This is a genomic window from Sphingomonas panacis (assembly GCF_001717955.1).
In the GTDB taxonomy this organism is placed as follows: domain Bacteria; phylum Pseudomonadota; class Alphaproteobacteria; order Sphingomonadales; family Sphingomonadaceae; genus Sphingomonas; species Sphingomonas panacis.
In genome coordinates this window covers 2,361,274-2,416,460 of the sequence record NZ_CP014168.1, presented here as the reverse complement: position 1 = coordinate 2,416,460, position 55,187 = coordinate 2,361,274, and the positions used below count along the sequence as shown (strand labels likewise).

Here is a 55,187-nt window from a genome sequence, read left to right as displayed (position 1 = left end):
GCGACCCCGCCGCGCCGCCGCGCAGATGCGTGCCGGTGACGATGATGTCGTCGCGGGCCGGTTCATCGTCCTGTGCGCTCTGCGGAGTGGTCCTTGGGCCTTGTTCGGGCTGCGCGGCCGCCATCCCGCCGCCGCTCGGCGACATGACCATCGCACCCGCATTGGCGGCGGTCTCGGCCGGACCGCGCTCGGCCGCGCTCGGCGGGCGCAGCACGATCATGCGCGGTCCGACCCGCTGCGCCACCAGACCGGTTCCATCTAGGAGGCGGTGGAGGGCTTGGTCCGCGCTCAAGCGCGCCTCCAGCTCGGGGGCCCGGCGGCCGGCGACCAACGCCGTCGAATACAGCAGTTGCTCGCCCGTCACCGACGCGAACGTGACCAGCGCGTGTTGCAACGATCCCGCCGCGATCCTGAAGTTGAACACCGCCGGTGCCGGCTTCGCCTGCACAGCCGATGGCAGTGCCGCCAGCACCAGCCCGATCGCATATCCGCCGCGCAGCGCGTTCCACCGCCGCGCTTGAAGTCCTGTCATCCCCACTGCCCCCATCGTTCCGCCACGCCCCGAACCAGGTCGGGGCTTCGGGACAAGAGACGCGCCGGCATGGCGGTGACCCTAAGTCGATTGCGAGGATTTTTCTCGGGTGGCCCGATCGACCAGGCGGATCGACCCGTTCGCGCCGCGCACGGCGGTCAACGGCAGCAGCGCCGTCGTCGCCGCGACGAAGCTGTCGATGTCACCGACATCGAACGTGCCACTGAACCGTGCCTCGGCAAACCGGTCCGCCTCGAGCCGCACCGGCCGCCTCGTATAGCGGTTCACCTCGGCCACCGCGCGCGCCAGCGTCCAGCCGTCGAGCACGATCCGTCCCTGCCGCCACGCCGTCGCTGCCTTGGTATCCACCCCCTGCACCACCGCCGCGGTGTCGCCGCGCAGCACCAGCCGCTGTCCGGGGCGCAACGTCGTCGGCGATGTGGCCCGCGGCGTGACCCGCACGCTGCCCTCGACCAGCGTCACGTCGACGCCAACGCCGTCCCGCCGCACCGCGAATTGCGTGCCCGTGGCGAGCACCTCCGTCCCGTCCGCCTCGACTCGGAACGGACGCGCCGTGTCATGAGCGACCGTGAAATACGCCTGGCCGTGCGTGAGCACGACGCGGCGTTCGTCCGTGTCGAAGCGCGTGACGATCCGCGTGTCGGTGTCGAGCGTTACCTGCGACCCATCCGCGAGCGCGACGACGCTGCGTTGGCCGATCGCGGTCGCATAGTCGTTCGCGCCGGGGCGCATCGCCCAATAGGTCGCACCGATGCCGAGCAGGACGAGCACGACCACCGCCAGCGCCGCGAGCGCCGGATGCGGGGGCCAGGCCAGCCCAAGCCAGCGCCGCCGCGCCTTGCGTGCCAGTGCGGCGTGCGTGACGGCGGCGATCGCCGGGCGATCGCCAAGGTCACCGGCGCGTGACCACAGCCGCTCGACCGCCGCGAAGGCTTCGGCATGGGTTTCGTCGCGCTGCCATTCGAAGAACGCCTGCAGGGTCTCGCGTGACACCGGCAACGACTTGAGGCGTGCGAACCACTGCGCCGCTTGTGCCTCGACGGCGTTTTCGTCGTGCTGATCGGGTCCAGTCATGAACGGCGCCACCTAGTCTCGTAGCCTGCTCGCGCAAAATGCCAGAGCCTTGCCCATTCGCCACTCGACCGTCTTCACCGAGATATCGAGGTGCGCGGCAATCTCCGCGTTCGTCATATGCCGAAACCGACTCAAAGCGAAGACGTCTCGATACGCATCGGGCATCGCCACGATGAGACGCTCGAGCTCGAGCGCGGCCTCCTGCTCCAGCAGCCCGGGCGGCGCCGACCCCGCCCCTGCCCCGGCGTGCGCGACCGACTCGCGATGTCGTGCCCGCACCGACTCGCGGCGTTTTCCGTCGCGGAACAGGTTGGTCGCGGTCTGCGACAGGAACGCCTTTGGATGGACGATCACCGTCCCCGGCTGGCGTGCCGCGCGCAGATAGGTGTCCTGCACGATGTCCTCCACATCCGCCGGCTGCGCGCGCAGCCGCCGCAGCAGGAACGTGCGAAGCCAGCCGGCATGAAGACGAAACAGGTCTTCAATACCTCGTTCGGTCCAACTTTCATTTCCCAGTTGCTGGTCAAGTTTCGGTTTGTAGCCGGCCAAAGCAAATCTCCATCCGAGCCGGATGCGAACCTTGCGAGGTTCTTTAGCGTGCGCTGCTTATACCGCATTTCTGACGAATAGGAACTATCGTTCCTGGCACGATCGTGCCGACGGCGGTGATGGTTCTTCAATGGACCTCAAGGACACGATGGCGGTGAATTTACGTCGTGTCCGGCACCAGAAGAAACTCACCCAGGAAGAATTGGCAGACCGTGCAGGCTTGAGCACACGGTATGTTGGCGCCATCGAACGCGCTGATGTTTCGGCAAGCGTCACGGTGTTGGGCAAGATCGCGGACGCGCTGGAGGTAAAGCCGAGCGTCCTGATCAGTTAGGCGAAGGCAGCTCCCGCAATCCTGACGCTACACAGCCAGATACCCGTATACTTGGGCGCCTCGCGCTGACGCGCGACCGCGCTCTATGGTTCGGGCAGGCCCTCGCCACCGAGCCTCGCGACGCGAGTCTCGGCCCGAGGTAACGATCGCTTGCGCATACGGCCGGACGATCGTCCGACCTGACGCGGACGCCGCGCCCCGGCGCGGCGGCTTTGTCTGTGCCTCTCCCGTTGCGGCGGGTGCGGGCGGCGCTCCCGGCTAGGCCCGGCGCGGCCGGCGGCAACCCCTGCGCTCGCGCTTCGGGGTGCTCCACTGCGTTTCGCCCTCTGATCCACCCCGTCGCCCAAGCGCGACGGGGCCCCGGGAGGTGCCGCCAGCCGCTGGAGCCGGGCCTCTTGGTCGCTTTTTGCCGCCCACCCCCGCCTTCGCGGGGAGGCTTTGTGCCTTTTGGGGTGGCGAGGAGGAAGCCATGCCGAAATCACCCCGCCAGAGCGTCCGCCGCAAGGGTGCGGCCGAAGACCATCAGGCCGGGAACCGGGTCAACCTCTATGACGCGGTGACCGCGCGGATCATCACCGAGTTGGAAGCTGGACGCCTCCCGTGGGTGCAGCCCTGGGGCGCGAGCGGTGGGACCGGCCCCAGCTTGCCGCGCAACGCGCTCACCGCGCGCAACTATTCCGGCGTCAATGTCCTGATCCTGTGGGGCGCCGTCATTGAACATGGCTGGCCCTCGCAATCGTGGCTGACCTTCCGACAGGCACAGGAAGCGGGCGGATGTGTCCGCAAGGGCGAGCGCGGGCAGTGCGTCGTCTACGCCGACCGCTTTACGCCCGAGGCCGAGCGGGAACGCGCCCGCCGGACCGGCGATGACGCCAAGGCTATTGCGTTTCTCAAGCGCTTCACCGTTTTCAACGTGGCGCAATGCGACGGGCTTCGCGAGGGATTGGCGTCCGATCCGGCACCCCTACCCGAGCGCGAGGTCATCCCCGTCGCCGAGGCGGTGATTGCGGCATCGGGTGTCGATTTCCGAATCGGCGGGACGCGCGCTTTCTATGCGCCCGCGCAGGATTTCGTGCAGGTGCCTCCGCAGCCCGCCTTCTTCGAGCAGGTCAATTATTACCGGACCTGCCTGCACGAGCTGACTCACGCCACGGGCCACGCCAAGAGGCTGGGCCGCGACCTGACCAACGGTTTCGGCAGCAAGGAGTATGCCCGCGAGGAACTCATCGCCGAAATGGGTTCCGCCTTCCTGTGCGCCGCGCTCGGCATCGTGCCGACTGTCCGCCATGCCGACTATATTGGTTCGTGGCTTGAGGTGCTGCGCGAGGACAATCGTGCCATTTTCCGCGCCGCGAGCGCCGCCACCAAAGCCGCCGACTGGCTGCTCGCGCGGCGAGCCTGTCCCGAGCAAGGTAAAGGGGCCGAGGCGCAGGCCGCGCGGGCTGACGGAAGGATCGCGGCATGATCCTCTTGACCCCCGAGCTTCGTTTGGCGCTCCGTGCCAACGACCTTTCCCGCCGCGCGTGGGATAAGACGAGCCAGCGCTTCGATCCGCCGCCCGTGGTCAAATTGTTCTCGCCCATAGGCGCGGCGACATGGCTGGCGACCGAACTGGCGGAAGACGACGACACCCTGTTCGGACTCGCCGACCTTGGCTTCGGCTGCCCCGAACTCGGCTATTTCAGCCTGTCCGAGATCGCCGCCGTGCGGCTGCCCTTCGGGTTGGGGGTAGAGCGCGACCTGACCTTCGAAACCACCTTTGCCCTGTCCGTCTGGACCGACTGCGCGCGTCGCGCCGGTTCGATCCTGTCGGCGCAAACTCATCTCCGCCGTGCCGCCCAAGGCGGATCGACGCCCGGCACGGACCCCGATCTTCCGCAGCATTCCGGCGAGCCGGACGGCGGATGAGGGTTCCCATCAAAGTACGACTTTGATGGGGTCCCTGACGCGCGGGCGGCGCGCTTCGCCGCCATCCCGAAAACCGGCCGCGCCAGACTTTGCACGAACGACGCGACCGGCCCTCACAAGGAGTCTGATCATGACACTCGTTTTCCTCTCGCCTGACAAGCTGTCCGTCAGCAAGACCAATATGCGCTACAGCAAAAAGGCGCCCGACGTGTCCGACCTGCTGCCAACCGTGCGCAAGCGCGGCGTCATCCAGACACTGCTGGTGCGCCCCAATGGTGAGGATGGCCATTTCGAGATTGTCGCGGGCGCGCGGCGCTTCCATGCCGCGCGGATCGTCGCCGAAGAGCGTCGGCTGGCTGAAGGCGACGCCGCCGAGGCCGAGCCGCTACCCTGCCGCATCCTCGCCGAAACCGATGACGCCGCCGCGATCGAGGCGTCGATGATCGAGAACCTCGCCCGGCTCGACGCCGACGAGGTCACCCAGTGGGAAACCTTCACCCGGCTGGTCAAGGAAGGCCGCAATGTCGCCGACATCGCCGCAACCTTCGGGCTTCCCGACCTCACCATCGCGCGCGTGCTCGCGCTCGGCAATCTGCTGCCGCGCATCCGCAGCCTCTATGCGGCGGAGAAGATCGACCGCGGGACCGTCCGCCACTTGACCCTTGCCAGCAAGAGCCAGCAGCGGAACTGGCTGGCGCTGTTCGACGATCCCGATAGCTATGTCCCGACCGGTCACCAGTTAAAGGCGTGGCTGTTCGGCGGGCAATCGATCCCGTCCCGCTTCGCTGTGTTCGATCTCGACACCTTCAAGGGTGTGACCATCGCCGATCTGTTCGGCGACGACCGGTATTTCGCCGATGCCGATGCGTTCTGGACCGCGCAGAACGCAGCCATCGAGGCCCGGCGCGACGCCTATCTGGCGCAAGGCTGGAGCGATGTCGTGATCGTTTCCCCGTCGGAGCATTTTCATAGTTGGGAGTATGAGAAAGCCGCCAAGCGTAAGGGCGGGCGCGTCTATATCGACGTCCGTTCGACCGGCGAGGTCATCTTCCACGAGGGCTATATCTCCACCAAGGAAGCCCGCCGCGCCGCGCGCGGCGACAGCCCCGAACCCGCGAAACCTGCGCGTCCCGAGGTCACATCGACCCTGCAGACCTATCTCGACCTGCACCGGCATGCCGCCGTCCGCGCAGCGCTGCTTGGGGCGCCCGGCGTCGCTTTGCGGCTGATGGTCGCTCACGCCATCGGCGGCTCGCACCTGTGGCGGGTGTCGCCCGAACCGCAGGCGACGCGCAACGATGCGGTCCGCGAAAGCGTGGAGACCTGTCGCGGCGAGACGGTGTTCGACGAGCGCCGCCGCGCGGTGCTCGGCCTTCTCGGCTTCTCGCCCGAGGCGCCGACCGTCACCGGCGGCAATGGCGACGACTATGGCGTGGTGGGCATCTTTCTGCGCCTGATCGACCTTCCCGACGCGATCGTCATGGAGATCATCACCGTCGTCATCGGCGAGACGCTGGCGAGCGGCAGCGCCGCCGTCGCCGCGGTGGGAACGCAGATCGATGTCGACATGGCCGATTGGTGGCAGGCCGACACGGCGTTCATCGAACTGATCCGCGACAAGGCGGTGCTGTCGAAAATCGTCGCCGAAGTGGCGGGCGAGACCGTCGCCGCCGCCAATGCCGGCGAGAAGACCAAGACCTTGAAACGCATCGTCCGCGACCATCTCGATGGCGCGGACGGGCGGACCAAGGTCACGCGCTGGGTACCGAAATGGTTGGCCTTCCCAGCCTCGGCCTACACCACGCGCGGTGGTGTCGGCACCGTCGCCGCCCATGCGAAGGTCGAAGCGGCACGGACCTCAGAGTCGGAACCCGACGCCGGACCGGAGCCGTTCGCGCAGGCTGCATGACGATAGGCAGGCGGGAGCAATCCCGCCCGTCGCTCGGTCCCCGTAATTCGGCCGCGTGGCCGAGCCCTCTCGGCTCGGCCACGCGGATTTTTGCATTGCACCGTCTACCCCGTCTATCCTCCCGCACGCCTTTCGCGAGGGGACAGCGCCGATGCAATCCGAGGCCATCGTTTGCGAGGTTCGCTATCGACTCGATCCGCAAAAGCGCGCCGAGTTCGAGGAGTATGGCCGCGCATGGGTTCGGTTGATCGAACGGTTTGGCGGAACCCACTACGGCTTCTTCGTGCCACGTGCCGCCCCAAGCAACACGACGATCAGCTTTCCGGGCAAGGGTCGGCACGGTGAAGCGGACGTCGCCGTCGCCCTGTTCGGTTTCCCGAATGACGCCGCCTATCGCCGATATCGGATCGAGCTTCCGCTCGACCCCGAGGCCGCCGCCGTCATCGAACGCTTCGCCGAGCCGCCCTTCGAGAGCTACGAGCGGATCTTCCTGCAGCCGCTCTCGGGCCAGCTGTGAAGACCGATTGCGGAGGCAGTCACAGCGTGCGCGCCAACGGCAGGACGACGTAGCGCGTAAGCGGCGCGAGCGGCAGTCCGGCAGCGTCGGCAACGCCGACCCACAGTGCTTCCGCAATCTCCGCCTGCGCCATCGGCGCGACCCGCACGCGCATATGAAAGAGCTCCGCCTCGACAATCGTATTGCGTTCGTTCGCCGCCGACGCAGAAAAGCACCCGAGGTACCGGACATCTTGTGTGCACACCTCTAGTCCGATCTCCTCGGCCAATTCGCGCCGGAGCGCGGCCAAGGCGCTCTCGCCCGCCTCGATCTTTCCACCCGCCTGCATGAACCACCGCGTGCCCGTCTTTCTCACGAGCAGCAGACGACCGGCCTCGTCGTCGATCAAGGCCGCAGCGATGCGGATCGTTCTGGAAGCGGCTTCCCCCATTGCGCTCAATCGATTGCCGGCTCGGGGAGGCGACAGATATCGATCCACTTGCCCCCGACGACGTCCGCCAGCCGGTCAGGCGATACCGCGACCGAACTGTTGAGCGAGCCCGCCGCAGGATAGACCACGGCGAAGTCCTGGAGGCTTTGATCGCAATAGATCGGGAGCGCCGTCGGGAGCCCGAACGGACAGACACCACCGACCGGATGACCAGTCACCTCGAGCGTTTCGCCGGGATCGAGCATCCGTGGCCGCCCGCCAAGCGCTGCCTTGGTCTTTCGATTTGTCGAGACGCGTGTCGCCGCGCGTCACGAGCAGGACGACCTGCTCGTTAACCCGAAACGCGAGCGTCTTGGCGACCTGGCCGGGCGCGACGCCCAGCGCAATGGCAGCTTCGGCCACGGTCGCCGTGCTCTGTTCGACGACGATGATCGGAAGATCGGGCGCACGTTCGGCGAGGTCGGCGCGGAGGATTCATGGCTCATCAGAGCTGTGGATAGCCCAGAAACGCGTGATGCCCAATGCGCCAAGTCGCTATGCTGATCTGGCGATTGTCGGTGATCTCCGATGCTGATCGTGTCCGCCCCGGTGGCCTCTCTTCATGGCAGATCTGGCGCTGTGCGGGCTTGTCCGCGCAACGGCGTCGCCGACTTTCTTCCCCGCCCTCACGGGCTCCTCGCGAAACAAGAAAGCCGGCTTTGGCCGTCCTTCGCTGGCGCTCCGGCCTACGCTCACCCCATCGCTTTTGCGATGGGGACCCCGAGCAGGTGCGCGTCGCCCGTCCATCGCCTGATCGACTGCCATCGAGGCCGCATGGGGCGGCGTCGAGACAAGCATCAGGAGACGTCACATGGCACAGATCGGCAGCTTCACCCGCGGCGAAAACGGCATCTACACCGGCGAAATCCGCACCCTCACACTCCGCGTCAAGGCGAGCATCCGCCCCAGCGCACGCGATCACGACAAGTCGCCCGACCACCGGGTCGTCGCCAACGGCGTCGAGTTCGGCGCGGCCTGGACCCGGGCGGCGCGCGAGACCGGCGCGGAATATCTGAGCCTCAAGCTCGACGATCCGTCGTTCCCGGCACCGATCTACGCGACGCTCAGCCAGGGCGATGACGGCGAGCACAAGCTCATCTGGTCACGCTGAATCCGCCCCCCCCCGCGCGCCACCGCGCGCGGGAGTTTTCGTTTCTCTACCGGGTGTGTCGAAAACCGGACCAGCGATTTTCGACGCTCCGCAGCCGGTGTCCCACCCGCCATCCCCGGTGTCGGGAACGGCAGTGTGCCGTCCCTCACAGACACGGACAGGCATCATGGATAGCGACGACGACATCTCCCGCGCGAACCGCGCCAAACGCGGTTCCCCCTACCTCAACACCGACCAGGCGGCGGCCTATCTGAAGTTCTCGAGCCGGCTGCTCAAGCGATTGCGCCGCGCCGGCAAGGGGCCGGTGTTCCGCCGGCACAGCCGCTTCGTCCAATATCATATCGACGATCTCGACGCATGGTCGAAGGCGCAAGCGGTCGGAGGCGGCGATCATGGCGAAGCGTGACCTGCGCCGCGCGGCCACGCCGCTGCTGGAATGGGGCGAGCAGCTTCGCGCCGCCAAATACCGTCGCCGCATCATCGGCCGACGCGTGGCGGTTACGGGCATCGGCATCACCCTGCTCGGGCTGACGATGGCGTTTCCGCCCACCCCGCGCCTGGTCTGGAACGCCAGCGCCAGCGCGACGATAGGCCTCTACGCCGTGACCCCAGGCGCGGCGGTCTATCCCGGCGATATGGTGATCGCGCGCGTGCCCGAGCGTTGGCGGAAGCTGGCTGCACAGCGTCGCTACATCCCCGCCAACGTGCCCTTGGTGAAGCGCGTCGCGGCGGCGGCAGGCGACGAGGTCTGCGCGCTTGGCCGCGAGATCTTCGTCAACGGCCAATGGCTAGCCGAACGCCGCGTGGCCGACGCTAGCGGGCGCCCCATGCCGGCATGGAGCGGCTGCGTGCGGCTGCGCGGACGCCAGCTTTTCCTGCTCATGCCCCAGAGTCCCGCATCCTTCGACGGGCGCTATTTCGGTGTGACCGAAGAGGGATTGGTTGTGGGCAAGGCGCGGTTGTTATGGCCGCGTTGACCCGGGTGCTCGCGGCCAGTTTGCTGTTCGCTGCGCCCCCCGCGCGAGCCGGCGAGGTGGAGCGCTGGCGACCGATGATCGAGGAAGCATCGGCCCGGTTCGGTATTCCGATGCGCTGGATCGAACGGGTGATGCGCGCCGAAAGCCGCGGCCTGACGATGCTGAACGGTCGCCCGATCCGGAGCCGCGCCGGCGCGATCGGCCTCATGCAGCTCCTGCCCGCGACATGGGCGGAGATGCGCGCGCGGCTTGGATTGGGTAGCAATCCCGACGATCCGCGCGACAACATCCTCGCCGGCACATGCTTCCTGCGGCTGATGTACGACCGCTTCGGCTATCCCGGTCTGTTCGGCGCCTATAACGCAGGACCTGGCGTCTATGCCGCCTTTTCGGCGGGACGCCGACGGCTTCCCGGCGAAACGGTCGCCTATCTCGCCACCGTTGGCGGCGCGGTGAAACCAGGGTCATCGGCACCACATCCTGCGCCGCAACCGTCGCTGTTCGTCGTGGGTCGGCTCGCCGATCGTGACCAACCGCCGTCGACCCCAGTCGAAGGACCGGGCCTGCTGTTCGCTGTCCGGAAGGTCGCGCCATGATCGCGGGCGGTGGAGGGGCTCGTCTCGACAGGCCCAGCATGACGGCTGCCGAAGCGGCTCTCAAGGCCCGTGGGTGCCCCCCAATTTTCTGCGAAAATCGGTTCCCCCCACGTCCGCTTCGCGGCGCTCCGCTACGCTACGCGGCCCTGACAGCCGCTCCGCCACCCGTCTCCGAGATGCTGTTCTCACTTGGGAGAACGGACACGATGGAGAGGATCATGGGCGTGTTTCACCCTGTTTCGGTGGCGTCGGATCGCGTGATGGCGACGCTGGTTTCGGGGCTTGAGGTCGAATTCGGCCACACTGTCGCGGAGGCTCTGGCACACCGATTCCTGGAGGCTGAGGAGACCGATTTCCTCTGGGATGCGCGGGTTCAGGAGCGCTGGATCGGTGCCGACGAGAGCGGCGATGATGAGGACATCGAGCTGGATCGGGTTCGAATTTTTGGGCGGTTGGACGGTCGTTGGTTCGTCGCGGTGATGATCGTCGATGGCGATGGCAACGCACGCGACGTGATCGGAAAGCGCGAGTTCGGACGACGGCGGCAGGCATTGGCGGCGTTCGCGGATGGCTGAGGAACCGCACATTTCGGGCCGGGATGCGGTGCCGGATTGGCATCGTGTCCCGGCTTTTGTTTTGAGCCGAGGAAAGGGAGAGGGTCGGGAGGAAGCGGAAAAGCGAAAGCAAGAGAAAGGCAATGTCTCGCGATCATTGCCGCAGGATTGTCTGCACATCGTTTTTCTTGGAGACACGCCGCGAGCGCCACGAGACATGTTCGCGAGGATCGTCGTAAATCCGCCGTTTTTTGCGCGAATTCGCGGGATGTGCGACCAAGGCCGCCCGCGATGAGCGACGACGAAGACTTCACGCCGCGGCTCGGTCGGCAGCGCCAGCAAGGGGGAAAACGCGCGCGACGCTACCTTGGCCGCGTCGTTGGCGCTGCGATCCGCTCGGCCGAGAAAGCGTCGGTCAGGAGCCATCGGTTCGACGGCAGCCGCATCGGTCGTGGCGCCAGCATGGGGCGGCTGCTTTCCAGCCGCGACCGGTTCGGCGGCATGCGCGCGCGGCGCGCGGTGGTGAAGACGCGGCTGGTCCGCATCGGCAGCAAGGGCATGCCCGCCGCGCGTGCGCATCTGCGCTATATCCAGCGCGACGGCGTCACCCGTGAGGGCGCGCCGGGCGAGTTGTACTCGGCCGACCGCGACACCGCCGATGGCAAGGCGTTCCTCGAGCGTTGCGACGGCGACCGCCATCAGTTCCGTTTCATCGTCTCCGCCGAGGATGGCGCGGAATATCCCGACCTCAAGCCGTTCGTGCGCCGGCTGATGACCCAGATGGAAGCCGACCTCGGCACGCGTCTCGACTGGATCGCGGTCGATCACTTCAACACCGCCCATCCCCACACCCACATCATGCTGCGCGGCGTCGATGATACCGGTCAGAATCTGATCATCGCCCGCGAGTATATCGCGCACGGCATTCGCGAGCGCGCGGCCGAGCTGGTGACGCTCGATCTCGGGGCGCGTACCGATCAGGAAATCGAGGCGCGGCTTCGGCGCGACATCGGCGCGGAGCGAGTGACGGCGATCGACCGGCGGCTGATCCGGTCGATGGACGCCGACCACCTGGTCACTTCGGCGGATCGCGATCCCTTCCAGCAGTCGCTGCGCGCTGGCCGATTGCAGAAGCTTGCCAGCATGGGTCTCGTCGAGGATGTCGGCAGTGGCCGCTGGCGGCTCGCTGACGATCTTGAGGCGACGCTGCGCACGCTTGGCGAGCGTGGCGACATCATCCGCACCCTGCAGCGCGAACTGACCGCCCGGAATCTCGAGCGGCCGTGGATCGGGCGGAGCCGATTCGGGGCTGGGGAAACCGATCCGGCGCCGGTCGTCGGTCGGCTGATCGCGCGCGGCCTCGCCGACGAGCACCGCGACCGCCATTACCTGCTGGTCGATGGCGTCGATGGTCATGCCCATTATGTCGATATCGGGCGCGCTGACGCCATCGCACCGATCGCGGAGGGCGCAATCGTGCGGGTGTCGGCGCGAAGCCTGGAGGTCCGGGACGCGGATCGGGTCGTCGCCGAGGTGGCGGCGGCGAATGGCGGCCGGTATTCGGTCGACCTGCATCTGCGACATGACCGGTCGGTGACCCAGGCGTTCGCCGAAACCTATGTACGGCGGCTCGAGGCGATGCGGCGGGCGGGCGCTGGTGTCGCACGCGAGCCCGACGGAAGCTGGATTATCGCCACAGACCATATCGATCGCGCGGCCGCCTATGAGGCGCGCCGTCATCGCGACCAGCCGGTCGCCGTGGAGACCCTATCGACGCAGCCGCTCGATCAGCTTCGAGACGCCGACGCGGCAACCTGGATCGATCGCGAGTTGGCGTCACACGCCCCGCTGCCCATCTGGGACGCTGGCTTTGGGCGCGAGGTCCGGGCGGCGATGGCGGGCCGACGACAATGGCTGGTCGAGCAGCAGCTTGCCGATATCGATGGCGATGGCATTCGGCTTCGCGCCAACGCGATCATGATGCTCCAGCGACGCGAGCTACTGCGTGCCGGCGATGAACTGGCTGGGGAGTTGGGCAAGCCGTTCGTCGAAGCGCGCGCCGGGGAGGCGATCGAGGGGCGGTTGGTGGGCCGCGTGGATCTCGCCAGCGGCCGGTTCGCGCTGGTTGAGAAGAGCCGGGAATTCACGCTGGTGCCATGGCGACCCGCGCTCGATCGCCACGTAGGTCGCCCCATCGCCGGAATCGTGCGCGGCGACGGGGTAAGTTGGCGTTTCGGCCGCGAGCGTGCCGGACCCGAGATTTCGTGATGATCTCGCTTGCCGCATGGCTGTTGTCGTCCGAACCCTGGACGACAGACACTTTCCGCAGATGCTAAACAAAACCAATTTTTGCGGCTATCGGAATGCCGGAATTCCCCGCACGCGTCGGTAATACGCCATCACATAAATATTTACGAGACTTGCTTCATGGCCAGAATAGCCCTTTTCTTGTTGTTCTGCGCGGGTGCGTTCTGGTCGATCCCCGCATGGGCGAGCGGCGACGTCGGCTGCGCGCCTTCCTGGAAGCTCAACGCCGCGATGCACAGTGGGTGCGACGACACCGCGATGATCAGCCCGCGCAACGACAGCCGGATCAATCTGATGTTGCTGCTGGCGGATTTGCCCGGCGCACCGCCCCCGTCCATCCCGGCGAAGCCTTCGGTCTTCCTCGATATCACCTCGCTCGCGCCGTCATCTGCGGACGGCGGCAGCCCCTTTTATTCCGATGGTGAAGGTTCGCGCTGCCGAAGCAATGTGGTGGCAACCGCAAGTTTCGAAGCCGCGCTTCGCGCTAACCTCAAGATATCTGAACAGGAACGCGCCACCCTGATCGCCACCCGGCGCGGCCTTCAGCCGACCTGCACGCAGAACGGCACAGTCGACGCCGCAAGTGCCGCCACGGCGCGCGCGATCAAATCCTCTGCCGGCAAGGCCTTTGCCACTTATATCGACGCCGCGGCGGCATTTTATGCGGCCGACTATGACGGCGCGACCGCGCGCTTCACCGCGCTCGGCTCTGCTCGCGATCCGTGGCTGCGCGAGACGGCGCGCTACATGCTCGGCCGCGTCGCGGTGAACCGGGCGCAAGTCGATTATTATGACGAATATGGCTCGCCCAAGGAGGGGACGAAGATCGCGCCCAATCTCCTCACCGACGCGGAGACGGCGTTGCGCGGCTATATGAGGGCCTATCCCAAAGGCGACTATTTCTTCTCCGCCCGCGGGCTGCTCCGGCGCGTCTATTGGCTTGGCCAGGACCATGCGAAGATCGAGGCGGAATATACTGCGCTGATGGCGTTGCCGGAGGCGCAGCGCGGTATCGACGCGATGACGCTGGCACAGGAGATCGATGCCAAGCTGCTGTCCGCCGCCACGGCGGATACGCTACGTGATCCGAACCTTCTCGCCGTGTTCGACCTCATGCATATGCGCAGCAAGGGGTATGACGGTGAGCCCTGCTGCGCTCCCATCACCCGCGCAGCGCTTGAGGCGCAGCGCCCGAAATTCGCCAGCAAGCCCGAGCTGTTCGCCTACCTTCTCGCCCTCCACGATTACTATGTCGCGGCCCAGCCGGCGGAGGTCTTGCCGCTCGTCCCGGACGCTTCGCACCAGACGGATTTCACGTATCTCGCGTTCAGCCGCCAGATGCTGCGCGGTATGGCGCTCGACGCCAAGGGCGACCGCAACGCTCGCGGCTTCTGGATCGATCTTCTGGCCGGCGCCAAACGCGCTGCTCAGCGGCCTGTTGTCGAACTCGCCCTGGCGATGCACGAGGAACGCGACCACGCCCTCGCACGCGTCTTCGCACCCGGTTCCCCGATACAGACACCCGAGATCCGCGAGATCCTACTTGTCAATGTCGCCGACGCGACGCTGCTACGCCAACAGGCGCAGGCCGCAAGCGCGCCCGACCACGAGCTCGGCATCGCGTTGTTCACCTTGCTCTACAAGGAAGCCACCCGTGGTTCGCACCGCGACTTTGTCAACGATGTGCGCCTCATCCCCGCCAGCGCACCGAGCGAAGCGAATTCCTACGATATCCAGTCGTCTGAACACCTGCCCACGGCCCTCTTCACCAAGGGCAAAAACCTGGGCGATTATGGCTGCCCCCCGCTGCTGGAGACCCAGCGCCGCCTCGCCACCAGCGCGAACGATGCCAAGGCCATGATCTGCGTCGGCGAGTTCGTCCGCGCGAACGGCTTCGACGGGTTCTTCCTCGACAGCCAGCCTTCCGCTGACGACCTTGGCGGTACGCCTTCGCAGTTCACGGGCGCACCTTATTCGCGTCTGGACGCCTATCAGGCGGTGTTGGCCTCATCCAAAGCCTCGCCCGAGGACAAGGCGTATGCCCTGTACCGCGCGGTCAATTGCTATGCGCCGGGGCGGACCAATTCCTGTGGCGGAAAGGGGGTGGAGCCGGAAACCCGCAAGGGTTGGTTCCAGCGCCTCAAACGCGAATATCCGAATTCGTCCTGGGCGCAGGAGCTGCGATATTATTGGTAAGGGCCTGGGATGGTACCGGGTGCTACCGCTGCTGTTGCTGTCGGCGGCCCCGCCGCAGACGATGCCCGGTGCACGGGTCGATGCGAACCGGTATGATGCGTTCTGGCTTTGGGCTGGCGTCCGGCCCCAGCCGGCCCTCGCTCACGCCAGCCGGATCTATCTGCTTCAGGGCGCGGTCGTCGGGGGCGATGTCGCGCGAATGGTGGCACAAAGGCCTGCGGTCCCGCGCATCAGCCACGCGGAAGTATGGATGGTGCTGCGCGTGGAGACACTGGCCTGGACCCCGCAAATCGATGCGCAGTTGCTTGCGGCGCTCGAACGCTGGCAGCGGGCGGGAAACCGAGTCGCCGGCGTCCAGGTCGATTTCGACGCAAAAACACGCCATCTTTCCAGCTATGCGGCGTTCCTGAAGACTCTGCGGGATCGGCTTCCGCCGCAGTACAAACTCGGTATCACCGGCCTTCTCGACTGGAGCGCCAACGGTGACCCGGAAGGTCTCGAGAGGCTCGCGGGCGTCGTGGACGAGGTGGTCCTGCAGATCTACCAAGGCCGACACGTCATCCCGGGGTATCGCACCTACCTCGCGAAACTTGGCCGCCTGAAAATTCCTTTCCGCATCGGCATTCTGGAGGGCGGCGAGTGGACACCGCCGCCGGGCCTGGCCGCAAATCCCCGCTTCGAGGGCTATGTCGTCTTCCTTCTCAATCCAGACCGTGCGGAAACTCGACGACAGGCCTCATCCTGACGAGGTTTTGTCGGATATGATGGGCGACGGCGACATTTTCGGTCTCGCCACGATGGCGGTACCAAAGCAGCCCCACAAGGATCATCCGCGCTTTACGGCGGTGACTTTGCAGGCTTGGATCGGGCCCGCATCTCCCGGATCAGTCGCGGCACGCCGATGACGGTGATGGTTAGCCTGAGATTATAGGCGAGCGCCGCCAGACTGAACTCGGCTCTCACCTTCCAAACCGCGCATCAGGAACGCGCCCTGGTCTCCCGATTGATGCCGGGACCATTCGCTCTATTCCGCTTCGTTCCAGCGAGCTCTACGGGTCTCGGTAGGGTCGGCGCGAAACGCCTCTTTCGAGTACGCCCCAGCCTCCCCCGAACCGTGCTTGCACCTTTCAATGCGCACGGCTCTCCATTCTGTCGGGCATCCGACCACCATGGTGTACGACGTGACATTTGCGGCACTGAGCGATTGTGATACGCCAGCGCGCCGATTGTTTCACAGTGTCATTAGGTCGTCCCGTTTGTCTTTCAGACGGTTGGGATGATGCCTCTCGAGCGGCCGGCCGGTATCGCCACTTGCTTGGCATTCTCGAGCTTTGAGGCGGATACCCTCATGCGGATCCACAACAGCTACGAGATCGCGCAGACCCGCAAACGCGAGAGCGAAATCCATATTCGCCTTTCAGAGGCGGCGCTGACGAGATGCCCCCGTCAGCCCGACGCAACTCGCCCAGCCGACCGAGTCTCCGGGATGTAGGTGATCAAAGCCGGTCGATGCCCCCGTCGATCCGGCTCATCACTCTGCTCAGCGGCGCGCTCTGCTCAACCTTCGTCCAGATCAAGGAACGCCACCACGTCGTTCTCCGTCGCGAACCACAATCCCGCCTGCACATCCTCAGGCTGCTGACGCGCAACAGACAAAGCCTCGCTCATCGTCCCATAGAACAACGTCTGCGCCGCAGCGTCGTCCTCGCTAAGATGATACAGCCGAACGCTGGTGCTGGCGAAGGTCGTGCGCATTCCTAAGCCTTGGCGCCTAACGCGGACGGCTGCAAGGAGATGACAGCCCCGCGCTGATTGTTATGATTTGCGCGCGGTGCAGAGGGGGCAGTTCGCGGATGAGCAAATGGTTGGTGCCGCTTGCCATCGGCTTCCCGATCGGTGCCGTGCTCGCGTCGGCTCCCACGCTTCTTCGGCGAATGCTCATCCGGCGTGCCCGCAGCCGTCTCGCTCGGACCGGTTTGCGCCCCGGTCTGCGCATTCGCGTGATGATCACTCCGGACGACCATCCCGATTGGGCGCATCTTACGATCCATGTGCGCAATCGGACCAAGGATATATGGTGGTTCCAGCAAATCGACTTTCCTGCCGGGAAAGTCAGAGGTGTACTGAAGAGTGATCGCGTGTTCGCCAAGTTCGCCGGCGATCTATCCGCCGTTCCGACAGATGCGCTACCCGGACCCGGCCCGCTGCTGCCAAGCCGGTCGATCCATCCCGACGACAGGTCCACGGCGCATTTTACCGGGGTGGCGGATGGCACCTGCGAACACGCCTATCTCTACTACCCAGGTGAGCGCGATCCCATCGCCGTGAACGTCACCCTGCGGCCCATGGGCGGCGGTGGTCGCGCGATCACCGTGACAGCCGTCAGGCCGGTGTCGTGGTAGCATAACCCGGTTTGAGCAGCGCCATGTTGCAGCGGGCGTATGGGCGGAATAGCCTTAGTCCGCCGGATTGTTCGGCTAAGGAAATGCCATGTTCCGTACCGCCATGATTGCCATCGCCACGCTCGCCCTGTCGTCTGCGCCAGCCATCGCCGCGCCGTGCAAGGATGCCAAGGGCAAGTTCACGAAATGCCCGCAAAAGGCAGCCGCGCAGGGCGGCGTCACCAAAGATGCGAAAGGCAAGTGCCACATCGCGTCGGGTCCGAAGAAGGGCCAGTTCACGAAGTGCTGAGCTTTCGTCGCGCGCCGCTGGTCGTCTGATCCGGCGCGCGACGACCCAATCGCCCCATCCTCCACGCGCTCGATCGAGACGCTTCCCGAGATTCTACCGTTGTCTGTATCACCCAGGCAACATTGAAGATGCGACGACCACAACGCCGTGTCGCTTCTTCACTACAGTCAACTCGTCCCGAATCGCAACAATTCCCCCGTTAATTTTGCTGATTGTTCTATTATGCGACGAATTACTCATAGAAATGAGTACGTTCTGCACTTTAGCGCCTTAGAATGGCCAACACAACAAAGAGTCGCGCCCTATGAACCTCACAACAGATTCATGCCACCGGGAGGGCAATGAAAATGGAAATCGAGCCTACAGGAGAATTGTGGAATAGCGTCAGCCGTGGATCAAATTTGAACATACATGCGCAGACGCTGGCGTATGCGCGCAAGAAGTACGCTTTGCGCCGAAGGCGAAGTGTCATTCTTTCAGAAGTCGCCGATCTCTTTCACGACCCAGCGTGGGACATATTGCTGGATCTGTTCATCGCTGCCGAAACCAATGCGCAAATCTCTGTAACCAGCGCCTGTATCGCTTCCGGTGTGCCCTCAACGACGGCGTTGCGCACGCTGGCGACCATGGAAAAGCGTGGTATCCTCAAAGGTCAAAGTGACAGAGACGACGCACGCCGTCGTTTCGTATCGCTTTCAGACACGATGCGCGAGAAGATGCGAACATTGCTGATCCCTCGGTAACAGGGAGGCGACTCATCGGCACGCCGACGGCTTGATTGGATGAGTCGCCACAGGTTCCCCCGTCAGCGCGCGTGCGGAGATCATCGGCATTCGCCCATGCGATATTGCCGCCAATAGCGATCCCAGCGCACGGCAGCGCCGGCCGTGACCACTGCACACGATAAAGACCGGCCGTCCCCGAGCGTGCAGCGCGCCACGACGCGGCTGTAGCTCGTTCCCATGGGCTGACAGGTCATCGTCTGGTGCAGGACGATGCGCTCCACGATCTGCTGGCTGCGCGCGGCGGCTGCGTCGTTGCAGATGTAGTTCGCCCGGCGAGAGTCGGACCTGTGACACGGCGCGGCGCTCTCGAAATCCGGTGCTTGAACGCCGGCAATCCGCACCTTGATCCCATTCGAGCACCACAGCGGGCCGTCGCCGTCGTGGACGCGTGTGACCGTGCAGGAGAACGGACCGGCCGCCAACAGCGCCATCAGAAACAACATCGCGTCAAATCGCCATCCAGTCGCCTTCCGCATCGTCGATCGCCGCGAAGGCGTCGCCATCGGCTTGCTGACTTCTCAGGTGCGCCCGGACAGCTTCAGGATCGCCGTTCTTTGGAAAGGTGCGGTCTGCACGCGCAGCGTCAGCGATGCCGTCGACCCAATCACCACGATCGCGCTGGGTCAGCAACCAGCGCCCGAAGGCGAGCTTGGGTGTTGCCTGCTCGTCCTGATAATCCGCCATTTTTCAAACTCCTGCGACTCACCGGAAGCGGCATCGCACACGATCGATGTTCTCGCAATGTTCTTGCGAATCGCTCGGCGATGCGCGTAGCTGTTCGTCCGCCGCCGTGGCGGCTCGACATCAATGGAGCTTGAAAATGCAGCACGACCTGCAACTGCGTGCGGCCGCGCGCGATCTATAACGCCTGCTATCCGTCCGAGGATTGGGCACCGGTCGGGTTCGATGATGCCGAGCGCTTCAAGACGATCCACTATCGGCAGGCCGTCGGTGCAGCTCAACAGGCGCGTGCGGTGCTGGCCGATCGGGCTGACCAGCCCGCGCTGTTCACAACCTCTCCGGCGCACGCCTGAGCGTGTCTAGGGACGCAATCGAGACGGTGAACTGGCTGGCGCACCGCTGGCCCATCAAGAAGCGGACGCTGCCTTACGGCGGTTGGACCATTCATATCGGTGAGATCGATGGCCAGCGGGTTTTCCAAGCCAATGACGCAGACGAATACGATCAGAAGGTGAAGCTCCAGCGCCCCGTGTGCTTGGCCCGTTTCATCGCCGGATACAGAGCGATCCACCCCGCCGCTGTTCTCGTTGTGGCGGATACCTTTCGCCTTGGTCGTATTCCACCCGAGCTATGGTGCGGCTACGATGTCACGCACCTGGTAGATATGCCGGCGATCACGCTGCTCTCCGCGAAGGCTCGTGCGGTATTCCCGAACTGGCCGCAGGCGACGATCCGTGCCGTCCGGCAGGAAGACGTGCCCGGTCTCAATCTTGTCGCGGCACCGGACGCGCGCGGGCCAAAGCTGCGCGCGGTCGCCTGAGCGTGGGACGGTACGATGCCGATGGCGGCCAGGTTCCTACCACGCTGTTCGAAGCGGCAGCGTTTCACCGAACGATCAAGGCGCATTGCCCATCCTGTGGGCGAGAGGCAGTGTTCCACGCCGCCGCTCTTTGGTGGTTGTTCCATCGGAAGCGTTGGCCCGTGCATCTCGACTTCGTTCCGGCCCGGCTGCGATGCACCGGCTGCGGGCGGCGCGGCGTCTCAATCCGAACCGGGAGAGACGCACCTACGGTGATCGATCTGCCGATGCCAGATGCGTTCGAGTGGAAGCGGGCGGTGAGCCTGTTTCGCTCGTAAATCTCGCCGTTTTCGGATCATATATGCAGGGGCTTAAGACTTCAGCCTGACGTGGGGATCACGACGTTACGGTAAGCGCCCTCCGCGAGATACCCGCGCATCTGAAAACGATCCGCCTTGAAATCCACTGTCGAGCACTTCGTCATTGCATCTTTAAGTGGAGCAAAGGCCCCAAACTCCGCCCGACTCTCAACGGGTGTGTTCAATAGCAATTTTACCGCTTCAGGCTTCTCGTGAGCCACGCACTGTCCGAATAGCACGAGAGCGATAACCGTACGCTGCCTGTCCGGCACGCTGGACAGTGCCTCCCCCGATGGCGCATCAAAAGTGTATTTGACTCCAGCACGATGAAGTGCCTTTTGGTCTTCCTTCAAGAGCAATTCTGCTACGGTTCCACGCAGCAAATTGGCTCTGAATTTGAGCATGCCGCCATGTAGGCAACTAGAGGTAGAGATACGAACAGCCTGTTTATTTTCCTCTTTGCTCTCAGGCAGCGTGCTTAAAAACTTGATCGCATCTGACCGCTGTTCGGCGACACAATGCCCAAACTGGTCCAGGGTCTTGATTGCTTCGGCACTACGGTGAGGTTCCTTTGCCTGGGCGGCCGACGCCGCTACGCAGACCACAAGTCCGGTTATGACGCCCCGCATTTTTTGCTCCGAGAACGCGCGCTGTTAGTCGGAGCATCTTGCTCCCGAAGAGCGGCATCGCGCAAGCCCGCGTCAGGATGCAATCAGATCAATGCGGGCGTGATCATCAGATCTTTGCGCTTCAACCACGGCTCGCTCGTCCGCTCCATTGCGATCAGGTGATCCGGGAAGCACCGCGCCTGCAACGTAAGCGCGTCGTCGAAGCTGCCATGCAACCAGTCGTCCCATTCGCCCGCATGCAGCAGCACCGGCATTCGGTCGTGGACGGGGCGAATTGCCTCGTTGCAGTCGGTCATCACGCCTGAATAGACCGGTCCCCACTCTGCGCTGTCGCGCCACAGACCAGCCCAGGCAAAGATCGGCTGATCGACGACGGAGAACCAGGTCCGCGTCTTCCTGCCTTTTTGTCCCTCCGCTTCGGCAAAGGCGGTAAGCGGGATGAGACAGCGCGATTTCGGCTTTAAGGCCAGACCCTTCCACATCGGCTTTGTAAGGTCGGCGATGTTGTTGACCGGCTTTGGCTTGGCGGTCGGTGCCATCGTCTTCAGCCGAAGCGGAAAACCCCACGTCATCGACTGCGCGATGCGCTGACCGTCGGCCTCACGCACAACTACGCCAGGGGCGCCAGGATAGACGTCTTCGCCGGCATTCGACGCAACGCAATTGGCGATACCGAAATGGGCCGCGACCTCCGCCGCGGATGTCCGAAGAGTGTAAAGGTTGCAGATGTGGACAACTCCTCGCCTGCACGGCGCTAACAGATTTCTGACCCGATTGCTTGCTATCAGATGTGCGCCTATTTGGGCGGGGCCAACTCGCTGGATGTACGATATTAACGCCATTCGAGCGGCGGGGTTTGTCGGCCCCATAACCGACGAGAATGCCGAAGCGGCGCCGCTGGCGGATCGTGCTGCAACACGAATCCGCAGGCGTCACGCCCGGAGACTAAGCCGGACCAACTCCATCGGCCGATATGAGATTATCGGCGACCAGCGTACCAATCACCCGCACGCGCTTTTCGACGAAATCGACCGGCACCCGACGCAGTTCCAGCGCGTAACGGCCGCCGAGGTCGCGGCGAAGATAGAAGCCGCTACCATCGCGGACCAGCGTACCCGTCTCGTCGATGCGGCTTCCGATGCGGTCCATCCGTTCGCGATACCGGTTGATCGCGCCGAACTGCAAGGCATCACGGCACGTTGATCGATCAAGCCTGTGACGCTCTCCGCCGAAGCATACAAGGATGGTCCAGTGCGTCGCCGCCCGAATGGACGCCCTGCATCACACCAACGAGATTTGCATGGGTACCGACATCGTCTGGTAGCGCGAAACGTCCGATCATCTGCCACGCCCCCTCTCCAACTAAAGCAGGCAGAGGCAGCGTAAGGGTCAGTTCGCCAGGCGACACGTCATAGTGTCCGATCGGCACACCAGTACGCGCTAGCGCCACCACACCACCGCCCAGCACAATCTCGTTGCCGCACGCCTCAGCCGGGCGATCGTTGCCAAAGTCGATCAGCCAGCGCCCGTCGATCGAACCAGTCACGGGCATTGTTCCTCAAAACCATGCTTGCCCGAGCATAGTACAAACGAGCGCTGCGTAGGGAAACCGTGTGCTGCCTGAACATTGTCGCTTGATCCTGTTCAGCAACCATGCCGCCTCCCGCTCGTATCTCCTCGACAGGCCATCCGGGTCGAGAGGATCTCAAATGAAGATCACCCATATCGTCGCCGCTGCTCTGATGGTTCCGGCATTGGCGTCTCAGGTGCCGCATCAGCGCAGATGAACACCGGATCGTACGCACCGCGCGGCGAGCACCGCATGGATCATCGCAGTGGCGACATGCGCGATCACCGCGACGACCGCAATGATCGCCGCCGCTGGAACCATGGTCGCCAGCAGTGCCGCACCGAATGGCGGCATCATCGCCGCGCGCGCATCTGCCGCTGATGAAGAGCTGGTCGGGAGGAACGCAAATGCGATCCTCCCGACCGTTCGGCCCATGGAGCCGAAGATCGACGAGATGCGGGGAGAGGCGTTCACCCGCAACGCCGATACCCTTTACTGCGCCGGGATCGGTTCCGCAGTGAAGGCCGTCACGATCTGTCCCGGTGACATCGTTGCCGAGTGCCCGCTGATGAGAATGGACCCGAGCAGCGCAGCCACGGTGTTGCCTTTGCCCTCCTGGCGGTACTTGCCTTTCAGCTTCCACTCGTGGCCATCAGAACTCACCGTGAGGAAGGTCACCTCGAACTTGGCGGATTTCCCGCCGATCGCCTTGCCTGTCTTCCAGGTGATTTCGCCGACGACCGGCGCACCCCGCCGAAGCACGACCGTGCCGCCCTCGACTACATCCGTTGCGAGCTGAAAGGCGACCTTATCGCCCGCTTTCATCTTCTTGCTGGTAAGCTCACCGGACGGCGTCACATTAATGATCGTGTCCGGTGGCAGAATCGTCGCCCCGAATGCTGGCGACGACAGAACCGCGCCGGCCGCCACAGCGACCGCATACATTTTTCTAATCATTAATCCCCCCCGGTAATCGTGCCGAAAACCTCGGCAGCAGTGATGCTATCCCATTGCGCAGCGGGCGGCAATTGTCGGCGTCTTCGCATTTACGTCCCGGCACGGCGGTATTTCAACACGAGCGAGAGTACCGGTCATGATCGAGAACGGTGGTTCCCGTCACGTACGAGTCGGTGCGTGTCACGGATGCCGCGTATCTGGCTGAAGACGCCGAAGCGCGCGCGGGGTAGTTTCACCTTAAGCCAAACGCTTTGACGGCCGAGCGAACTGCGGAAGCTCATCCATTACCATCGGCGCCTGAAGACGGAATGCGATCTGAAGGATCCTCGTTTGATGTTTGGCGACAACACGGCAAATCCACATTCGAAGATCCCGTTTCGAACGAAGATTTGCACTGATGGCGATTCTTCGTCAGAGCAGAGTTGTCCGATACTGGATATCCCCTTGGTCGCAGCGAAACATCGCAGAAATACATATGGACATATTGATATGGAAGAAGAAACCGTGAACCCCGTCGAGCTCGCCACCGAACTGACGATCGCGTGGCTCGGCAATCAGAACAATCGCGTGTCGGCCGACGATGTGCCGGCATTCCTGCGCACGATGCACACCACAATCGTCGAACTCGGTTCGGGATCATCGGCAGCGGACGCGTCGGGTGGTGAAGCCGCACCCGCGGAAGAGTTCACGCCGGCCGTCTCGGTGCGCAAGTCACTGGCCTCGAAGGATCACATCATCTCGATGATCGACGGCAAGCCCTACAAGACGCTGCGCCGTCATCTTTCGACGCATGGTCTGACCGACGTGCAATACCGCGAGCGCTACAATCTGCGTTCCGACTACCCAATGGTTTCTGAGAACTACTCGCTCGCCCGTCGTGAAATGGCGCAGCGGATCGGCCTTGGCCGAAAAGGTCGTGGAGGGGCAACAACGCCCAACGAAGCTCCGGCCGCCAGCGACGAGAGTCCGGCACCCGCGCCGGCCAAGCGCACACGTCGCAAAGCTGCTGAAAACGCCTGATGTTCTGCTCGCATCATCCGGAAATGCTGGGTGATGCGAGTCGGCAGCCTCCTGGTCTGGCTTTGCCGCGGTCAGCATAGAACCGGTAATCACGCTTGAGTTGCTGACTGCGCGCCACGGTCTACCCACCAGCGTTAATGACATTCAAACCGCGGCTGGTGCGCCAGCCTAGAAATATCCCTCATGTTGCTTTATCAGTACGTTACTACTCATGTGTGGGTCGTCAAATGAAGAGAATCGGCGATACGGCGATATTCACTGCGCAGCAAATATAGCTCCGTTTCAACAGGCGCCCGCCAACGCCAGGCGGACATCCGCCGCGATCGTATAGACCGCTTCGCGCTGCGCACCGCGATTGGGATGGTCAACCCGGTACCCCTGATAATGGCGATGCAGCAGACCAGCGCGTACAAGGTCCGATACCGCCCGGCTTACATTCGTCCGACCGGATCTCAGGATGCGCGCCTCGATCTCCTCATTCTGCTGCTGAGCCAGATCGCCTGCATTTTCCGAGGCGTCCGCCTTCGCCATCAGCTCCGACCGGACCGCTGCAATCATGGCCGTTCGGCGACAGTCGCGGTGGGCCAGCGGTACAAGCGCCTGGCATAGCCAGTCGCGTACCGGGACTTGGTCGGCTTCGCTTCGGACATAAGGTCCGAGACTGCCATTCTCTCCTGCGGCCTTCGCGATCAGGTTAAGGATGAGGAAAACATATCTGGGACGTCTCGATGCCTGAGACACGCGCTCGACAAGGTCTGGCAGCGCGATAGGTCGCGGCGCCGCTGCCTGCGGGGCGTGTTTGATTTGGTCAAACAGATCGGCTTGGTGGAACATAGCGAGAATCTAGCACAAGCGATTCCTCTGTGAATCCCCCTAAATCATACGACCCAACAAAAATCACCAGTGTCACTTTACCCGCGCAGGTAAAGTGACACTGGTGACACAGCCAAAGCGTGGCTAGTCGGGCCTGTGGATCGGCGGCGAAGGTACGGACCGTCCGGTTTTAGCAGTTCGCGACCAACTCAAGCCGTTCCGCGACTAGCGCGTGAATGGCAGATTCCGCTGAGAACCGCCATTCCCGTTTCTTTGCGCGTCTGGCGGTAGAGCGCCGACGCCAAGACCTTGGCTTGCGCCGGTGCGAACGTCATTTCTCGAGGGCGCGGTCGTCCGCGCGTGGTCAAGATGTGGTCAGCAGCCGTCTAATCCTAGCCTTAGAACACGACGACTAACGACCTTGAAAGCGGCCGATCCCGAAGGCCTCTGCGTCGATGGCGGACGATCCAGCCTCGCTCACACTCTCACTGGAGCTGTTGAATCGCGGGGAATAAGCGTGGGTGTTGCCACGCGAAGGCGGTCTTCGTCACGCCCGATACCGTCGAGCAAGTCGAGCGCGGCGACCGCAATCTGGTCGAAGGGAACCCGTATGGTTGTTAGTGCCGTAGGCAGGTGACTGACGATGGGAATATCGTTGTAACCGACAACCGAAACATCTCCCGGGACCACGATGCCGCGCCGCGCCAGTGTGGAGAGCGCACCGATCGCCGTATTGTCGTTGACTGCAAAGATCGCGGACGGCGGATTGGCTGCGTCCATCAACTGCGCCGCTGCCACCGCGCCGGCATCGATGCCGAAGGTCGAACTGACGATGATATCCTCGTCGATCGCCACGCCCGCTTCTAGCAAAGCCTGCCGATACCCCTCGACGCGACCACGCGAACTCGACGCATAGTCGGGGCCGGCGATCAGGCCGATCCGGCGATGGCCAAGATCGAGCAGATGGCGGGCGGCGAGATAGCCCCCGAGCCTATCGTCTCCGACCGACGACAGGCTCTTCCCGTCGGTCCTGAGCGCGAGCACGAACGACACATCGCGTTCGACCAGCTCGGCGGCGAAATCGTCGCCGTCGCGCGCGGTCGCCAGAACGAGCCCATCGATGCCGCGCCGGAGGAGCGAGTCCGCCGCCGCGCGATCGGCACCAGGCCGGTCGTCGGTGGTGGCGACGATCGCGAACCGTCCGGTACGCGCGCATGCCTTTGCCAGAGCCTCGTAGAGCATCGCCATGACGGTGTCCGTGAGGCGTGGTACGATCACCCCGACCGCCATCGTCTTGCCGCGTCTTAGGCTCGCTGCGGAAAGATCGCGAAAATAGCCCATGTCGGCGGCGACTTGCCGCACGCGTAGCGCCGTCTCGCCGTCCGATTGCGGCAACCGTTCGTCGAGAACACGCGACACAGTGGACTTCGACACGCCGGCGGCCGCCGCGACGTCATGCAACGTCACGCGCCCGGTCTTCATCGTGCCAACGCGTTTGTTCATCCGATCCAAGGCTCCTGTCGCCGCGCACTGGCGCTGCCCGCCCTCATAGCGTGTCCGCCGGGATTGACACCAGCGCGAATCGGAACGATTGTGGGAACGTTCCCGCAAACGATCCATAAAACACGGAGAGAGTCATGAACGCCTTCAACCCCCTGCCACAAACCCGTCCCGCGCCGGCCGACGTGATGGACCTGCGCGGCCTCAATCCCGCGCCCGTCACGGTGTTCACCACCGACGGCCAGGTCGATTGGGACGCCAACATCGCCCTCGCCAAATGGCTCGCCGCCAAGGAAGGCGTGAAGAGCCTCGTCATCCTCGGCCACGCCGGCGAAGGCACGTTCCTGACCCAGGACGAGCAGGTCAAGCTGATCGAAACCTATGTCGAAGCGGTCGGCGACACGATTCCCGTGATCGCCGGCATCACCGGCGAAGGCACCGAAGTCGCCTCGCGCGAAGCGCGTCGTGCAGCCGATGCCGGCGCGATCGGCGCGCTGGTCTATCCGTCGCACGGCTGGCTGCGCTTCGGCTATCAGGATGGCGCGCCGCAGGATCGCTACAAGGCGATCTACGAGGCATCGGGCCTCCAGTGCATCCTCTTCCAGTACCCGGATGTCACCAAGGCCAATTACAATCTCAAGACTCAGCTCGAGCTTGCCGCCCAGCCGGGCGTGGTCGCGACCAAGAACGGCGTGCGCAACATGAAGCGTTGGGACACCGAAATCCCCGTGCTGCGCAACGAATTCCCCGAACTACAGATCCTCACCTGCCATGACGAATATCTGCTGCACACGATGTTCGACGTGGACGGCGCGCTGGTCGGCTACGGCAATATCGCGCCCGAGTTGCTGTTCGCTTTGATCCAGGCGGGCAAGGCGAAGGACTACGCGAAGGCACGCGCGATCCACGACCAGCTCCTGCCGGTGACGAAGAGCGTCTATCATCGCGGTTCGCACATGGAGGGCACGGTTGCGCTCAAGATCGCGCTGCGCGCGCGCGGTGTGCTGACCAACGCCACGATCCGCTCGCCGCTGCTCGATCTGTCGCCGGAAGCCGAGAAGGAGATCGAGGCGGCGATGAAGGAAGCCAGGATCATCTAAATCCGACCGTGAGCACCCCGGCATCCGGGGTGCCTTTTTCATCCATGACGGACATGCCCGCCGGACTTTCCGGGACAGATGGCATGCGGTTCGAGGAGAGGCGAAATGACGACGACCTTGACGGGCGAGGCGACGCGGTGGGACGCCGTGCCGATGGACGATGGTTCCCGCCTGACCGCACGCCTGGAACGCCTGCCGATGACTAGGCACGTGATGTGGGCGCGTGGCTGTGTCGGGATGGCGACCTTCTTCGACGGCTATACGACGATCGCGATCGCCTATGCGATGCCGATCCTCGCACAGACCTGGCACCTCACCCCAGCAACCACGGCGGCGATCATCTCCTCGGGCTATTTCGGCCAGTTGATCGGCGCGGTGCTGTGCGGTTGGCTCGCCGAGCGGATCGGCCGGCTGCCGGTGCTCGCCATCGCTATCGGCATCTTCGCGGTGATGAGCTTCGGCTGCATCTTCGCGTGGAGCGCGCAATCGCTCATGCTGTTCCGCTTCCTGCAAGGGATCGGCACTGGCGGCGAGGTTCCCGTCGCCAGCGCCTATGTCAACGAATTCAGCGCCGCGAAGAAGCGCGGGCGCTTCTTCCTGCTCTACGAACTGCTGTTCCTGGTCGGGCTCACCTCGGCGGGAGCGATCGGGCTGGTGATGGTGCCGACGTTCGGCTGGAAGTCGATGTTCATCGTCGGCATGGTGCCGCTGGCGCTGGTCATCCCCCTGCGCTTCTTTCTGTTCGAAAGCCCGCGCTGGCTGATCGGTCGCGGACGCTTCTCCGAGGCGGAGACGGTGATCGCGCGGCTCGAGGCCAGTGCGATCAAGAGCGGCAAGACACTGGCGGAACCGCGCGTGATCGCGAAGGTCGCCGCTGCGAAACCGGTCGGGTCGCTCAAGGAGTTGTTCGGGGCATTTTACGGGCCGCGCACGCTCCTGCTGTGGATCATGTGGTTCGGCACATATATGATCAACAACGGCCTCGTGACGTGGCTGCCGACACTTTACAAGACGGTGTTCGACATGTCGGTCAGCAAGGCGATCGGCTGGGGGTTCATCACCACCGGCGTCGCGCTCGTCGCCTCGTTGATCTGCGCGCTGACGATCGATCGCGTCGGGCGTCGGCGCTGGTACATTGGCGCGCTGTTCTTCTCGGTCGTGCCCCTGCTGGCGCTATATCTTCAGGGTGCGACGACGCCGCTGGCCGTGCTGCTGCTCGCGACACCGGCTTTCGCGGCGATGCAGACCGTGACCTATTCGCTCTACCTCTATTCGGGCGAGCTTTATCCGACGCGGCTACGCTCGCTCGGCGCCGGCCTCGGCAGTGCGTGGCTGCGCGCGGGGTCGATGGCGGGGCCGTGGGTGATCGGGCTGATCGTCGGCGGTGGATCGGTGGCGCCGGTGTTCGCCGCCTTCGCCGGGGTCGCCGCGGTCACCGGCCTCGTCGTCCTGTTCCGCGCACCCGAAACGGCCGGACAGCCGCTCGAAACACTCTCCCCCTGACGCGGCCCCGGTCGGCTTCGGACCCGAAGCCGACCGGGTGCCAACCGGAAAAACCAAGACGGCGCCCGTGCAAAGGAGGCGCCGCTCAGGAGAGTTTCATCATGACAAAGCTCGCACTGCTTGCGGGATGTGCCGCGCTCTATTCGTCGCCGCTGCACGCGCAGTCCGCCGGCACACCTCAAACCACTGCCGGGGACGCCAAGCCCGATACCGAAGCGGCAAGCCGCACCACGCCAACTACCGGCCAGCCCGATCGCGCTCGCGCGCTTCCCCAGCTTCACATCCTTCCCCCGCCCGGCAACGGCTATGTGCCGCCGCCGCCGACCGGGCCGCTGCGCGGCATCGGCAATGCGCTCGCCGACCACGGCATCTATCTGCGCGCGCTGCTCGTCGATGAGTTCGCCGCGAACACCAGCGGCGGTCAGGGTCGCGGCCACGGCAACTCGTTCGCGATGCCGTTCGGCACCGACATCGACCTCCAAAAACTGGTCGGCTGGAAGGGCGCCTCGTTCCATATGTCGATCAACAAGTCTATCGGCACTTCGCTCGCCGCCGATCATACCGGGAACGCGGTCAGCTTCCAGACGCGCTTCAAAACGTTCCATAACATGCGCCTGTCCGCGATGTCGCTCGATCAGGATCTGTTCGGCGGCAAGGTCAACATCACGGGCGGCCGCGTCTCGGCACTGACGTTTTTCAACGCGTCGACGATCTACTGCAACTTCCAGAACAACTCGGTCTGCTTCAATCCCGCGGTGTTGCCGATCCAGAACAAGGCGCTGAACTTCTTCCCCTATGGAACGTGGGGCGGGCGAGTGAAGGTCAACCCCTCGAAGCGTTTCTACGCGCAGATCGGCGCGTTCGAAGCCAACCCGACGCTCAACGCCACCAACGGCTTCGACTGGTCTACCAAGAACGACAGCGGCGTGCAGACGGCTATCGAGATCGGCTTCCAATCGGCATCACCGCTCGCCGCGCACGCCTATCATGTCCGGCTCGGCGGGTTCCGCAACAGCTCCCCCGTCGCCGATCCCTATTTCAACACGAAAGGGCTTTCGCGCGGCGCCTTCAAGGGCACGCCGCTGATGCATCAGGGCGGTCAGAGCGGATGGTATGCGATGGGCGACGTCGTGCTCACCCGCCTCGGGTCCGACAAGCGCCGCAACGTGACGCTGTTCGGCGGCTCGATCGGCACCGGCGAGGATTACGGGGTTTTCAAGAACCAGACGATCTTCGGCGCCGTCGTGACTGGCCCATTTGCGAGCCGCCCTGAAGATACGTTCGGCATCGTCGGAAGCTATATCCGGCTGGGAGACCGGGAAATCGATTTCCTGCAGGCATCGAGGCGGGCAGCCGGTGGCACCGACACCGTCCGCAACGCCGAAGGGATATTCGAGCTGAACTACGGCTTCAAGCTGAGCCGGGGAATCAAGGTCAATCCGAACGTTCAATATGTGGTGAACCCGGACAACATCCTGAAGCCGAACGCCGTGCATCAGTCCGACAATATTCTTGCATTTGGGATGAGAATTTCAATCGAGGCGGGAGCGGTTCTTGGCCTGCCTGTTTGGAGATGACAATCGATCATTCATTTTCAGAGATAATTGTCCGGTGATAAGGAGCACGACGTCGTCGCAACTGTTACAATAGCCACGAAATTCAGAGCGCGATGCACATAAACTAGCATGAATGGCGACTACGTGTTTTCCGTACCGAATGCCGACTGCCGCTTACCGACAATCCTTCACGTGGGTGGGATTGCACTGGCATTATCCGGAATGACTGCAAGTTGCCGAAGCTGCCGCTCGAAACTCCAGACTTGAAGGACCGCAAAGTCTCAAAGCACGGTGAAGAGGCCCCTCGCCGGAGGCGAGGAGCCATCGGGTCAGATTTCGGTATTCTCGGCAAGGGCAAGCGCGTCTTCCACGTCGATGCCGAGATAGCGCACTGTGTTCTCGATCTTGCTATGACCCAGGAGAATCTGGACAGCGCGCAGATTGCCGGTCGCCCTGTAGATGATCGATGCCTTCGTTCGACGAAGGGAGTGAGTGCCATACTCGCTTCGCATCAAGCCGACCCGTCACCCATTCATCGACAAGCCGTGCATACTGGCGGGTGCTGAGATGCCCATTATGATCAATCCTGCTGGGAAAGACATAGTCGTCCACTGCGCCGCCCCGCCGTTCAAGCCACGCCAGCAGGCTGGTCCGAGCGTCTGGAAGCAATTCGAACTGGACCGGCCGACCGGTTTTCTGTTGCATCACGATCGCACGCGTTCGGATCTGCCCGCCGCTGACAAGGTCGCGGATCTTCATCTGCACCAGGTCGCGGCCTCGGAGTTTGCTGTCGATCGCCAGGTCGAACAGCGCCCGATCTCGCAAGCGGCGGCGCTGATTGAGGTAAAATCGGATCTCCCATATTTGCTTCGGTTTCAGCGCGCGCTTCGCGCCGACGGTCCGTCCGGCATTCCAGACTGGGCGCTTTGTCGCGGTGGGTTCGGTTTCAGGCATCTCCATGATCATTCTCCGATGGCCAGAGTGGCCGTCCGAAGAACGCTTTGGCGCCTGATAGTTAGGAGTGCCTTGAGGCACCTGCCGACCAGAATACGACGCAGCGGCCACGGCGGATCCCGCCCTGATGGCTGCGGCACAGGAGCTGATGGCAGGCGAACCGCTCGATGCTGCGGCCGGGGCAAGGGCCCGCGCATCGGGATGGAAATACCGCGGACGGCTTATGAGCCGCTCCAAGCCGGTCGGCACTGCGCCTTGCCGCCGCTGGTGGCCCATAGCGCCACCAGCCCGATCAGCGAGGTCGCGGCCCCGGCCAGTGCCACGGCCGGATAGCCGAACCCCGCGGCAATAACGCCACCGCCCAGCGCCGCACCGAACGCATTGCCCATGTTGAACGCGCCGATATTGACCGCGGAGGCGAGGTTGGGCGCGTCCGCTGCCGCGGTCATCACCCGCACCTGCAACGGCGGCACCAGCGCAAAGCTTGCGACACCCCAGAGGAAAATCAGCACCGCGCTCGGAACCGCCTGCGGCATCAGCAGGGCGAAGGCGATCAGGATAGCGGACAGACTGGCCAGCGTGATCAGCAGGGTGCGGTCGACCGAGCGATCGGCGAACCGGCCGCCCAGCCAGTTGCCCGCCGTCAGCCCCAGGCCATATAGCATCAGCATCGCGGTGATGATGCCCAGCGATGCGTGCGTCGCCTCGCGCAGGATTGGGGTAATGTAGGTGAACACGGTGAACATCGCGCTCGATCCGACCACGGTCAGCGCCAACGCACCCAGCACCTGCTTGCGGGTGAGCACCCTGAGCTCTGCGAACACGTTGCCGCTCTCGGGTGCAGGGAGCGCAGGCAGGGTCAGACGCAGTGCGGCCATCGTCAGCACGCCGAGGCAGACAATGCCCCAGAAGGATGCGCGCCATCCGAGATGCTCGCCGGCCCAGGTGGCGAGCGGCACACCCACCACATTGGCGATGGTCAGCCCCATGAACATCGAGGCGACCGCGCTCGCTTTGCGCTCGGGCGCCACCAGCCCCGCCGCCACGACCGAGCCGACGCCGAAAAAGGCACCGTGATTGAACGAGGTGAGCACGCGCGCGACGAGCAGCAGGGCATAGCTGTCGGACACTGCCGCGAGCAGGTTGCCCGCGGTGAAGATGCCCGCCAGCCCGATCAGCAGCGTTCGCCTTGGCACCTGGCCGGTGGTCAGCGTCATCAGCGGCGCGCCGATCATGACGCCCAGCGCATAGGCGCTGATCAGCAGCCCCGCCGCGGGGATGGAGACCTGCAGATCGCGGGCGATGACTGGCAACAGCCCCATCGGCGCGAATTCGGTTACCCCGATACCGAAGGCGCCCACCGCGAGCGCCATCAGGCCGAGCTGGTTCTTCCGCTGCGCTTCGGTCATGCGAGCCTCGGGGCGAGGCGGGCAAAGCCTTCCTGCTGGCGATAGGGAGTATGCGGATAGGATGGCAGTATTTCGCTCGCGCGATCGAGCGCGGCAATCTGCTCTGGGCTGAGTGCCCAGCCGACGGCGCCGAGATTTTGGCGCAGCTGCGCTTCGTTGCGCGCGCCGATGATCACCGAAGCGACGGTTGGGCGCTGCAACAGCCAGTTGATCGCGACCTGCGGCACGGTCTTGCCGGTCTCGGTGGCGACCGCTTCCAGCGCATCGACGACGCGGTAGAGATGCTCGGCTTCCACCGGCGGCGCGAACTGTTCGGTCGCGTGCAGGCGGCTGCCTTCCGGGATCGGGCGATCGCGGCCGATCTTGCCGGTCAGCCGGCCCCAGCCAAGCGGGCTCCATACCAGCGCGCCCACGCCCTGGTCGGCGGCGAGCGGCATCAGGTCCGCCTCATAGGCGCGGCCGATCAGCGAATAATAGACCTGGTGGGCGACCAGCCGCGGCCAGCCATGGCGCTCGGACACCGCCAGCGCCTTCATCACCTGCCAGCCGGGATAGTTGGAGACGCCGGCATAACGGACCTTGCCCGAAGCGATCAGCAGGTTGAACGTGCCCATCACTTCCTCGGCGGGGGTGGAGGCATCGAAGGCGTGGAGCTGGAGCAGGTCGATATGGTCGGTGCCCAGCCGGCGCAGCGCATCCTCGACGGCGCGGATCAGTCGGGCGCGCGAGGCGCCCCAGTCCTGCGGGCCGTCGCCCATCGGCAGCCCGGTCTTGGTCGAGATGAGCACCGCGTCGCGGCGGCCGCGGATCGCCTCGCCCAGGATTTCCTCCGACGCGCCGCCCGAATAGACGTCGGCGGTATCGAACAGCGTCACGCCGGCATCGAGACAGATGTCGATCAGCCGCCGTGCCTCGGTCGCATCGCTCTGGCCCCAGGCGCTGAACAGCGGCCCCTGCCCGCCGAAGGTGCCTGCGCCGAAGCTGAGCGCGGGCACGCGCAGACCCGATCGTCCCAATTGCCGATATTCCATGATCACCGTCCTGTTGCTTGGTTCGGGCAAAGATGGACGGCATGGCGGGGGCGGTGTAGCGGGAGCGAACGCGAAGGATTTGTGCAATGAACGCAAAGCTGAGCGGCGGCAGCGACCGGGCGCAGGCGCTGGCGCTGTTCGCCGCGGTGATCGAGCAGGGCAGCTTCTCGGCTGCGGCCCGCCAGATGGGCATGAGTCCCTCGGCGGTGGCGCGCGCGGTCGACCGGATCGAGGCGCGACTGGGCGTGCGCCTGCTGCTCCGCTCCACCCGCGCGCTCTCGCTCACCGCCGAGGGCCGCGCCTATCTGCAGGCGGCGCGGCGGATCCTCGCCGATCTCGACGATGCGGAGCAGCAGATCGCCGACCAGGGCAGTCCTCGGGGGCGGTTGCGGGTCAGCGCGGCGCTGTCGCACGGGCGGCTGTGCGTGGTGCCGTTGCTCGGCACGTTCGCCGCGCTCTACCCCGATATTCTGATCGACATCGCGTTGACCGACACGCTGGTCGACGTCGCCGCCGGGCAGGCCGATGTCGCGGTGCGGTTCGGGCCGCTCCCGGACAGCTCGCTTACCGCCCGCAAGCTCGGCGAGACCCGGCACGTGATCGTCGCCGCGCCCGACTATCTCGCTCGCCACGGAACGCCCCAGGTGCCCGAAGACCTGTTCGCCCATAACTGCCTTAACTTCAGCTTTCGTCGCTCCGAACCGGTCTGGCCGTTCCGACGCGATGGCCAAGACTTCGCGCTATCGGTGCGCGGCGGGTTCGAGGCCAATAATGGCGAGACGTTGGGGCAGTTGGCGGCGATCGGAGTCGGCATCGCGCGGGTCGGCGCCTTCAGCGTGGCCGAGCATATCGCAAGCGGCACGCTTGTGCCGCTCCTTGAGGCGTTCAACCCCGGCGACGTCGAGCAGATCCATGCGGTGTTCGTGGGCGGCCCCAATGTGCCGGCGCGGGTGCGGGTTTTCGTAGATTTCTTGGCCGCCAACCTCCGCTAGCTCCCGACCAGATTACGACGTTCGCGTCCGCCGGCGCGAACGTCCAAGTCTGACAGAAGCGGTCGCCCGCGGGTCAGTCAGCCGGCAGTTGCACAATCTAGATCGCCGTTCTCAATCATAAAAACCCCGTCCCGCCGCAGTCGCGCTACGTCGTAAAAGTGATCAAGCGTAAGAACTGAAGTCAATCGCAGCCACCGCTATATCGTCGGTGCCTGTCCGGTAATTGTAATCCGCGCAGTCGCGAAACGTCGCCACGCTGAACTTGCGCTTGGAACTCGTCGGCAAGCTCAGGATGCCGACCCGCCGCCGCTCACCTCACCAAGGCACCTCATTTTGCTCGAAGTAGAAGCGGCCGGTCATGTCCGGGGCGGTCCGGGTTGCCAGCCAAACGATGCCCGCCGCAGCCTGCTGCACGGTGCGGTATCCACTGTGGCCGTTAAAATCGGTCGCGGTGTAGCCGGGGTCCGCAGCGTTCACCTTGATCCCGGAGGCGGTCAGCTCTTTCGCGAACGCGACAGTGACAGCGTTGAGCGCGGTTTTCGAGCTGTTATAGCCGAGGATGTTGACGCCGTGGAACGGGTTGGTCGGGTCCGACAGCCAGCCCAACGAGCCAAGCCCACTGCTGACCATGATGACGCTGGCACCGCTCGCCACCTTCAGAAGTGGAAGGAAGGCCTGCGTTACCCGGATCGGGGCAAAGACATTGGTCTCGTAGATCGCCTTGATATCGTCGAGCGGCTGCTCGCTTGGGAGAATGGGCTGAAGCCCGGATATACCCGCATTATTGATCAGAATGTCGAGCTTGCCGTCTTCACCTTCGACGCGGCCAACCGCAGATCGGACGCTGTCGTCACTGGTCACGTCGAGCGGCAGTGCTCGGACATCGATTCCTTCGATGGCGAGGCGCTCAGCGGCGGCCTTGCCCCGATCCGCGTCGCGGCTGCCGAGCCAGATCCGAAAACCCTGTCGGCCCAATTGTCGGGCGGTTTCGTAACCAATACCCTTGTTAGCTCCCGTGATGAGGACGGTCCTGCCGGTCATGCTATGCTCCTGCGCAGCGGCCGGCGACATTGTGCCGCCTGCGCCCTACGTCTTCAGACATAATCGTCTGTTCGGATGGTTTTGATAATCCACTCAACGTCGGATACGCTGATCGGCATGGCGAACAATGCAGAGGTAACGAGCCTTGATAACCTGAGAGTGTTTCTCTCTGTGGTGGAGGCACGCGGCTTTCGGGCAGCGTCGAAGCAATTGGGCATCTCACCCTCGACCGTGAGCGAGAAGATTGCCGAGATCGAACTACAGCTGGGCGTTCCTCTTCTCATCCGGACGACGCGCAGCGTCATGCCGACCGAGGCCGGAAGCGCGTTGGCCGCGCGGCTCGCACCGCTTCTTGCCGAGGCACGGGCAGCGCTCCAGGATGCCGCCAATTCGCAAGCCGAGGTGCGCGGTCTCCTCAAACTAAACGTTACCGGCGCGGTCATGGTGGATATCCTCCCGCCGCTGATCGACCGGTTCCTGACACTGCACCCGCACGTTCGGGTCGAAGTCGTAGTGGAAGATCGGCTGGTAGACATCGTAGCCGCTGGCTGCGACGCCGGGATTCGGTATGGTGAGCATCTTGCCAAAGACATGATCGCTGTGCCGGTCGGACCGCCCGTTCAGGGCTTGGCCTATGCCGCCTCGCCGTCCTATCTCGCGCGACATGCGGCGCCGCTCGGCCCGCGCGACTTGCTGGCACACGACGCGATCCGGCTCCGCTTTTCAAGCGGGGCTCTTGTCGTATGGGAGTTCGAGCGCGGCACTGAGTTTGTAACGATTGATCCACCTGGCCGGTTGATCATCGGGGTTGATGCGGCACCTGCCGCGATCGCCGCCGCCTGTGCTGGTCACGGTATAATTGGAACCTTCAAGAACTGGCTTGATCCGCACATCCAAAACGGCTTGCTTCATCCCGTTCTGCCTGATTGGTGGCCTTCGTTCGAAGGCCCAAGACTGTATTTTTCCCGGCGCTTCGTACCCGCGCCGCTGCGCGCGTTGGTAGATTTCATTGCGGTGGAACGACGGTCGCCGGCGCACGGGTGAGAGAAGGGAGTACCGAAGGCGGCCTTAGCCCGGCCTCCTTGATCGATGTGCGGCTTCTCGGGACCGCAACGTTTAGCGCCGGGCGCACGAGCGCCGTCTTGCTAGTCGCTCAAACCGACGCTGCTTCGATCGAGCGGCTCGCCTCCACATAGCGATCGAGACGGTAAAGAAGACTATCGCGCCCTTCCGTGGTGATGAAGGACGCCTCAATCCCGTTTCGCACAATGCGAACGACATCTGCGATCGAGAGATCCAACGCATCGTAACATGCGAGGAGGTTCTCGGTCACATATCCGCCGAAATATGGCGGATCGTCGGAGTTAACCGTGACGTGCAATCCGGCCTCCAACATCGACTTGAGCGGATGCTCGGCCATGTTCGAAACCACCCGTAGTCGCACGTTGGAAAGCGGACACACCGTAAGCGGAATGCGCCGCTCGACCAGATCCCTGACTAAAGCCGAATCGGCCATGCTGGCGTTGCCATGGTCGATGCGATCGACCTGCAGGATTTCAACCGCCTCGCGGACATAGGCGGCCGGTCCTTCCTCACCGGCATGGACACAGGTGCGAAAGCCCAGTTCGCGTGCGGCGCCGAAGAAGCGCGCGAAGCGCGATGGCGGGTTGCCGACCTCCGCGCCACCCATTCCGACGCCGACGACCCGATCCCGCCAAGGCAGGATCTGATCGAGAACCGCCATCGCCTCGGCTTCCGTTCGATGCCGGTGGACGCTGATCAGCAAAGCGCTGGTGATACCATGCTGTGCGCGCGCTTCGTCCATTGCACCCAGAACGCCGCGCATCAGCGCTTCGATAGGGATCCCCCTCTCGGTGAAGCTCTGCGGCCCGATGAACACCTCCGCGTGCACCACGCCGTCGAGATGGGCACGCGCCAGATAGGCGCTTGTCACGTCGCGGAAATCGCGTTCCGTGACGAGGACCTTGCACCCCTCGAAGTAGAGATCGAGAAAGGATTGCAGGTCGTGAAAATCATAGGCCGCTCGCAGCGCGTCGGCCGTGTCCCAGCGTAGCGGGATGCCGTTTCTCTCCGCCAACTCGAGCATCAGCTCAGGTTCGATGCTTCCTTCGAGATGCATATGAAGGTCGGTCTTGGGCAAGCCGCGTATGAAGGTTTCTGGATCGGTCATCATTGCCATCTAGCATCGCGGGGCCCAGTTTTCCTGCGAAATCAGCCGGCGTCGCGCTTCAGCCCTGTGGATCGGCGTGCAAAAGTGGGACCCCGGTAGTTCTCCGCCAAGCTATTGAAAATGTACTGAAGCTTTACATAGCCGGGGGTCCTAATCGGCGCCGATCTGAGCCTCTTTTGCCCATAATTTTCACAAATTACAGATAGTTGCCTGACTCAGGGTGGGGTCCGGCTTTCGACGCCGATCCACAGATCGGGGGGAAGGCGGAAACAGATGGGGTGATTGGGGCTCAGCCCCGAGTCGGTGGGGTGGCTGCTCCTCGCAAGATGGTAAAACGTGGTCCGTATCGAGCGGCCACAACCATGAGGAGGAGCAACCATGCGCCATTATGCCGGACTGGATGTATCGTTGGAAGAGACTGCGATCTGCGTTGTCGACGAGACTGGCAAGGTGATCCGCGAGCTTCGTGCGGCCAGTGAGCCCGATGCGCTGGTCGAGACGCTGGCCGCTACCGGCTTTACGTTTGAGCGCGTCGGACTGGAGGCATGCTCGCTGTCGTCCTGGCTGCATCAGGGGCTAACGCGCGCCGGCTTGCCAGCGCTGTGCATCGAAACGCGGGCAGCCAAGGCGGCAATGGGCGCGATGCCGAACAAGACCGACCGCAACGATGCTCGTGGTCTGGCTCAGATCATCCGAACGGGCTGGTATCGAGCGGTCCATGTGAAGAGCACGCCGTGCCGATCGGCACGCGCGCTGCTCGGCGCTCGCCGTACGATGCTGAACAAGCAGCGCGACATCGAGAATGCCGTCCGCGCGGTGCTTCGCGAGGTCGGGCTCAAGCTTGGGACGCCATCGCGCAAGCTCTTCGCCGGTCAGGTCCGCGAACTCGCGTCAGTCGATGCTGCCATCTCCGACATCGTCGAGCCGCTGCTTGCGGTGCTTGATACGATGGCGCGCCAGATCGAGCAGTTGACGAAACGCGTGCTGGATGCGGTCCGGGTCGAGCCGATATGCCGGCGGCTGATGACGGTGCCAGGCGTGGGGCCACTTACCGCGCTCGCCTTCCGGGCGACGGTCGATCAGCCCGGGCGCTTCCGACGATCCCGCGACGTCGGCGCCCACCTCGGTCTCACGCCCCGACGCTACCAGTCTGGCGAGACCGATATCCAGGGACGCATCAGCCGATGCGGCGACGAGCTCGCCCGCACCGCGCTCTATGAGGCGGCGCACACGCTTTTGACGCGCTGTCAGAAATGGTCGACGCTGAAGGCGTGGGGCATGCGCGTGGCAGAGCGCCGAGGCATGGCCAAAGCCCGCGTCGCCGTAGCACGCAAGCTTGCCGTCATTCTGCATCGCATGTGGAGCGACCAGGCCGAGTTCCGCTGGAGCACGGCGCCGGCGCTCGCAGCAGTATGAGGAGACACGAACCAGTTCCCGCCTGAAAAGGGCGGGTAGCGATCGTTCCCATGGGGACGATGGGCGAGATGACCTCGTTGAGAGTCCGGATCCTCAGGTTCGCCTGAAGGTCGCGAAACAGCTTGAGGCATCTCGCTCTCCTGACCCCATCATGCGGCAGCCACGCGCTGACCGCGGAGAGAAGCGAGTGATCCATGGGAACGGTCACGAATACGAGGAAGCAGCTTGACCCGAGGAGCCCCAATCAGAGAAGCCCTGGTCAATCATGATGTGGGAGATTTGGCCCCCAGTCTCCCGCCCCTTTCCTCATCCTTCGATGCCGGGATCGTGCGCGGCTAGGGCCGCGCTGGAATCGCTCGCGCGCTTCTGCCCTTCGCGCCACGATCCCTTTCTTGCGGTGCTAGGCGGACCGCTTCCATGCCTCATAAAGCGCTTTCGGGCGGTACAGGGCGACACCTCCACCCTCGCGCTTGATCCCGATGAGTGCTTCGTCCGCGTGAGCGATCAGGTCATCAAGATCAGGACCGTGTTCCGGGTAAAGCGCATAGCCGACGCTGGTTCCTATCGAAAGCTCGTGACCCCGGATCGAGTAGGGTTCGGCGATCACCTTACGCATCCGTTGTGCCTGTAGCTCGGCTTCGCTGCAATTTTTGCCCGTCTGCAAGACGACGAATTCGTCACCTCCAATACGCGCCGCGACATCGCCCGCGCGAAGGGCATTGCGCAGCCGATCGGAAACGGCGCGAAGCAGCGCATCTCCCACCGGATGCCCATAGGTGTCGTTCACCGGCTTGAACCGGTCGAGATCGAGGTAATGCACGGCGACGATTTTGTTGCGTCCTGCACGAGCGGACATGCCTTCGAACGCCTCTCGAAGCGAGAGGCGGTTCTCCAGACCAGTCAGTGCATCAGCGCGCGCCAGCATTGCGAACGTCCGCCGCGCCGTGATCTCCTTGGTGGAAATACGGTAGCTGCGCAGCGTGTTGTGGGCACCCGCTACAAGGAACATGAGCAAAAGCGCTCCGGCGCCGATGTAGGTCGAATTGGTCTTCGTCAGAGTGACAGCGATAGCCGGAACGACCGCCAGTGCCATGCTTGGTATCGCGATCCACGGGCGAAGGAAGACGGTTGCAGCGACTCCTGCGGCATAGCCGAATAGCAGTCCCATCATCAGCATATGCGACTCAGCACTTCCGATCTGGAAAGCGCGGGCGCCGAACGCGCCAAAAACTGCGGCGAACGTGAGATAGGGAATGGCGAACAGCCGTTCGAGGCGGCGCGCCCGAAGCGGATCAAGGTCTTCGACGGATACACGCGCGCGATAGCGAAGCAGTACACCAAGCCGCGCCAGCACCGCGAGGATGCCGAGGGAGATCAGCACTCTTAGGAGCAGCTCCGGGGTTTCGAGTGCGATATGGATGCCGACGCTGACGAAGGCGACTGCCATGACGGAAGTTGGCAACACCGTCGTATAAAGTGAGCTGACGGCCACCACGTAGGTGCCATCCGGCAACGGGCTGGAGCGGTTAAGCATAACGTACCTTCATCTTGCTCAACCATTACACCGCGTCAGTCGTTAAGGAATTTTCTTTGGACGCGCCGAGTTGATAAGCAGACAATACATGAATTATATCATTATAGATGTATCGTTTTAGCGAAGAGAAAATTAAATAGTTTTTGTCGATTCTATGGGAATAATTAAGATCACTTAGGATTCACCCGAGTTTTTGGGGTGCAACAAGATTGCCGAGCGCATCCGCGTCGCAATAGCAATCTTTGTTGTGGTTCGGCGCAGACGGCCGAACGTAAGCTCGGGCCGGTATCTGAATGACGCGATCCGCGTTGCGGATCGCGATGGCCTTCGTGAGCAGGCCGTCAACCGTGCCGCTTGGGCGCGGGCCTGGCCTCCGCTTCGCTGTGACCAATCCCTCGCGGTGTGCGGACGGCCTTTGGGCCGAACAATCTGCGCGCCGCCTTGGCGCGGTCGTGAAGGGGGCGCTGCCCCCATAGGCGCTAACTTTGTGACTGGACGGTGTGAATCGGTCTGTGATTCATGGGGATGATGGATCACGAGACCCAAATGGGTTGTTCAACTTACCAACTGAGCAAGGGGCAAGCGAATGTCGATCGCCAGCCCTTCGGGCCGCCACGCACGCTCGATCATGCCGCGAAGACCGCGGATTGACGCCTGTTCGAGATGACTGCCAAAACCCTCGCGTTCTGGCGCACCGCCCAATTTAGCCGGTGCCGTTTCCAGCCAGTGCAACGTCAGGCTTTTGCCCTCCGTGGTGACGTGAATGGCGAGCTTGCCGCCATCGGGCGAGAGGGCACCATATTTGGCGGCGTTGGTCGCCAATTCGTGGAACAACAGGGCAAGCGAGGTCAGCGCACCCGAACCGACCGGGACGTCGCAACCGTGGATCTCGACACGGGACGCGACGATCTCGTCATAAGGTGCGAGGATCGCTTCGAGGAGCGCCCTCAATGTGGTTACATTCGCTGCCGGATCGGCCCCGAACTCGGGCAGTGTCAAATGATGGGCACGCGCGAGCGAGGAAATACGCTCCGACAGATCGGCCTTTAGCTGCTCGACGCTCCCCGCCCCCCGCGCGCTCAGCGTGACGAGTCCCGTCGTCAACGCGAACAGGTTTTTGATCCGATGGTTCATCTCCCGGAGCAGCAGCATCTGCCGTTCGGCCGCCCTGCGGGTCTCGGTGATGTCGCGAGCGATTTTAGACGCGCCGATAATGCACCCCTTACGATCCCGGACAGGCGAAACGGTCAACGAGATATCGACCAGCGTGCCATCCTTGCGGCGACGCACGGTCTGAAAATGCTCAACCCGCTCGCCCTGCCGAATCTTGCCGATGATCGTGGTCTCTTCAGCGCGGCGCTCTTCCGGAATGATGATGGTGATTGGCTGTCCGATCGCTTCGACGGCGGAGAACCCGAACAGCCGTGCCGCACCAGGATTCCAGGAGGTGATGATGCCCTCGAGCGTTTTGCTGAGGATCGCGTCATCGCTGTTCTCGACGATCGCGGCGAGCCATGCCGCGGCATCCTGGGTCTCGCCGGCTGACGCCCCACCCAGCAGCAGGTGGAATGTCTCGCTGGCGGCAGCTTCGTCCGTTCCCATCGGCGCGGAGCTACCATGAATGCTCAGAGCGGTCCATTCGAGCGCTAAGTTAGCGCCTATTGGGCGCTGCCCCCTTTGTACAAGGGCTTGACCGTCTCCGCGCGTGCCGCGCTCCGCTTGGCGATCGAGGCGGTATCCCCGTTCTTCCGCGCCTTCGGCTCGTGCAGGCCGGGTGATACCTTTCCCCTCGATCGGCCCGGATTGCACCTTCACCCCCGCTCTCGGCGAGAGCCAGAAGCCGATGGCGGGCCTCATCGCCTTCGGCTTAAAATATGTTAGGAGAACACGATGGTTACGCTTCGGGGTATCCCTGCTGATCTACGGTGCGCGAGGCTCAGGGCAGCCCGCAGATATGGTATCTACAGTGTTCCCCGCCGTGCGACCCTGCGTGGTGACTGGGATGCGGGAACCGTTGTACGGCAGTTCCTGAACGAACCATGCCCTTGGACCTTGCGTGACGAACAATAGAAGGAATGGGGATGGATATTAAGGAGCGTGAAGCAAAGATGGATGGAAAGACCGACACGATTACCTTGGCGGTCGAACTTACCGCCGCGTGGCTTGGCAATCCCAACATTCGCGCGGACGCCAACGCGATTCCGACCTTCCTCAAGGCCATGCACGCCGAACTCACGAAGCTCAATTCGACAGAAGCGGACGATGGCGCCGGAAGCGCGGGCGACACGGAATATCCGCCGGCCACCACCGTTCGAAAATCGTTGTCGTCTGGAGACCACATCCTGTCGATGATCGACGGGATGCCCTATCGCTCCCTTCGTCGCCACCTCAACGCTCACGGGCTGACGGCTGCCGAGTATCGCGCACGCTACAACCTCAAATCGGACTATCCGATGGTGGCACCCAATTACAGCGAGCAGCGCCGGGCCATCGCCGTGCGGCTCGGCCTCGGCAGGAAACCGGCAGCGCCGGCACCGGAGCCGGACACCCAGCCCGCAGTAACACCACGCCGCAAGCTCGGGGTGACGACGCCAGCGTAAGCCCTGGCACCGGCCCTTTGACCCCAAACGCTCCCTCGGTGACGGCGCGGCCTGGCCGCGATAGTCTCGTCTCCCGTTTCCATTCAACAAGAGGAAAACACATGGCCAACGCAGACCTCGCGGCAAAGATCGCCGGCGAACAAGGCATCACCAATGGCGAAGCCCGTAAGATACTCGATACCGTGTTCCGCACGATCGCCGACGCCGCGGCGCGGGGTGAGGAAGTCTCGCTGCACGGGTTTGGTAAGTTCAAGGTGAAGGACACCCCCGAGCGCGCAGGCCGTAATCCCGCGACCGGGGAGGCCATCACCATCAAGGCTTCCCGCAAGCTCACCTTCGCACCGGCCAAGGCCGTTAAGGACAAGCTGACCGCATGATCTCGAAGCAGGGAAGGAGAGGTTTACGCCTCTCTTCCCTGTCGGCGTGCGGTCGCGAGAATCGAGCGATCAGTGCAATGGACGGCGCGCCCGATCACGACGCTGTACCGCCATCGTCTTCCCAGCACCCGCTCTCTTGCGCAGGTGCCGACAGGGCCTCGGAACCAGGCATCCGCCGATGCGGGAAGGTGGTTGCCGACAGCAGCTTTCCATAAGCGATAGCCAGCCCTTCGTGGGCGATCCGAGCCGGCGCGGATCTTGCGACCAGCGCATTGTGCAGCGAGACCTGCTCTCGCCCGAGGAGGTAATTGATGTCCATGCGCGTGTCCCGTGGAGCGGGAGCACAATGTCTCTCAGCCGCACGCTGCTCTGGCCGGGCGCATGCGATCCCTTGATATGGTTATGCCGATGGCGCGCCGCCAGCTTATCGGGCCGCGTCGGTCGATAGGCGAGGCAGTTGGATCAGTATGTCGCCCTTTTCAATGGCAACTGCCCCTGGGCTATCAGAAATCGATGACCGGGCGTGCGCGCTGTCGCGGCAGACCTTAACGCGCCGCTCGTGGTTTCGCGGCGAAGAAATCCGGTGCGGTCGCCTCGGTCGGCGCAGTCATATTGATGACGTCAAGCATTTGCGGCTCCCGGACGAGCGCGGCGAAATCCACGATCAGCCGGAAGTCACCGGGCCGACGCTTGGCATTATCTGTTGGCGCTCGCAATCGTAGCGGCCTCTGCTCGCAAACGGAGCAGAATCCCGCTCGGATTAGCTGACAATGGGCGCGGTTGTCTACTCACGCTATCTGCCAACGTGCTCGCAATCGAAATTCCGTGCTGACATTATCGACCAGCAGGCAGCGGGAATCAGCGCGGCACGCGTATCGACCCATCCGCGATCCCCTCGGCGACGTTTGAGAGCATGACGCCGTAGCGATACAAGCCGGGAAAACGCGTAGCGTTCTCCTCGATCTCGCCCCTGTAGGGACTGTCGAGCAGCGCCTTGAAGCCGGGCATGAGGTCAAACATTCCGCCCAGCAGATCGATGTCGGAGGCAGTGCCGGAGTAAAATTCCCCAGTTTGGCGGGTGGTGATCAGCCGGTACCGTGATCGGAGCTCCTATTTTTCGGCGGCCGGCTACGCCGTTTGTGAACTGCCGGCGGTGCGAGCGGAGCGTGGGAACGCGTATGTTCGGGCATGAGATCGGCATGAGCGCGCAGGCGATAGCTGGCGCCTTCGATCTGGATGACGACTGCGTGGTGAAGCAGCCTGTCCAGCAGTGCGGTCGCAACGACGGGATCACCGAACGTTTCATGATGCCGTTCTCCTTGAAGGGGTCGTCCGTCGCACCTGCGCCTTGAGCGGGCCGATCTCCTCATCGACCAAGTCGATCTGCCACGGCTGACCTTTTGCCAACTGGCGGCCGTGAAGTCGGCCTTTGTTGAGCCATTTGAACACGGTTTGCGCAGTGACGCCAAGCATATCCGCCGCACCCTGGATCGAGTAGCTGCCATCTGGCCATCGTGGCGGATTGCATTCGACGCCATTGATCTTGGCTGTCGGGATATCCCACCGTTTTCGCAAAAGATGAATCGTGCCGTTATCGAATGCACCACCACGACTGTTTCGCAATCCCTCGTTATTGAGGACGGCAGCGATTTGGGCATCCATGCAGCCCTGGGCGTTGAGTTCACGGACACGCTTCTCGATCTGTTCGGACTGCGCGGCGTCGGCATAGGATTGCGTGCGCCGCATCAGCCAATGCTCGGTCGCGGCGCCGGTTTGCCAGAGGATGCGGATCCAGACCATGCCTTTGGCGCGGCGCTGGTCGACGATCACCTCGTCGATTACCAGGCGCAGCATTGCCTTACGGTCGGCGTTGCCGAGTGTCTCCCACAGCCGAGGCAGGTCGATACCGAACGCCGCAATGCGGGCGCGTTCCTCGGTGCTGAGCGTGCTTGCCTGTTCGGTCTTCCATCGTTGATAGTCCTGCTCGATCCGCTCGGCATCGCGCAGCTTGTCCTCCCAGATGCTTTCGAGTGAGCGCGCCACCAGGCGGTTTTCGGGCTCGACCGCGTCATACTGCCGACGAGCCCGCTCTGTCTCATATGTCGCCCGCTCACGCTTCAGCGCCCATTGCCGATCGAGCGCGTGCGCATCGGTATTGATCTCGTCCAGCGCCGCCAGCGTCACGGCGAGTTGGTCCGGCGCCAGCGCGGCGAGGAACAGGCGCTCGACTTCGGCCTCTACCCTTGGGGCGCGAACCTCCTGGCAATATTCGCCAGCTCCCAGGTCGCGGTCCCCGCGACAGCGATAGACCGGGAAGTCGCTTTCGGGACCGGAGTAGTTGAGCGCCATGCGCCGAGCGCAACTGCCGCATATCACGATGCCCTGGAGGAGGGCTCGACCCCGACGGGGGGCGCCGCGATGACCGACCCGGAAGTTGCCGACATTGTCCGCCAGGCGATCGTTGATGGTCATATACTCCTCCCAGCCGATATAACCCGGGTGCGCGTCCTTGATGCAGACCTCCCATTGCTCGCGCGGAACCGCTTTGGTGGGATGCGCCGTTCCCAGGCTGCGTCGTTCCGGCGCCGCGCATCTGCGGCCATAGACATATGCTCCGGCATAAGCCGGGTTCTTGAGGATGGTACGCACGCGTGCGTCATTGGCGTCGCGCCAGACCACCGCGTGCGGAGCCGGTCCGCGAAGCGGACGAACAGGGAGTGCCAGATCCGCTTTGCGCAGGTAACGCACGACGGCTTTTGCGCTTCCCAACCCGCAGAAGCTGTCGAACACCAGCCGGATCCGTTCCTGTACCTCAGCGTCAGGATTGAGCATGATACCTCCGCCGGCTGCCTGCGCCAGCCCGGCCGGCAAGGGCATGCGCAGCTCGCCGCGTGCCGCCTTTTGGCGTTCGCCCTGATGCAACCGCATGCGGATTTGATGAAGCTCGGCCTCGCTCATGATCCCAGACAAGCCCAGCAGCAGCCGGTCGTGGTAGACGGCGGGATCGTAAAGCCGTTCGCTGTCGGCGATCAGGACACTGAACATCGAGCACAACTGGAGCAACTGATGCCAATCGCTATTGTTGCGCGCCAGGCGTGAAGCATCATAGCTGAGTACGAGCCCAGCATGACCCAACCCAACTTCGGCTATCAGCCGCTGGAACCCATGACGATGCTGCGCCTCGGCACCGGATTTGCCGAGATCGTCATCAATGACTTCGACGCGTTCACGCGGCCAGCCCAGACCCAGTGCACGGTCGACCAACCGATACTGCAGCGCCGTGCTCTCCTGGTGATACCGGATCTGGCCGACGCTCGATTGGCGGACATAGACATATGCCAGCTTCGCGCGATGGACCGCGTTGATCGGGTCACCTGACGAAAGGGATCTCAGCATTGTCGTCACCGGCGCGGCGGTCGTGCAGTGTCTGGCGCAGCGCACGGGCAATCTGCGTAGCCAGTCGTCGTCGGATCTGCTCCGGCAGATGGGTCCAAAGCTGCGGCGGGATCGATAATGCCGTCCGCGACGTCATCTTCGCCATTACGCTTTTCCTCCTCAAGGCGCCGCGACAACGCCTCGGCATGATTGACGACTCGCAGAAGGATGCGGCCTGAGATCAGCGGAGGCGATTTCGAGTCAGTCAGAGGCTGCGCCAGATCGGTCAGAGCACGACGAATGTTGCGGCGACTGCCGTTCGGCACCCGCACCGTCACCCAGGTCGGCCCTCGATCGGAGTCGAACTGGAGGAGCTCAAGCCGTTGTCCAAACAGTGCGTGGCGGCGCGACGTGACGGTCACATAAGAGATAGGCCGATCGATATCAGGGGTATTGCCCGATGTTGGGCTCGCCGAAGACCTCGCCCCATTCGGCAAAGCCGCGATTGGAGGTCAGGATCATCGCCCCCTTTTCGTAGCGGTGGTTGACGAGTTGGAAGAAGAGGTTGGCGCCGCCGGGGGTGATCGGCAGATAGCCGATCTCATCGATGATCAGCAGGCTATTACGGCTGAAGAACCGCAGCCTTTCTGGAAGGCGTCCGTCACGTTCGGCGCGGCTCAGCATGTCGATCACTTCCGCCAGGGTCGCGCCATAGACGCGCTTTCCGGCACGGACCGCCTCGACGCCAAGCGCTGTGGCGAGATGGCTCTTGCCGGTGCCCGGGGGGCCGAGCAGATGAACGACCTCTGCCCGTTCGACGAAGTCGAGTTGCGCGAGCGCCAGGATCCGTCCCCGGTCGAGCGACGGCTGGAACGAGAAGTCGAAGCCTTCGATCGTCTTGATCGGGACGAGCCTGGCGGTCTTCATGCCCATTGTGACACGTCGGCCTTCCCGGTTACTGTATTCTTGGGACAGCAGCCCGTCGACGGCTTCAAGCGCGGGTATTTCGCCGCGCTCAAGACATCGCATCATGTGATCGAGCGCCTCGAGCGCCATGGGCATGCGAAGCCCAACGAGGCTTGAACGGATCCGATCAAGCACTTCGGTCATCGGTTTGCTCCCTGGCTCGCCATGCGTCGGCCAACGGCCTCATAAAAGTCGGGGTCTGAGTAGCAACGGGTGCTACCGCGCCTGGCGGTACGCTATGGCTTCGAGAGAACCGAGAGCTTGAGCCAGTGCGAGTACGACGACAGGTCGGATTTTAGTGGCTCATATGCGACATAACCGACCGCAATCCAGAAGATGCCCGTGATGAAAATTGACAGCGAGCCAAGCGTTCGCACGGATATTGTCATGGGACACGGTGATGCTCCGACCTCGCTGCACGTCAGCGCTAGAAATGCCTCAATTGAACGACAATCCGGCTCGGCTCATCGCCTTTTTCGAGTAGCGATGAGCTTTAATTTCGGCAAGCCCGCGTCATCACCGGCACCGGTCGGTCGGTTGGTGCCAGAGCACATTACGCAGATGGACGCAGACGGGGACTAAGCCGGCGTCGCCCGGTTCCTCGATATCATCGACCGGCTCGACCGGCTCGACCGGCTTCGAACGCACGGCGCTCGACAACAGGGAATAGAGAGCCGGGCCGATGGGCGGCATAGGCCCCGCTCTCACCGCCTGCCCCGGGGAGACTCAGGCGGTTGGGAAGCACCGTAGCCCAGAGTTGCAGCAGTGGAATAGGCAAACGTGGGGTCAACGCAATGGCTTCAGCAAATCTTAACCGTTGCTCGGTAGGAGGTGATTAGCGCGCTTCTAGCCACGCCCCCCGCCTCCAGCGGAACCTTTGCCTTGAACTCCGCGCTGTAACGCTTTCTCGTCGTCTTCATTCTCATCCTTTCCTCACGTCGAGAGTAGCTTAGCCTCCTGTCCAAAAAACCGGCACCACCTCAGGTCGAGGCAAGCGTACAGGAATATTCAACCTTTAGGCTCTCAATATGATCGAGGGGCTAGCGGCGGGCAGGTCAAGGGGTGCGTGATGTTCACCGTGTTCGAATGCGTGGCAGGTCAGCACGATGTGCGGCTGGTCCTGCTCGCGGCCCTCGTGTGGCTCCTGGGCAGCTTCACACTATTCCTGCTGCTGGAACGTTCGACAGACTGTATTGAGTCGCGCAGGCAGTTTTGGCTGGCAATCGCAGCGGTCGCGGCGGGCGTCGGCGTTTGGGCGACTCACTTCATCGCGATGCTGGCTTACGATGGCCTGCTGCCGCTCCGTTTCGAGCCCGGGCGCACCGCCGCCTCGGCTGTGCTCGCCGTGTTGTTCTTCTGGGCGGCGTTGAGGGTTGCTGGGCGCCAGTTCGGCATGGGCTCCAGCTTGGCGGCAGGTTTGCTCGCCGCCGGCGGCGTCATAGCGATGCATTTCGCGGGCATGGCCGCCATCGTGGCGCCTGCCGTCAGGCTCTACAATTGGTCTATGATAGCCCCAGCGATTATCCTGGTAAGCGCGGCGTTCGTGGCTGCGTTTGCCAGTTTCGGACGATTGAAGGGCCGGGTCCGCATCGCTGTCCCGGCGTCCCTGGCCATGTTCGGCGTTTTGGCGCTTCACTACACGGCGATGTCGGCTACGACGCTAATCCCCAGTCCCGTTCAAAGCTTAGGGGCGATCAGAAACGCAAACGACTGGCTCGTGCCGGTGATCGTTGCGGCGGCGCTAGGCTTGATCGCGTCGGCCCTGGCCGGTGCATTCCTCGACCGCATGCTTACTGACTTGCGTGGCATCGCCGACGCCACGCTGGAAGGCCTCGCCATCATCAGTGGAGGACGCATCGTCGAGGTCAATTCGCGGCTGGCGAAGCTGCTCGAACGCTCCCAGGCGGAGTTGATCGGCACCGATCCCGCCCGGTGGCTGATACCGAGTGACGGACAGCCGCTCGACGCGACAAGAGATCGTCTCGCGGAGGCGGTGATACGGCACGAAAACGGCGACGAGCGGGTGATCGAGATTGCGCCGCATGCGGTCGAGTACCGCGGTCGTTCTTGTAAGGTGCTGGCAGTTCGGGACTTGACCGACCGAAAGCTGGCCGAACGTCAGATCGAGCATCTTGCAGCGCATGATGCTCTGACTGGCTTACCCAATCGCACGCAATTCTCGACAGCGCTCGATAACCTTGCGAGCAACAACAAAGCTTTCGCGCTGTTTGCGCTCGATCTGGACCGGTTCAAGGTCGTGAACGATACTTTCGGTCACGCAGCCGGTGATCAAATGCTTTGCAGGGTGGCGGGACTGCTGGCGAGAACGACCGGTGACACCGACCTTGTTGCACGAGTTGGTGGGGACGAATTTCTCATCATTCAGCACGGAGTCACTGAGGTGTCCGCCGCCAGACAGCTCGCGCAGCGCATTCTTGATACGTTCGCACATGAAATGGACATTGCACAGGACCCGACAGCGGTCGGGGTCAGTATTGGTGTGGCCTTGTTTCCACGCGACGCGCGATCCGCCGCGGAACTGCGCCACCATGCCGATGTCGCGCTGTATCAAGCGAAAGAAGCAGGCCGCGGCAATGCCTGCTTCTTTGATCAGGAAATGGACCGTCATGTCCGGAAGCGACGCGAGCTCGCACATGAGCTCCGCCACGTGATTGCCCGAGACGAATTGCGCCTCGTGTTTCAGCCCATCGTCGCCACCGCGACATCCCATATTATCGGATATGAGGCGTTGCTACGCTGGCAGCATCCAATTCATGGGCACGTTCCGCCCCAAACGTTCATCCCGATCGCCGAAGAGGTTGGGGCGATCGTGCCCATCGGTGAGTGGGTTCTACGCAGAGCATGCGAAATCGCTTCGCGGTGGGCCGAGCATCTTAGCATCGCCGTGAACGTCTCGGCTCTGCAATTTGAGCTGCCCAGCCTAGTCGACGTTGTGGAAGCGGCCCTGCGCGATAGTGGGCTTTCACCTCACCGCTTGGAGCTCGAGGTGACGGAGAGCGTCATGCTGCGCAATCGCGTGATCGCGCTAGCGACGCTGCGCCGTCTTAAACGTCGTGGCGTAGCAATCGTCATGGATGATTTCGGAACAGGCTACTCTTCGCTGAGCAATCTTCAGGCTTTCCCCTTTGACAAGATTAAGATCGATCGCAGTTTCGTCGCCGCAATGGAGCACGACGAAGCTGCGCGTTCGATCATCCGGGCGATTGTCAGTCTCGGCAAGAGTTTGGCGCTGCCGATCGTAGCGGAGGGCGTTGAAACAGACACGCAGCATCGGCTGGTGCTCGAGGCGGGGTGTGCCCAGGCGCAGGGCTATCTCTTCGGCATTCCCACCGAGACTGTGACGATCGCGCCTCAACTGCACGTGGTCGGTGGCTGAACCGATCAATACAGCACCGACGTAGCCCAACCTTCGTAGACCCATCTGTGGACGCCCTGAACCGCCCCGGGTTTGCCGGAGGCTCCAACTCCTCACCTGAGGGTTTTCGGATCAAGGGGCTGCCACGTGGCCCCGCCCTTTCTCGTTCGGCATCCAAAGTCTAAGACTGATCGCATAGTACCCGTCCGGTCGCGCGTTGCCGCATCATGACCTGTCGAGCACCAGCGCTTGCGCCTCCGCCTACACCGAACCGAGCGCGCCAAGGCGGTTCTGGACAGGGCCAGAACCCGATGCGCTATTGCTGAACCACCTCCGGCTGTTCATCCGCAAGCGAAGTCGGACCGGGAGGTACGGTGCGAGCCCCGACGAGATCATGACACTTTTCGCCTTCCAGTTCAGGTGCGCAGTGGCTCGGGCAAGGATCTCGCGATCCAGGGGAAGGCCTGCTCATAGGCGTGCCCGACCTGGAGCACGGCCAGATCGGCATGGTTCGGTCCGACAATCTGCAGTCCGATCGGCAGGTTCTTCGCGCCACCGAAGCCCGCCGGCACTGCCAGCGCCGGCAGGCCCGCCATGGTAACTGGCAGGGTAACCTCCATCCAACGATGGTAGCTGTCCATCGCTCGGCCCGCGATCTCGCGCGGCCAGCGTTCCTCAACCGCGAATGGGAAGACCTGCGCGCTCGGCAGCACCACGAAATCATAGCGCTCAAACAGCGTGCGGAACGCCTGATAGATACGGCTCCTGCCCTCTGAAGCCTCGGCGACCTGGCGACCGGTCAACGCGCGATAGCCCTCGATCTCGTAGATCGCTTCGGGCTTGAGCAAGGCGCGCTTGGCGGGATCGTCGTAATAGCCGATCAGATCGGCGCCGACCGACCAGAAACGCAGCGTGACGGCGGTGCGCCACATCTCCTCGGCAGAGAGCGGCAGCTTCGCCTCCTCGACCACCATGCCAATGTCGCGGAAGGCGGAGAGCGCGTGCGTGCAGGTCTCCATCACGCCCGGCTCTGTCGGGAGAGCCCCTTGAAGATCCCCGAGCCAGCCGATCCGACCGCCCTTCCACGCGCGTTCGAGCGATCCTGCGAAGCGCGCGGGATCATCGGGCAGCGAAAACGGCGCCCGTGGATCGGGGCCTGCCTGCACTGACAGCAGCAAAGCGACATCGCGGACATGCCGCCCGAGCGGGCCGGAGGTGGCGAAGGTCTGCCCGAACACGTCGCTCGACGGTGCCGACGGTACGCGTCCGAAGGAGGGACGGAAACCGAAGATGTTGTTCCACCCCGCGGGATTGCGCAACGATCCGCCAAAATCGCTGCCATCGGCCAACGGCACCATCCGCAGCGCCAGGGCCACCGCGCCACCGCCGGTGCTGCCGCCTGCCGCGACCGCGGGATTCCATGCGTTTCGCGTCACCCCGAAGACGGGATTGAAGCTGTGGGAGCCGAGCGCAAACTCGGGCACGTTGCTCTTGCCGACAAAGATCGCACCCGCCCCGCGCATCCGTGACACCACCAGCGAATCCGCCGTCGGGATGTTATCGCGCAGGATCGGCGACCCTTGCGTGGTGCGGATGCCGCGCGTTGGGGCGGTGTCCTTCACGGCGTGAGGAAAGCCGTGAAGCGGCCCCCGGAATCGACCCGCCGCGGCATCCGCATCGCACGCCGCCGCTGCTTTCATCAGGTGATCGGCCGGCACGCGCGAGACGATCGCGTTGAAGCGCGGATTGAGCCGGTCGGTGCGATCGAGGTGCGCGGCCATCAACTCCCGGCTCGACAGGTCGCGGCGGCGAAGTGCTGCAGCGAGATCGGTCGCCCCCATGGCCAGGATCTCCGCGTCCCGGCTCCGCTCTCGTGCCGTGCCCGCGCTTCCGGGTGCCGCGAGCGCCTGCGTCGCCGCGAACGCCGCCGGTGCGGTCATGAAAGTGCGCCGTGACAGCGACGGGCTGGGCTGGTCGGGATCGTCCATATCCTAGCCTACAGAGCCGATTCGGCGCGGCGACACCTCCAAGACGCGACGGCCGGCGGGGACCAATGCCATTTCAGTCAGGCCGCCAGCAGCGGCACGGGCGCGCGATGGGCTTCCAGCAGCCCGAACAGGTCCACCGGAACGCTCGGCGCGGCGATAAGGTCGATCTCGACAACGTGCGATGAATCCCGCGCGAGATCATCGAGATAGCGCAGTGCCGAGAAGTCCTCGAGCGCGAAGCCGACCGAGTCGAACAGCGTGATCTGATCAGCATCGGTGCGGCCCTCCGCCATTCCCGCCAGCACCTGCCAAATCTCGGTAACGGGGAACGTCGCCGGCATCTGCTGCAACTCGCCCTCGATCCGGGTCTGCTCCTCCAGCTCGACGAACACCGCGGCGCGCGAGAGAATGTCGCGCTGCAATTCGGTCTTGCCGGGACAATCGCCGCCAATGGCGTTGATGTGAACCCCCGCGCCGACCATGTTGGACGACAGGATCGTGGCGTTGCGCTTGTCCGCGGTCGCTGTCGTGATGATATCCGCGCCGACCACCGCATCCTGGCTCGTGTCGCACACCTCGATCCTGAAGCCGCGCGCGCTCATGTTGCGAACGAACTTGGCGGTCGAATCCGGGTCGATGTCGTATACCCGCAGCCGCTCGATACCGAGCAGCGCGCGAAAGGCGAGCGCCTGGAAGTCGGACTGGGCGCCGAGGCCGATGATGGCCATCACGCGGCTATCGGGCCTCGCCAGCCGCCGCGCGACCAGCGCGGAAGTCGCAGCGGTACGCAAGGCGGTAAGCAACGTCATTTCGCTCATGAGGCGCGGATAGCCGGTCGCCATGTCCGACAGCACACCGAATGCGGCGACCGTGAGCAAGTTGTGTCGACCGTTTGATGGATGGCCGTTGACGTATTTGAA

The 55,187-nt window shown here is 63.6% G+C and carries 57 protein-coding genes and 2 pseudogenes (2 of these 59 only partly in view); 28 read left to right on the top strand and 31 right to left on the bottom strand.

Translation table 11 applies throughout. From position 1 onward, the window contains the following. The 3 genes from J0A91_RS10965 to J0A91_RS10955 all read right to left on the bottom strand — a co-directional run. On the bottom strand, nt 1–532 hold the start of the coding sequence (locus tag J0A91_RS10965) for a TonB-dependent receptor (RefSeq protein ID WP_069204942.1). The gene continues 2,561 nt to the left of window position 1, outside the view; only the first 532 of its 3,093 coding nucleotides appear in the window; the start codon lies at nt 530–532; its stop codon lies off the left edge, out of view. Nucleotides 533–613: 81 nt separating this feature from the next. After that, nucleotides 614–1,627, bottom strand: a complete 1,014-nt coding sequence (locus J0A91_RS10960) for a FecR family protein (RefSeq protein ID WP_069207237.1) — start codon at nt 1,625–1,627, stop codon at nt 614–616. Between the two features lie 12 nt (nt 1,628–1,639). Next, nucleotides 1,640–2,176, bottom strand: coding sequence for an RNA polymerase sigma factor (locus J0A91_RS10955; protein ID WP_169833129.1), 537 nt, complete (start codon nt 2,174–2,176; stop codon nt 1,640–1,642). 130 nt (nt 2,177–2,306) lie between these two features. Here J0A91_RS10955 and J0A91_RS10950 point away from each other — a divergent pair, with 130 nt between their 5' ends. The 5 genes from J0A91_RS10950 to J0A91_RS10930 all read left to right on the top strand — a co-directional run bounded on the left by J0A91_RS10950 (nt 2,307) and on the right by J0A91_RS10930 (nt 6,844). After that, nucleotides 2,307–2,510, top strand: a complete 204-nt coding sequence (locus J0A91_RS10950) for a helix-turn-helix domain-containing protein (protein WP_069204941.1) — start codon at nt 2,307–2,309, stop codon at nt 2,508–2,510. A gap of 469 nt (nt 2,511–2,979) precedes the next feature. Further along, nucleotides 2,980–3,975 (top strand): ArdC family protein, encoded by a 996-nt coding sequence (locus J0A91_RS10945; RefSeq protein WP_069204940.1) that lies wholly within the window; start codon nt 2,980–2,982, stop codon nt 3,973–3,975. Next, nucleotides 3,972–4,418 (top strand): DUF2958 domain-containing protein, encoded by a 447-nt coding sequence (locus tag J0A91_RS10940; protein ID WP_069204939.1) that lies wholly within the window; start codon nt 3,972–3,974, stop codon nt 4,416–4,418. The genes J0A91_RS10945 and J0A91_RS10940 overlap by 4 nt, the downstream gene beginning before the upstream one ends. A 130-nt stretch (nt 4,419–4,548) precedes the next feature. Beyond that, nucleotides 4,549–6,327 (top strand): ParB/RepB/Spo0J family partition protein, encoded by a 1,779-nt coding sequence (locus J0A91_RS10935; RefSeq protein WP_069204938.1) that lies wholly within the window; start codon nt 4,549–4,551, stop codon nt 6,325–6,327. Nucleotides 6,328–6,382: 55 nt separating this feature from the next. After that, a complete protein-coding gene (locus J0A91_RS10930) occupies nt 6,383–6,844 on the top strand; it encodes an NIPSNAP family protein (protein ID WP_206365021.1) in 462 nt (153 codons plus the stop codon). A gap of 19 nt (nt 6,845–6,863) precedes the next feature. Here the strand turns inward: J0A91_RS10930 and J0A91_RS10925 are convergent, their stop codons facing one another. Continuing rightward, complete coding sequence (locus tag J0A91_RS10925; RefSeq protein WP_069204936.1) at nt 6,864–7,274, bottom strand: NUDIX hydrolase; 411 nt, start codon at nt 7,272–7,274, stop codon at nt 6,864–6,866. 5 nt (nt 7,275–7,279) lie between these two features. Beyond that, nucleotides 7,280–7,676, bottom strand: a pseudogene (locus J0A91_RS10920) (YbaK/EbsC family protein). A gap of 448 nt (nt 7,677–8,124) precedes the next feature. Between J0A91_RS10920 and J0A91_RS10915 the strand changes: the two are divergent. From J0A91_RS10915 to J0A91_RS10880, 8 genes are all read left to right on the top strand, one after another. Next, nucleotides 8,125–8,424, top strand: coding sequence for a DUF736 domain-containing protein (locus tag J0A91_RS10915; RefSeq protein ID WP_069204935.1), 300 nt, complete (start codon nt 8,125–8,127; stop codon nt 8,422–8,424). Between the two features lie 166 nt (nt 8,425–8,590). Further along, nucleotides 8,591–8,830 (top strand): helix-turn-helix domain-containing protein, encoded by a 240-nt coding sequence (locus tag J0A91_RS10910; RefSeq protein WP_069204934.1) that lies wholly within the window; start codon nt 8,591–8,593, stop codon nt 8,828–8,830. Then, the gene (locus tag J0A91_RS10905) at nt 8,817–9,401 is read left to right on the top strand and encodes a S26 family signal peptidase (RefSeq protein WP_069204933.1); all 585 of its coding nucleotides are present in this window, start codon (nt 8,817–8,819) and stop codon (nt 9,399–9,401) included. Before J0A91_RS10910 ends, J0A91_RS10905 begins: the two co-directional genes overlap by 14 nt. Beyond that, nucleotides 9,389–9,997: a lytic transglycosylase domain-containing protein gene (locus J0A91_RS10900; protein WP_069204932.1), complete on the top strand. Its 609-nt coding sequence runs from the start codon at nt 9,389–9,391 to the stop codon at nt 9,995–9,997. The genes J0A91_RS10905 and J0A91_RS10900 overlap by 13 nt, the downstream gene beginning before the upstream one ends. Before the next feature lie 38 nt (nt 9,998–10,035). Further along, the gene (locus tag J0A91_RS10895; RefSeq protein WP_240502263.1) at nt 10,036–10,572 is read left to right on the top strand and encodes a hypothetical protein; all 537 of its coding nucleotides are present in this window, start codon (nt 10,036–10,038) and stop codon (nt 10,570–10,572) included. Between the two features lie 270 nt (nt 10,573–10,842). Further along, nucleotides 10,843–12,819 (top strand): relaxase/mobilization nuclease RlxS, encoded by a 1,977-nt coding sequence (rlxS, locus tag J0A91_RS10890; RefSeq protein WP_069204931.1) that lies wholly within the window; start codon nt 10,843–10,845, stop codon nt 12,817–12,819. 9 nt (nt 12,820–12,828) lie between these two features. Further along, nucleotides 12,829–15,054 (top strand): PA5441 family protein, encoded by a 2,226-nt coding sequence (locus J0A91_RS10885; RefSeq protein WP_150126895.1) that lies wholly within the window; start codon nt 12,829–12,831, stop codon nt 15,052–15,054. Nucleotides 15,055–15,073: 19 nt separating this feature from the next. Beyond that, nucleotides 15,074–15,799, top strand: a complete 726-nt coding sequence (locus J0A91_RS10880; protein WP_240502262.1) for a DUF3142 domain-containing protein — start codon at nt 15,074–15,076, stop codon at nt 15,797–15,799. A gap of 812 nt (nt 15,800–16,611) precedes the next feature. Here J0A91_RS10880 and J0A91_RS10875 read toward each other — a convergent pair. Then, nucleotides 16,612–16,809 carry a hypothetical protein gene (locus J0A91_RS10875; protein ID WP_069204928.1) on the bottom strand — a complete coding sequence of 66 codons (198 nt, stop codon included), beginning with the start codon at nt 16,807–16,809 and terminating at the stop codon, nt 16,612–16,614. A 98-nt stretch (nt 16,810–16,907) separates the two neighbouring features. Here J0A91_RS10875 and J0A91_RS10870 point away from each other — a divergent pair, with 98 nt between their 5' ends. The 3 genes from J0A91_RS10870 (at nt 16,908) to J0A91_RS10860 (ending at nt 18,488) form a co-directional block, all read left to right on the top strand. Continuing rightward, the gene (locus tag J0A91_RS10870) at nt 16,908–17,456 is read left to right on the top strand and encodes a hypothetical protein (protein WP_069204927.1); all 549 of its coding nucleotides are present in this window, start codon (nt 16,908–16,910) and stop codon (nt 17,454–17,456) included. Nucleotides 17,457–17,544: 88 nt separating this feature from the next. Then, nucleotides 17,545–17,745 carry a hypothetical protein gene (locus tag J0A91_RS10865; protein WP_069204926.1) on the top strand — a complete coding sequence of 67 codons (201 nt, stop codon included), beginning with the start codon at nt 17,545–17,547 and terminating at the stop codon, nt 17,743–17,745. Nucleotides 17,746–18,086: 341 nt separating this feature from the next. Further along, the gene (locus J0A91_RS10860) at nt 18,087–18,488 is read left to right on the top strand and encodes a hypothetical protein (RefSeq protein ID WP_083224633.1); all 402 of its coding nucleotides are present in this window, start codon (nt 18,087–18,089) and stop codon (nt 18,486–18,488) included. Between the two features lie 80 nt (nt 18,489–18,568). On the opposite strand, the gene J0A91_RS10855 is transcribed toward J0A91_RS10860, so the two are convergent. Both J0A91_RS10855 and J0A91_RS10850 read right to left on the bottom strand, forming a co-directional pair. Beyond that, nucleotides 18,569–18,973: a thermonuclease family protein gene (locus tag J0A91_RS10855; RefSeq protein ID WP_069204925.1), complete on the bottom strand. Its 405-nt coding sequence runs from the start codon at nt 18,971–18,973 to the stop codon at nt 18,569–18,571. 4 nt (nt 18,974–18,977) lie between these two features. Next, a complete protein-coding gene (locus J0A91_RS10850) occupies nt 18,978–19,214 on the bottom strand; it encodes a hypothetical protein (RefSeq protein WP_069204924.1) in 237 nt (78 codons plus the stop codon). Nucleotides 19,215–19,372: 158 nt separating this feature from the next. Between J0A91_RS10850 and J0A91_RS10845 the strand changes: the two genes are divergently transcribed. Both J0A91_RS10845 and J0A91_RS10840 read left to right on the top strand, forming a co-directional pair. Then, nucleotides 19,373–19,564, top strand: coding sequence for a hypothetical protein (locus tag J0A91_RS10845; protein WP_069204923.1), 192 nt, complete (start codon nt 19,373–19,375; stop codon nt 19,562–19,564). A 26-nt stretch (nt 19,565–19,590) separates the two neighbouring features. Further along, entirely contained in the window at nt 19,591–20,031 is a 441-nt protein-coding gene (locus J0A91_RS10840) for a hypothetical protein (protein WP_069204922.1), read from the top strand. A gap of 358 nt (nt 20,032–20,389) precedes the next feature. On the opposite strand, the gene J0A91_RS10835 is transcribed toward J0A91_RS10840, so the two are convergent. The 6 genes from J0A91_RS10835 to J0A91_RS10810 form a co-directional block, all read right to left on the bottom strand. Further along, nucleotides 20,390–20,998 (bottom strand): hypothetical protein, encoded by a 609-nt coding sequence (locus tag J0A91_RS10835; RefSeq protein WP_150126894.1) that lies wholly within the window; start codon nt 20,996–20,998, stop codon nt 20,390–20,392. Nucleotides 20,999–21,081: 83 nt separating this feature from the next. Continuing rightward, nucleotides 21,082–21,840 carry an SOS response-associated peptidase gene (locus tag J0A91_RS10830; RefSeq protein WP_083224630.1) on the bottom strand — a complete coding sequence of 253 codons (759 nt, stop codon included), beginning with the start codon at nt 21,838–21,840 and terminating at the stop codon, nt 21,082–21,084. Nucleotides 21,841–21,943: 103 nt separating this feature from the next. Further along, entirely contained in the window at nt 21,944–22,183 is a 240-nt protein-coding gene (locus J0A91_RS10825) for a DUF5818 domain-containing protein (protein ID WP_420852821.1), read from the bottom strand. 22 nt (nt 22,184–22,205) lie between these two features. Further along, nucleotides 22,206–22,544: a hypothetical protein gene (locus tag J0A91_RS10820; RefSeq protein ID WP_150126893.1), complete on the bottom strand. Its 339-nt coding sequence runs from the start codon at nt 22,542–22,544 to the stop codon at nt 22,206–22,208. 228 nt (nt 22,545–22,772) lie between these two features. Beyond that, nucleotides 22,773–22,925 (bottom strand): hypothetical protein, encoded by a 153-nt coding sequence (locus tag J0A91_RS10815; protein ID WP_169833128.1) that lies wholly within the window; start codon nt 22,923–22,925, stop codon nt 22,773–22,775. A gap of 135 nt (nt 22,926–23,060) precedes the next feature. Beyond that, the gene (locus tag J0A91_RS10810) at nt 23,061–23,513 is read right to left on the bottom strand and encodes a hypothetical protein (RefSeq protein WP_069204919.1); all 453 of its coding nucleotides are present in this window, start codon (nt 23,511–23,513) and stop codon (nt 23,061–23,063) included. Between the two features lie 501 nt (nt 23,514–24,014). Between J0A91_RS10810 and J0A91_RS10805 the strand changes: the two genes are divergently transcribed. Next, the gene (locus J0A91_RS10805) at nt 24,015–24,545 is read left to right on the top strand and encodes a Ros/MucR family transcriptional regulator (protein WP_069204918.1); all 531 of its coding nucleotides are present in this window, start codon (nt 24,015–24,017) and stop codon (nt 24,543–24,545) included. Between the two features lie 282 nt (nt 24,546–24,827). On the opposite strand, the gene J0A91_RS10800 is transcribed toward J0A91_RS10805, so the two are convergent. Together J0A91_RS10800 and J0A91_RS10795 are read right to left on the bottom strand one after the other, a co-directional pair. Further along, nucleotides 24,828–25,379: a hypothetical protein gene (locus tag J0A91_RS10800; RefSeq protein ID WP_069204917.1), complete on the bottom strand. Its 552-nt coding sequence runs from the start codon at nt 25,377–25,379 to the stop codon at nt 24,828–24,830. Between the two features lie 456 nt (nt 25,380–25,835). Beyond that, the gene (locus tag J0A91_RS10795; protein ID WP_069204916.1) at nt 25,836–26,861 is read right to left on the bottom strand and encodes a LacI family DNA-binding transcriptional regulator; all 1,026 of its coding nucleotides are present in this window, start codon (nt 26,859–26,861) and stop codon (nt 25,836–25,838) included. A gap of 134 nt (nt 26,862–26,995) precedes the next feature. On the opposite strand from J0A91_RS10795, the gene J0A91_RS10790 reads away from it, so the two are divergent. The 3 genes from J0A91_RS10790 (at nt 26,996) to J0A91_RS10780 (ending at nt 31,038) form a co-directional block, all read left to right on the top strand. Next, on the top strand, nt 26,996–27,958 hold the full coding sequence (locus tag J0A91_RS10790; protein WP_206365020.1) for a dihydrodipicolinate synthase family protein: 963 nt from the start codon (nt 26,996–26,998) through the stop codon (nt 27,956–27,958). 105 nt (nt 27,959–28,063) lie between these two features. Continuing rightward, nucleotides 28,064–29,461, top strand: coding sequence for an MFS transporter (locus tag J0A91_RS10785; RefSeq protein WP_069204915.1), 1,398 nt, complete (start codon nt 28,064–28,066; stop codon nt 29,459–29,461). 101 nt (nt 29,462–29,562) lie between these two features. Further along, complete coding sequence (locus tag J0A91_RS10780; protein ID WP_069204914.1) at nt 29,563–31,038, top strand: carbohydrate porin; 1,476 nt, start codon at nt 29,563–29,565, stop codon at nt 31,036–31,038. 308 nt (nt 31,039–31,346) lie between these two features. Here J0A91_RS10780 and J0A91_RS10775 read toward each other — a convergent pair. From J0A91_RS10775 to J0A91_RS10765, 3 genes and pseudogenes are all read right to left on the bottom strand, one after another. Then, nucleotides 31,347–31,977, bottom strand: a pseudogene (locus J0A91_RS10775) (tyrosine-type recombinase/integrase). Between the two features lie 215 nt (nt 31,978–32,192). Continuing rightward, nucleotides 32,193–33,380, bottom strand: a complete 1,188-nt coding sequence (locus tag J0A91_RS10770) for an MFS transporter (protein ID WP_069204913.1) — start codon at nt 33,378–33,380, stop codon at nt 32,193–32,195. Beyond that, entirely contained in the window at nt 33,377–34,411 is a 1,035-nt protein-coding gene (locus tag J0A91_RS10765) for an aldo/keto reductase (RefSeq protein WP_069204912.1), read from the bottom strand. The genes J0A91_RS10770 and J0A91_RS10765 overlap by 4 nt, the downstream gene beginning before the upstream one ends. Nucleotides 34,412–34,497: 86 nt before the next feature. Between J0A91_RS10765 and J0A91_RS10760 the strand changes: the two genes are divergently transcribed. Then, a complete protein-coding gene (locus tag J0A91_RS10760) occupies nt 34,498–35,403 on the top strand; it encodes a LysR substrate-binding domain-containing protein (RefSeq protein ID WP_069204911.1) in 906 nt (301 codons plus the stop codon). A gap of 315 nt (nt 35,404–35,718) precedes the next feature. On the opposite strand, the gene J0A91_RS10755 is transcribed toward J0A91_RS10760, so the two are convergent. Continuing rightward, nucleotides 35,719–36,444 carry an SDR family oxidoreductase gene (locus tag J0A91_RS10755; RefSeq protein WP_069207229.1) on the bottom strand — a complete coding sequence of 242 codons (726 nt, stop codon included), beginning with the start codon at nt 36,442–36,444 and terminating at the stop codon, nt 35,719–35,721. 117 nt (nt 36,445–36,561) lie between these two features. Here J0A91_RS10755 and J0A91_RS10750 point away from each other — a divergent pair, with 117 nt between their 5' ends. Continuing rightward, complete coding sequence (locus J0A91_RS10750; protein WP_069207228.1) at nt 36,562–37,488, top strand: LysR family transcriptional regulator; 927 nt, start codon at nt 36,562–36,564, stop codon at nt 37,486–37,488. 109 nt (nt 37,489–37,597) lie between these two features. Here J0A91_RS10750 and J0A91_RS10745 read toward each other — a convergent pair whose 3' ends face one another. Beyond that, nucleotides 37,598–38,635, bottom strand: coding sequence for an adenosine deaminase (locus J0A91_RS10745; RefSeq protein WP_069207227.1), 1,038 nt, complete (start codon nt 38,633–38,635; stop codon nt 37,598–37,600). Between the two features lie 378 nt (nt 38,636–39,013). Here J0A91_RS10745 and J0A91_RS10740 point away from each other — a divergent pair, with 378 nt between their 5' ends. Continuing rightward, the gene (locus J0A91_RS10740; RefSeq protein WP_069204910.1) at nt 39,014–40,051 is read left to right on the top strand and encodes an IS110 family RNA-guided transposase; all 1,038 of its coding nucleotides are present in this window, start codon (nt 39,014–39,016) and stop codon (nt 40,049–40,051) included. A 400-nt stretch (nt 40,052–40,451) separates the two neighbouring features. Here J0A91_RS10740 and J0A91_RS10735 read toward each other — a convergent pair whose 3' ends face one another. Continuing rightward, a complete protein-coding gene (locus tag J0A91_RS10735) occupies nt 40,452–41,585 on the bottom strand; it encodes a GGDEF domain-containing protein (protein WP_083224629.1) in 1,134 nt (377 codons plus the stop codon). Nucleotides 41,586–42,140: 555 nt separating this feature from the next. Next, nucleotides 42,141–43,442 carry a PAS domain S-box protein gene (locus J0A91_RS10730; protein WP_240502261.1) on the bottom strand — a complete coding sequence of 434 codons (1,302 nt, stop codon included), beginning with the start codon at nt 43,440–43,442 and terminating at the stop codon, nt 42,141–42,143. A gap of 251 nt (nt 43,443–43,693) precedes the next feature. Between J0A91_RS10730 and J0A91_RS10725 the strand changes: the two genes are divergently transcribed. Then, nucleotides 43,694–44,185 carry a Ros/MucR family transcriptional regulator gene (locus J0A91_RS10725; RefSeq protein ID WP_069204908.1) on the top strand — a complete coding sequence of 164 codons (492 nt, stop codon included), beginning with the start codon at nt 43,694–43,696 and terminating at the stop codon, nt 44,183–44,185. Nucleotides 44,186–44,286: 101 nt separating this feature from the next. Beyond that, complete coding sequence (locus J0A91_RS10720; RefSeq protein WP_069204907.1) at nt 44,287–44,562, top strand: HU family DNA-binding protein; 276 nt, start codon at nt 44,287–44,289, stop codon at nt 44,560–44,562. 94 nt (nt 44,563–44,656) lie between these two features. On the opposite strand, the gene J0A91_RS10715 is transcribed toward J0A91_RS10720, so the two are convergent. The 6 genes from J0A91_RS10715 to istB all read right to left on the bottom strand — a co-directional run bounded on the left by J0A91_RS10715 (nt 44,657) and on the right by istB (nt 49,047). Further along, nucleotides 44,657–44,881, bottom strand: coding sequence for a hypothetical protein (locus tag J0A91_RS10715; RefSeq protein ID WP_069204906.1), 225 nt, complete (start codon nt 44,879–44,881; stop codon nt 44,657–44,659). Nucleotides 44,882–45,420: 539 nt separating this feature from the next. Beyond that, a complete protein-coding gene (locus tag J0A91_RS24845; RefSeq protein ID WP_240502260.1) occupies nt 45,421–45,570 on the bottom strand; it encodes a hypothetical protein in 150 nt (49 codons plus the stop codon). Between the two features lie 77 nt (nt 45,571–45,647). Next, on the bottom strand, nt 45,648–45,932 hold the full coding sequence (locus tag J0A91_RS10705; protein WP_276204612.1) for an ATP-binding protein: 285 nt from the start codon (nt 45,930–45,932) through the stop codon (nt 45,648–45,650). Then, complete coding sequence (locus J0A91_RS10700; RefSeq protein ID WP_069207225.1) at nt 45,865–47,958, bottom strand: recombinase family protein; 2,094 nt, start codon at nt 47,956–47,958, stop codon at nt 45,865–45,867. The genes J0A91_RS10705 and J0A91_RS10700 overlap by 68 nt, the downstream gene beginning before the upstream one ends. Then, complete coding sequence (locus J0A91_RS10695; protein ID WP_165388486.1) at nt 47,933–48,103, bottom strand: hypothetical protein; 171 nt, start codon at nt 48,101–48,103, stop codon at nt 47,933–47,935. Before J0A91_RS10695 ends, J0A91_RS10700 begins: the two co-directional genes overlap by 26 nt. A gap of 278 nt (nt 48,104–48,381) precedes the next feature. Beyond that, on the bottom strand, nt 48,382–49,047 hold the full coding sequence (gene istB / locus J0A91_RS10690) for an IS21-like element helper ATPase IstB (RefSeq protein ID WP_083224627.1): 666 nt from the start codon (nt 49,045–49,047) through the stop codon (nt 48,382–48,384). A 925-nt stretch (nt 49,048–49,972) separates the two neighbouring features. Between istB and J0A91_RS10685 the strand changes: the two genes are divergently transcribed. Continuing rightward, nucleotides 49,973–52,300, top strand: coding sequence for a bifunctional diguanylate cyclase/phosphodiesterase (locus J0A91_RS10685; protein ID WP_069204902.1), 2,328 nt, complete (start codon nt 49,973–49,975; stop codon nt 52,298–52,300). 395 nt (nt 52,301–52,695) lie between these two features. Here J0A91_RS10685 and J0A91_RS10680 read toward each other — a convergent pair whose 3' ends face one another. Beyond that, entirely contained in the window at nt 52,696–54,267 is a 1,572-nt protein-coding gene (locus tag J0A91_RS10680) for an amidase (protein WP_083224626.1), read from the bottom strand. Between the two features lie 77 nt (nt 54,268–54,344). Further along, a protein-coding gene (locus J0A91_RS10675; protein ID WP_206365019.1) for an ornithine cyclodeaminase crosses the window boundary here: on the bottom strand, nt 54,345–55,187 show its 3' portion. 201 nt of this gene lie beyond the right edge of the window; only the last 843 of its 1,044 coding nucleotides appear in the window; its start codon lies beyond the right edge, outside the window — the gene reads right to left on this strand; its stop codon occupies nt 54,345–54,347.

What these genes read in the sequence shown, in the direction of transcription:
- J0A91_RS10730 (WP_240502261.1), bottom strand. Translation starts at nt 43,442, where the DNA reads ATGAGGCCCGCCATCGGCTTCTGGCTCTCGCCGAGAGCGGGGGTGAAG.
- J0A91_RS10785 (WP_069204915.1), top strand. Translation starts at nt 28,064, where the DNA reads ATGACGACGACCTTGACGGGCGAGGCGACGCGGTGGGACGCCGTGCCG.
- J0A91_RS10935 (WP_069204938.1), top strand. Translation starts at nt 4,549, where the DNA reads ATGACACTCGTTTTCCTCTCGCCTGACAAGCTGTCCGTCAGCAAGACC.
- J0A91_RS10765 (WP_069204912.1), bottom strand. Translation starts at nt 34,411, where the DNA reads ATGGAATATCGGCAATTGGGACGATCGGGTCTGCGCGTGCCCGCGCTC.
- J0A91_RS10705 (WP_276204612.1), bottom strand. Translation starts at nt 45,932, where the DNA reads ATGAGGAGATCGGCCCGCTCAAGGCGCAGGTGCGACGGACGACCCCTT.
- J0A91_RS10700 (WP_069207225.1), bottom strand. Translation starts at nt 47,958, where the DNA reads ATGCTGAGATCCCTTTCGTCAGGTGACCCGATCAACGCGGTCCATCGC.
- J0A91_RS10940 (WP_069204939.1), top strand. Translation starts at nt 3,972, where the DNA reads ATGATCCTCTTGACCCCCGAGCTTCGTTTGGCGCTCCGTGCCAACGAC.
- J0A91_RS10830 (WP_083224630.1), bottom strand. Translation starts at nt 21,840, where the DNA reads ATGGCGTTAATATCGTACATCCAGCGAGTTGGCCCCGCCCAAATAGGC.
- J0A91_RS10950 (WP_069204941.1), top strand. Translation starts at nt 2,307, where the DNA reads ATGGACCTCAAGGACACGATGGCGGTGAATTTACGTCGTGTCCGGCAC.
- J0A91_RS10905 (WP_069204933.1), top strand. Translation starts at nt 8,817, where the DNA reads ATGGCGAAGCGTGACCTGCGCCGCGCGGCCACGCCGCTGCTGGAATGG.
- J0A91_RS10860 (WP_083224633.1), top strand. Translation starts at nt 18,087, where the DNA reads ATGAAAATGGAAATCGAGCCTACAGGAGAATTGTGGAATAGCGTCAGC.
- J0A91_RS10910 (WP_069204934.1), top strand. Translation starts at nt 8,591, where the DNA reads ATGGATAGCGACGACGACATCTCCCGCGCGAACCGCGCCAAACGCGGT.
- J0A91_RS10770 (WP_069204913.1), bottom strand. Translation starts at nt 33,380, where the DNA reads ATGACCGAAGCGCAGCGGAAGAACCAGCTCGGCCTGATGGCGCTCGCG.
- J0A91_RS10790 (WP_206365020.1), top strand. Translation starts at nt 26,996, where the DNA reads ATGAACGCCTTCAACCCCCTGCCACAAACCCGTCCCGCGCCGGCCGAC.
- J0A91_RS10875 (WP_069204928.1), bottom strand. Translation starts at nt 16,809, where the DNA reads ATGCGCACGACCTTCGCCAGCACCAGCGTTCGGCTGTATCATCTTAGC.
- J0A91_RS10925 (WP_069204936.1), bottom strand. Translation starts at nt 7,274, where the DNA reads ATGGGGGAAGCCGCTTCCAGAACGATCCGCATCGCTGCGGCCTTGATC.
- J0A91_RS10780 (WP_069204914.1), top strand. Translation starts at nt 29,563, where the DNA reads ATGACAAAGCTCGCACTGCTTGCGGGATGTGCCGCGCTCTATTCGTCG.
- J0A91_RS10800 (WP_069204917.1), bottom strand. Translation starts at nt 25,379, where the DNA reads ATGTTCCACCAAGCCGATCTGTTTGACCAAATCAAACACGCCCCGCAG.
- J0A91_RS10695 (WP_165388486.1), bottom strand. Translation starts at nt 48,103, where the DNA reads ATGGCGAAGATGACGTCGCGGACGGCATTATCGATCCCGCCGCAGCTT.
- J0A91_RS10835 (WP_150126894.1), bottom strand. Translation starts at nt 20,998, where the DNA reads ATGCGGGGCGTCATAACCGGACTTGTGGTCTGCGTAGCGGCGTCGGCC.
- J0A91_RS10715 (WP_069204906.1), bottom strand. Translation starts at nt 44,881, where the DNA reads ATGGACATCAATTACCTCCTCGGGCGAGAGCAGGTCTCGCTGCACAAT.
- J0A91_RS24845 (WP_240502260.1), bottom strand. Translation starts at nt 45,570, where the DNA reads ATGCCCGGCTTCAAGGCGCTGCTCGACAGTCCCTACAGGGGCGAGATC.
- rlxS (WP_069204931.1), top strand. Translation starts at nt 10,843, where the DNA reads ATGAGCGACGACGAAGACTTCACGCCGCGGCTCGGTCGGCAGCGCCAG.
- J0A91_RS10685 (WP_069204902.1), top strand. Translation starts at nt 49,973, where the DNA reads ATGTTCACCGTGTTCGAATGCGTGGCAGGTCAGCACGATGTGCGGCTG.
- istB (WP_083224627.1), bottom strand. Translation starts at nt 49,047, where the DNA reads ATGACCGAAGTGCTTGATCGGATCCGTTCAAGCCTCGTTGGGCTTCGC.
- J0A91_RS10720 (WP_069204907.1), top strand. Translation starts at nt 44,287, where the DNA reads ATGGCCAACGCAGACCTCGCGGCAAAGATCGCCGGCGAACAAGGCATC.
- J0A91_RS10810 (WP_069204919.1), bottom strand. Translation starts at nt 23,513, where the DNA reads ATGTATGCGGTCGCTGTGGCGGCCGGCGCGGTTCTGTCGTCGCCAGCA.
- J0A91_RS10760 (WP_069204911.1), top strand. Translation starts at nt 34,498, where the DNA reads ATGAACGCAAAGCTGAGCGGCGGCAGCGACCGGGCGCAGGCGCTGGCG.
- J0A91_RS10740 (WP_069204910.1), top strand. Translation starts at nt 39,014, where the DNA reads ATGCGCCATTATGCCGGACTGGATGTATCGTTGGAAGAGACTGCGATC.
- J0A91_RS10855 (WP_069204925.1), bottom strand. Translation starts at nt 18,973, where the DNA reads ATGTTGTTTCTGATGGCGCTGTTGGCGGCCGGTCCGTTCTCCTGCACG.
- J0A91_RS10805 (WP_069204918.1), top strand. Translation starts at nt 24,015, where the DNA reads ATGGAAGAAGAAACCGTGAACCCCGTCGAGCTCGCCACCGAACTGACG.
- J0A91_RS10745 (WP_069207227.1), bottom strand. Translation starts at nt 38,635, where the DNA reads ATGACCGATCCAGAAACCTTCATACGCGGCTTGCCCAAGACCGACCTT.
- J0A91_RS10725 (WP_069204908.1), top strand. Translation starts at nt 43,694, where the DNA reads ATGGATGGAAAGACCGACACGATTACCTTGGCGGTCGAACTTACCGCC.
- J0A91_RS10815 (WP_169833128.1), bottom strand. Translation starts at nt 22,925, where the DNA reads ATGATGCCGCCATTCGGTGCGGCACTGCTGGCGACCATGGTTCCAGCG.
- J0A91_RS10750 (WP_069207228.1), top strand. Translation starts at nt 36,562, where the DNA reads ATGGCGAACAATGCAGAGGTAACGAGCCTTGATAACCTGAGAGTGTTT.
- J0A91_RS10865 (WP_069204926.1), top strand. Translation starts at nt 17,545, where the DNA reads ATGTTCCGTACCGCCATGATTGCCATCGCCACGCTCGCCCTGTCGTCT.
- J0A91_RS10795 (WP_069204916.1), bottom strand. Translation starts at nt 26,861, where the DNA reads ATGAACAAACGCGTTGGCACGATGAAGACCGGGCGCGTGACGTTGCAT.
- J0A91_RS10755 (WP_069207229.1), bottom strand. Translation starts at nt 36,444, where the DNA reads ATGACCGGCAGGACCGTCCTCATCACGGGAGCTAACAAGGGTATTGGT.
- J0A91_RS10735 (WP_083224629.1), bottom strand. Translation starts at nt 41,585, where the DNA reads ATGCTTAACCGCTCCAGCCCGTTGCCGGATGGCACCTACGTGGTGGCC.
- J0A91_RS10850 (WP_069204924.1), bottom strand. Translation starts at nt 19,214, where the DNA reads ATGGCGGATTATCAGGACGAGCAGGCAACACCCAAGCTCGCCTTCGGG.
- J0A91_RS10945 (WP_069204940.1), top strand. Translation starts at nt 2,980, where the DNA reads ATGCCGAAATCACCCCGCCAGAGCGTCCGCCGCAAGGGTGCGGCCGAA.
- J0A91_RS10915 (WP_069204935.1), top strand. Translation starts at nt 8,125, where the DNA reads ATGGCACAGATCGGCAGCTTCACCCGCGGCGAAAACGGCATCTACACC.
- J0A91_RS10680 (WP_083224626.1), bottom strand. Translation starts at nt 54,267, where the DNA reads ATGGACGATCCCGACCAGCCCAGCCCGTCGCTGTCACGGCGCACTTTC.
- J0A91_RS10960 (WP_069207237.1), bottom strand. Translation starts at nt 1,627, where the DNA reads ATGACTGGACCCGATCAGCACGACGAAAACGCCGTCGAGGCACAAGCG.
- J0A91_RS10870 (WP_069204927.1), top strand. Translation starts at nt 16,908, where the DNA reads ATGAGCAAATGGTTGGTGCCGCTTGCCATCGGCTTCCCGATCGGTGCC.
- J0A91_RS10900 (WP_069204932.1), top strand. Translation starts at nt 9,389, where the DNA reads ATGGCCGCGTTGACCCGGGTGCTCGCGGCCAGTTTGCTGTTCGCTGCG.
- J0A91_RS10895 (WP_240502263.1), top strand. Translation starts at nt 10,036, where the DNA reads ATGACGGCTGCCGAAGCGGCTCTCAAGGCCCGTGGGTGCCCCCCAATT.